Origin of the sequence: Clostridium estertheticum, from assembly GCF_011065935.2 — a bacterium.
GTDB classification, from domain to species: Bacteria; Bacillota; Clostridia; order Clostridiales; family Clostridiaceae; genus Clostridium_AD; species Clostridium_AD estertheticum_A.
On record NZ_JAAMNH020000001.1, the window covers coordinates 57,672 to 115,342 of the forward strand.

Annotated in this window: 44 protein-coding genes, 9 tRNA genes and 9 rRNA genes (2 of these 62 cut by a window edge); 49 read left to right on the forward strand and 13 right to left on the reverse strand. The window is 35.6% G+C overall.

The window, feature by feature from the left end:
- From G9F72_RS00305 to G9F72_RS00410, 22 genes are all read left to right on the forward strand, one after another.
- Nucleotides 1–119: the final stretch of a DUF2508 family protein gene (locus tag G9F72_RS00305; protein WP_164959949.1), read on the forward strand. 160 nt of this gene lie to the left of the window's left edge; 119 of the gene's 279 nt are visible here — the last part of the coding sequence; the start codon falls outside the window, past its left edge; it ends in the stop codon at nucleotides 117–119.
- A 105-nt stretch (nucleotides 120–224) separates the two neighbouring features.
- Nucleotides 225–479, forward strand: coding sequence for a pro-sigmaK processing inhibitor BofA family protein (locus G9F72_RS00310; RefSeq protein WP_164959950.1), 255 nt, complete (start codon nucleotides 225–227; stop codon nucleotides 477–479).
- 698 nt (nucleotides 480–1,177) lie between these two features.
- Nucleotides 1,178–2,693: ribosomal RNA gene (locus G9F72_RS00315) — 16S ribosomal RNA — on the forward strand.
- Between the two features lie 287 nt (nucleotides 2,694–2,980).
- A 23S ribosomal RNA gene (locus tag G9F72_RS00320) occupies nucleotides 2,981–5,905 on the forward strand.
- Between the two features lie 159 nt (nucleotides 5,906–6,064).
- Nucleotides 6,065–6,181, forward strand: a 5S ribosomal RNA gene (gene rrf / locus G9F72_RS00325).
- Together the 16S, 23S and 5S rRNA genes with 7 tRNA genes alongside form the textbook arrangement of a ribosomal RNA operon.
- A gap of 5 nt (nucleotides 6,182–6,186) precedes the next feature.
- A tRNA-Glu gene (locus G9F72_RS00330) sits at nucleotides 6,187–6,261 on the forward strand.
- Nucleotides 6,262–6,271: 10 nt separating this feature from the next.
- Nucleotides 6,272–6,355 (forward strand) — tRNA-Leu (locus G9F72_RS00335).
- Nucleotides 6,356–6,365: 10 nt separating this feature from the next.
- Nucleotides 6,366–6,439 (forward strand) — tRNA-Gly (locus G9F72_RS00340).
- A 17-nt stretch (nucleotides 6,440–6,456) separates the two neighbouring features.
- Nucleotides 6,457–6,533, forward strand: a tRNA-Arg gene (locus tag G9F72_RS00345).
- A gap of 9 nt (nucleotides 6,534–6,542) precedes the next feature.
- A tRNA-Gln gene (locus G9F72_RS00350) sits at nucleotides 6,543–6,617 on the forward strand.
- Nucleotides 6,618–6,621: 4 nt separating this feature from the next.
- Nucleotides 6,622–6,697 (forward strand) — tRNA-Lys (locus tag G9F72_RS00355).
- A gap of 10 nt (nucleotides 6,698–6,707) precedes the next feature.
- Nucleotides 6,708–6,782: transfer RNA gene (locus G9F72_RS00360), tRNA-Glu, on the forward strand.
- A 157-nt stretch (nucleotides 6,783–6,939) separates the two neighbouring features.
- The gene (gene sfsA / locus G9F72_RS00365) at nucleotides 6,940–7,632 is read left to right on the forward strand and encodes a DNA/RNA nuclease SfsA (protein WP_164960131.1); all 693 of its coding nucleotides are present in this window, start codon (nucleotides 6,940–6,942) and stop codon (nucleotides 7,630–7,632) included.
- A gap of 78 nt (nucleotides 7,633–7,710) precedes the next feature.
- Nucleotides 7,711–8,226, forward strand: a complete 516-nt coding sequence (locus G9F72_RS00370; protein WP_164960130.1) for an NUDIX domain-containing protein — start codon at nucleotides 7,711–7,713, stop codon at nucleotides 8,224–8,226.
- Nucleotides 8,227–8,393: 167 nt separating this feature from the next.
- Complete coding sequence (locus G9F72_RS00375) at nucleotides 8,394–9,107, forward strand: hydrolase (RefSeq protein WP_164960129.1); 714 nt, start codon at nucleotides 8,394–8,396, stop codon at nucleotides 9,105–9,107.
- A 55-nt stretch (nucleotides 9,108–9,162) separates the two neighbouring features.
- Nucleotides 9,163–9,324, forward strand: coding sequence for a hypothetical protein (locus G9F72_RS00380; protein ID WP_164960128.1), 162 nt, complete (start codon nucleotides 9,163–9,165; stop codon nucleotides 9,322–9,324).
- Between the two features lie 140 nt (nucleotides 9,325–9,464).
- On the forward strand, nucleotides 9,465–9,653 hold the full coding sequence (locus tag G9F72_RS00385) for a hypothetical protein (RefSeq protein ID WP_164960127.1): 189 nt from the start codon (nucleotides 9,465–9,467) through the stop codon (nucleotides 9,651–9,653).
- Nucleotides 9,654–9,742: 89 nt separating this feature from the next.
- The gene (locus G9F72_RS00390) at nucleotides 9,743–9,931 is read left to right on the forward strand and encodes a hypothetical protein (RefSeq protein ID WP_164960126.1); all 189 of its coding nucleotides are present in this window, start codon (nucleotides 9,743–9,745) and stop codon (nucleotides 9,929–9,931) included.
- A gap of 342 nt (nucleotides 9,932–10,273) precedes the next feature.
- Complete coding sequence (locus tag G9F72_RS00395) at nucleotides 10,274–11,347, forward strand: pyridoxal-phosphate-dependent aminotransferase family protein (protein ID WP_164960125.1); 1,074 nt, start codon at nucleotides 10,274–10,276, stop codon at nucleotides 11,345–11,347.
- A gap of 143 nt (nucleotides 11,348–11,490) precedes the next feature.
- The gene (locus G9F72_RS00400; RefSeq protein WP_164960124.1) at nucleotides 11,491–12,402 is read left to right on the forward strand and encodes a D-2-hydroxyacid dehydrogenase; all 912 of its coding nucleotides are present in this window, start codon (nucleotides 11,491–11,493) and stop codon (nucleotides 12,400–12,402) included.
- 26 nt (nucleotides 12,403–12,428) lie between these two features.
- A complete protein-coding gene (locus G9F72_RS00405; protein WP_164960123.1) occupies nucleotides 12,429–13,673 on the forward strand; it encodes a DUF1015 domain-containing protein in 1,245 nt (414 codons plus the stop codon).
- A gap of 157 nt (nucleotides 13,674–13,830) precedes the next feature.
- Nucleotides 13,831–14,592, forward strand: a complete 762-nt coding sequence (locus G9F72_RS00410) for a ThiF family adenylyltransferase (protein ID WP_164960122.1) — start codon at nucleotides 13,831–13,833, stop codon at nucleotides 14,590–14,592.
- A gap of 63 nt (nucleotides 14,593–14,655) precedes the next feature.
- Here the strand turns inward: G9F72_RS00410 and G9F72_RS00415 are convergent, their stop codons facing one another.
- A complete protein-coding gene (locus G9F72_RS00415; protein ID WP_164960121.1) occupies nucleotides 14,656–15,558 on the reverse strand; it encodes a cation diffusion facilitator family transporter in 903 nt (300 codons plus the stop codon).
- A 268-nt stretch (nucleotides 15,559–15,826) separates the two neighbouring features.
- Nucleotides 15,827–17,029: a class I SAM-dependent methyltransferase gene (locus tag G9F72_RS00420; RefSeq protein ID WP_164960132.1), complete on the reverse strand. Its 1,203-nt coding sequence runs from the start codon at nucleotides 17,027–17,029 to the stop codon at nucleotides 15,827–15,829.
- A gap of 314 nt (nucleotides 17,030–17,343) precedes the next feature.
- Between G9F72_RS00420 and G9F72_RS00425 the strand changes: the two genes are divergently transcribed.
- The 6 genes from G9F72_RS00425 to G9F72_RS00450 all read left to right on the forward strand — a co-directional run bounded on the left by G9F72_RS00425 (nucleotide 17,344) and on the right by G9F72_RS00450 (nucleotide 24,999).
- A complete protein-coding gene (locus G9F72_RS00425; RefSeq protein ID WP_164960120.1) occupies nucleotides 17,344–18,534 on the forward strand; it encodes an MFS transporter in 1,191 nt (396 codons plus the stop codon).
- The gene (locus G9F72_RS00430; RefSeq protein WP_164960119.1) at nucleotides 18,521–19,462 is read left to right on the forward strand and encodes a GNAT family N-acetyltransferase; all 942 of its coding nucleotides are present in this window, start codon (nucleotides 18,521–18,523) and stop codon (nucleotides 19,460–19,462) included. Before G9F72_RS00425 ends, G9F72_RS00430 begins: the two co-directional genes overlap by 14 nt.
- 551 nt (nucleotides 19,463–20,013) lie before the next feature.
- Nucleotides 20,014–21,529 (forward strand): 16S ribosomal RNA (locus G9F72_RS00435).
- A gap of 290 nt (nucleotides 21,530–21,819) precedes the next feature.
- Nucleotides 21,820–24,744: ribosomal RNA gene (locus G9F72_RS00440) — 23S ribosomal RNA — on the forward strand.
- 57 nt (nucleotides 24,745–24,801) lie between these two features.
- A 5S ribosomal RNA gene (rrf, locus tag G9F72_RS00445) occupies nucleotides 24,802–24,918 on the forward strand.
- A gap of 5 nt (nucleotides 24,919–24,923) precedes the next feature.
- Nucleotides 24,924–24,999: transfer RNA gene (locus tag G9F72_RS00450), tRNA-Phe, on the forward strand.
- A 51-nt stretch (nucleotides 25,000–25,050) separates the two neighbouring features.
- On the opposite strand, the gene G9F72_RS00455 is transcribed toward G9F72_RS00450, so the two are convergent.
- Nucleotides 25,051–25,725 carry a uracil-DNA glycosylase gene (locus G9F72_RS00455; protein WP_164960217.1) on the reverse strand — a complete coding sequence of 225 codons (675 nt, stop codon included), beginning with the start codon at nucleotides 25,723–25,725 and terminating at the stop codon, nucleotides 25,051–25,053.
- A gap of 254 nt (nucleotides 25,726–25,979) precedes the next feature.
- Here G9F72_RS00455 and G9F72_RS00460 point away from each other — a divergent pair, with 254 nt between their 5' ends.
- The 6 genes from G9F72_RS00460 (at nucleotide 25,980) to G9F72_RS00485 (ending at nucleotide 32,933) form a co-directional block, all read left to right on the forward strand.
- Entirely contained in the window at nucleotides 25,980–26,855 is an 876-nt protein-coding gene (locus G9F72_RS00460; RefSeq protein ID WP_164960216.1) for a YitT family protein, read from the forward strand.
- Nucleotides 26,856–27,148: 293 nt separating this feature from the next.
- Nucleotides 27,149–27,367: a DUF3892 domain-containing protein gene (locus G9F72_RS00465; protein ID WP_164960215.1), complete on the forward strand. Its 219-nt coding sequence runs from the start codon at nucleotides 27,149–27,151 to the stop codon at nucleotides 27,365–27,367.
- 581 nt (nucleotides 27,368–27,948) lie between these two features.
- Nucleotides 27,949–29,466: ribosomal RNA gene (locus tag G9F72_RS00470) — 16S ribosomal RNA — on the forward strand.
- Between the two features lie 287 nt (nucleotides 29,467–29,753).
- Nucleotides 29,754–32,678 (forward strand): 23S ribosomal RNA (locus G9F72_RS00475).
- 57 nt (nucleotides 32,679–32,735) lie between these two features.
- Nucleotides 32,736–32,852: ribosomal RNA gene (rrf, locus tag G9F72_RS00480) — 5S ribosomal RNA — on the forward strand.
- Nucleotides 32,853–32,857: 5 nt separating this feature from the next.
- Nucleotides 32,858–32,933: transfer RNA gene (locus G9F72_RS00485), tRNA-Lys, on the forward strand.
- A gap of 30 nt (nucleotides 32,934–32,963) precedes the next feature.
- On the opposite strand, the gene G9F72_RS00490 is transcribed toward G9F72_RS00485, so the two are convergent.
- On the reverse strand, nucleotides 32,964–33,542 hold the full coding sequence (locus G9F72_RS00490) for a tetratricopeptide repeat protein (RefSeq protein ID WP_164959992.1): 579 nt from the start codon (nucleotides 33,540–33,542) through the stop codon (nucleotides 32,964–32,966).
- A 411-nt stretch (nucleotides 33,543–33,953) separates the two neighbouring features.
- Between G9F72_RS00490 and G9F72_RS00495 the strand changes: the two genes are divergently transcribed.
- The 7 genes from G9F72_RS00495 (at nucleotide 33,954) to G9F72_RS00525 (ending at nucleotide 40,365) form a co-directional block, all read left to right on the forward strand.
- Nucleotides 33,954–34,607 carry a potassium channel family protein gene (locus G9F72_RS00495; RefSeq protein WP_164959993.1) on the forward strand — a complete coding sequence of 218 codons (654 nt, stop codon included), beginning with the start codon at nucleotides 33,954–33,956 and terminating at the stop codon, nucleotides 34,605–34,607.
- A complete protein-coding gene (locus tag G9F72_RS00500) occupies nucleotides 34,604–35,263 on the forward strand; it encodes a potassium channel family protein (protein WP_164959994.1) in 660 nt (219 codons plus the stop codon). Before G9F72_RS00495 ends, G9F72_RS00500 begins: the two co-directional genes overlap by 4 nt.
- A 113-nt stretch (nucleotides 35,264–35,376) precedes the next feature.
- A complete protein-coding gene (locus G9F72_RS00505; protein ID WP_164959995.1) occupies nucleotides 35,377–36,912 on the forward strand; it encodes a TrkH family potassium uptake protein in 1,536 nt (511 codons plus the stop codon).
- Entirely contained in the window at nucleotides 36,888–37,388 is a 501-nt protein-coding gene (locus G9F72_RS00510) for a DNA-binding protein (protein WP_164959996.1), read from the forward strand. Before G9F72_RS00505 ends, G9F72_RS00510 begins: the two co-directional genes overlap by 25 nt.
- A gap of 104 nt (nucleotides 37,389–37,492) precedes the next feature.
- Nucleotides 37,493–39,094 (forward strand): DUF4118 domain-containing protein, encoded by a 1,602-nt coding sequence (locus tag G9F72_RS00515; protein WP_224675909.1) that lies wholly within the window; start codon nucleotides 37,493–37,495, stop codon nucleotides 39,092–39,094.
- Entirely contained in the window at nucleotides 39,063–39,764 is a 702-nt protein-coding gene (locus tag G9F72_RS00520) for a response regulator (RefSeq protein WP_164959998.1), read from the forward strand. The genes G9F72_RS00515 and G9F72_RS00520 overlap by 32 nt, the downstream gene beginning before the upstream one ends.
- 187 nt (nucleotides 39,765–39,951) lie before the next feature.
- The gene (locus tag G9F72_RS00525; protein ID WP_164959999.1) at nucleotides 39,952–40,365 is read left to right on the forward strand and encodes a hypothetical protein; all 414 of its coding nucleotides are present in this window, start codon (nucleotides 39,952–39,954) and stop codon (nucleotides 40,363–40,365) included.
- A gap of 79 nt (nucleotides 40,366–40,444) precedes the next feature.
- Here G9F72_RS00525 and G9F72_RS00530 read toward each other — a convergent pair whose 3' ends face one another.
- From G9F72_RS00530 to G9F72_RS00545, 4 genes are all read right to left on the reverse strand, one after another.
- Complete coding sequence (locus G9F72_RS00530; protein ID WP_164960000.1) at nucleotides 40,445–40,648, reverse strand: hypothetical protein; 204 nt, start codon at nucleotides 40,646–40,648, stop codon at nucleotides 40,445–40,447.
- A gap of 83 nt (nucleotides 40,649–40,731) precedes the next feature.
- On the reverse strand, nucleotides 40,732–41,397 hold the full coding sequence (locus G9F72_RS00535; RefSeq protein WP_164960001.1) for an ABC-2 transporter permease: 666 nt from the start codon (nucleotides 41,395–41,397) through the stop codon (nucleotides 40,732–40,734).
- A complete protein-coding gene (locus G9F72_RS00540; RefSeq protein ID WP_164960002.1) occupies nucleotides 41,397–42,257 on the reverse strand; it encodes an ABC transporter ATP-binding protein in 861 nt (286 codons plus the stop codon). The genes G9F72_RS00535 and G9F72_RS00540 overlap by 1 nt, the downstream gene beginning before the upstream one ends.
- Before the next feature lie 74 nt (nucleotides 42,258–42,331).
- Nucleotides 42,332–42,709, reverse strand: coding sequence for a GntR family transcriptional regulator (locus tag G9F72_RS00545; RefSeq protein ID WP_164960003.1), 378 nt, complete (start codon nucleotides 42,707–42,709; stop codon nucleotides 42,332–42,334).
- A gap of 203 nt (nucleotides 42,710–42,912) precedes the next feature.
- Here G9F72_RS00545 and G9F72_RS00550 point away from each other — a divergent pair, with 203 nt between their 5' ends.
- From G9F72_RS00550 to G9F72_RS00565, 4 genes are all read left to right on the forward strand, one after another.
- Nucleotides 42,913–44,073, forward strand: coding sequence for a mechanosensitive ion channel family protein (locus G9F72_RS00550; RefSeq protein ID WP_164960004.1), 1,161 nt, complete (start codon nucleotides 42,913–42,915; stop codon nucleotides 44,071–44,073).
- A gap of 206 nt (nucleotides 44,074–44,279) precedes the next feature.
- Nucleotides 44,280–45,329: a M42 family metallopeptidase gene (locus tag G9F72_RS00555; protein WP_164960005.1), complete on the forward strand. Its 1,050-nt coding sequence runs from the start codon at nucleotides 44,280–44,282 to the stop codon at nucleotides 45,327–45,329.
- Entirely contained in the window at nucleotides 45,320–46,318 is a 999-nt protein-coding gene (locus tag G9F72_RS00560) for a M42 family metallopeptidase (protein ID WP_164960006.1), read from the forward strand. The genes G9F72_RS00555 and G9F72_RS00560 overlap by 10 nt, the downstream gene beginning before the upstream one ends.
- A 34-nt stretch (nucleotides 46,319–46,352) precedes the next feature.
- Complete coding sequence (locus G9F72_RS00565) at nucleotides 46,353–47,324, forward strand: M42 family metallopeptidase (protein ID WP_164960007.1); 972 nt, start codon at nucleotides 46,353–46,355, stop codon at nucleotides 47,322–47,324.
- 51 nt (nucleotides 47,325–47,375) lie between these two features.
- On the opposite strand, the gene glgD is transcribed toward G9F72_RS00565, so the two are convergent.
- The 3 genes from glgD to G9F72_RS00580 form a co-directional block, all read right to left on the reverse strand.
- Nucleotides 47,376–48,485, reverse strand: coding sequence for a glucose-1-phosphate adenylyltransferase subunit GlgD (gene glgD / locus G9F72_RS00570; protein WP_164960008.1), 1,110 nt, complete (start codon nucleotides 48,483–48,485; stop codon nucleotides 47,376–47,378).
- A gap of 9 nt (nucleotides 48,486–48,494) precedes the next feature.
- Nucleotides 48,495–49,640, reverse strand: a complete 1,146-nt coding sequence (locus G9F72_RS00575) for a glucose-1-phosphate adenylyltransferase (RefSeq protein WP_164960009.1) — start codon at nucleotides 49,638–49,640, stop codon at nucleotides 48,495–48,497.
- 221 nt (nucleotides 49,641–49,861) lie between these two features.
- Nucleotides 49,862–51,073 (reverse strand): Nramp family divalent metal transporter, encoded by a 1,212-nt coding sequence (locus tag G9F72_RS00580; RefSeq protein ID WP_164960027.1) that lies wholly within the window; start codon nucleotides 51,071–51,073, stop codon nucleotides 49,862–49,864.
- Nucleotides 51,074–51,613: 540 nt separating this feature from the next.
- On the opposite strand from G9F72_RS00580, the gene G9F72_RS00585 reads away from it, so the two are divergent.
- From G9F72_RS00585 to G9F72_RS00600, 4 genes are all read left to right on the forward strand, one after another.
- On the forward strand, nucleotides 51,614–52,198 hold the full coding sequence (locus G9F72_RS00585) for a TerD family protein (RefSeq protein ID WP_411955945.1): 585 nt from the start codon (nucleotides 51,614–51,616) through the stop codon (nucleotides 52,196–52,198).
- A gap of 19 nt (nucleotides 52,199–52,217) precedes the next feature.
- Complete coding sequence (locus G9F72_RS00590; protein ID WP_164960011.1) at nucleotides 52,218–52,796, forward strand: TerD family protein; 579 nt, start codon at nucleotides 52,218–52,220, stop codon at nucleotides 52,794–52,796.
- Nucleotides 52,797–52,861: 65 nt separating this feature from the next.
- Nucleotides 52,862–53,467, forward strand: a complete 606-nt coding sequence (locus G9F72_RS00595; RefSeq protein ID WP_164960012.1) for a TerD family protein — start codon at nucleotides 52,862–52,864, stop codon at nucleotides 53,465–53,467.
- Nucleotides 53,468–53,592: 125 nt separating this feature from the next.
- A complete protein-coding gene (locus tag G9F72_RS00600; protein WP_164960013.1) occupies nucleotides 53,593–56,370 on the forward strand; it encodes a calcium-translocating P-type ATPase, PMCA-type in 2,778 nt (925 codons plus the stop codon).
- An 88-nt stretch (nucleotides 56,371–56,458) separates the two neighbouring features.
- Here G9F72_RS00600 and G9F72_RS00605 read toward each other — a convergent pair whose 3' ends face one another.
- Both G9F72_RS00605 and G9F72_RS00610 read right to left on the reverse strand, forming a co-directional pair.
- A complete protein-coding gene (locus G9F72_RS00605) occupies nucleotides 56,459–57,328 on the reverse strand; it encodes an HAD hydrolase family protein (protein WP_164960014.1) in 870 nt (289 codons plus the stop codon).
- A gap of 24 nt (nucleotides 57,329–57,352) precedes the next feature.
- Nucleotides 57,353–57,671, reverse strand: the 3' end of a protein-coding gene (locus G9F72_RS00610; RefSeq protein WP_164960015.1) for a cysteine protease StiP family protein. Its footprint extends 821 nt past the window's final position; the window shows 319 of its 1,140 coding nt (coding positions 822–1,140); its start codon lies off the right edge, out of view; the stop codon is at nucleotides 57,353–57,355.

The window sequence follows — 57,671 nt, forward strand, 5'->3', positions numbered from 1 at the left end:
TTTATAGAGAAGATCAATGTAAAGCTAAATACATATATTTTTTACTAGAAGCTAAAAGAAAAAATGTTACAATTGATGCCAGTTACATGATAGAAGAGCTAGATACTATTAATATATAAAAAAATGCGAAAATTAATAATATTTTGGAAAGCTGTGAAATATATTATTAATAAAACATAATAAATAGAAGTTAAGATTTTAAATTAACAAAGGGGGAGTTAGATATGGAAGTTGTATTATATTTTTTAATTGCTATAGTTGCCATGGTAATTTTGGTTAAGCTATTTTCTTGGCCATTAAAAATATTAGGTAAGTTAATATTAAACGGAGCTTTGGGTGTCTTTCTTTTACTGCTTGTTAATTTTATAGGAGGATCTGTAGATATAATTATCCCTATAAATGCGGTATCTGCACTTATTGCAGGATTTTTAGGAGTGCCAGGAGTAATATTTTTAATAATTTTTAATAAATTGATGTAATATTACTTATAATGAAGCTGGTTTATATCAATAATCAATTTATAATAGATCAAGGCAGTAACATATAAATAACTAGTCAGTATACTAGCAATTTATATGTTACTGCCTTATATTTTTGTTTTTTATAAAAAAGGTTTAAAAATAGTATATTTCTAAGCTATTAAGGTGAATACTTACTATATATGATAATTAGTGAAATTATTATTTTTAATAGATAGTCATCTGAGGGTAGTAAGGAGAAAAAATAACTATCCTGGTGTATCAATATAAGCTATAGGGAGATAAAGTTTAAAAATTCAAGAATACGCCACCTGTTTTATTTTAATTACTTTAAACTGAACTATATGAGAAATGTTTTATGATAAGATATTAAATGTTGCTGATGACAAGTAACGACATATTAAAAATGAAATTAATAATTTTTGTGAAAGTCATTAAAAAACATTTAAAAACAAGTTGACAATATAGAAGTAAACTGATAAAATAGTAGAAGTCGTCGCATGATGACAATATAAATTGGTCTTTGAAAATTAAACAGAGAAATAGGTAAAATAGCGAAATAATATTTCGCTTGACCAGTTAATTACTTTAGATAAAAAAGTAATTTTAGTCGTAAGACTAAAAAGTATGTAATGAGCTTGCTAACCAGCTTAACAGTTGGCGCAGATTATTCATTTCAAATAAAAAGTGTAAACTTTTAAATTGAGAGTTTGATCCTGGCTCAGGACGAACGCTGGCGGCGTGCCTAACACATGCAAGTCGAGCGATGAAACCCTTCGGGGTGGATTAGCGGCGGACGGGTGAGTAACACGTGGGTAACCTGCCTCAAAGAGGGGAATAGCCTCCCGAAAGGGAGATTAATACCGCATAATATGTTTTGGTCGCATGATTGAGACATCAAAGGATTCTCTTTAGAGTTTCCACTTTGAGATGGACCCGCGGCGCATTAGCTAGTTGGTGAGGTAACGGCCCACCAAGGCAACGATGCGTAGCCGACCTGAGAGGGTGATCGGCCACATTGGAACTGAGACACGGTCCAGACTCCTACGGGAGGCAGCAGTGGGGAATATTGCGCAATGGGGGAAACCCTGACGCAGCAACGCCGCGTGAATGATGAAGGCCTTCGGGTTGTAAAGTTCTGTCTTCTGGGACGATAATGACGGTACCAGAGGAGGAAGCCACGGCTAACTACGTGCCAGCAGCCGCGGTAATACGTAGGTGGCAAGCGTTGTCCGGATTTACTGGGCGTAAAGGATGCGTAGGCGGACATTTAAGTCAGATGTGAAATACCCGAGCTTAACTTGGGTGCTGCATTTGAAACTGGGTGTCTAGAGTGCAGGAGAGGTAAGTGGAATTCCTAGTGTAGCGGTGAAATGCGTAGAGATTAGGAAGAACACCAGTGGCGAAGGCGACTTACTGGACTGTAACTGACGCTGAGGCATGAAAGCGTGGGGAGCAAACAGGATTAGATACCCTGGTAGTCCACGCCGTAAACGATGAATACTAGGTGTCGGGGGTCGAACCTCGGTGCCGCAGTTAACACAATAAGTATTCCGCCTGGGGAGTACGATCGCAAGATTAAAACTCAAAGGAATTGACGGGGGCCCGCACAAGCAGCGGAGCATGTGGTTTAATTCGAAGCAACGCGAAGAACCTTACCTAGACTTGACATCCCCTGCATAACCCAGAGATGGGCGAAGTCCTTCGGGACAGGGTGACAGGTGGTGCATGGTTGTCGTCAGCTCGTGTCGTGAGATGTTGGGTTAAGTCCCGCAACGAGCGCAACCCTTATCATTAGTTGCTACCATTAAGTTGAGCACTCTAGTGAGACTGCCCGGGTTAACCGGGAGGAAGGTGGGGATGACGTCAAATCATCATGCCCCTTATGTCTAGGGCTACACACGTGCTACAATGGTGAGTACAAAGAGATGCAAGACCGCAAGGTGGAGCCAAACTCAAAAACTCATCCCAGTTCGGATTGTAGGCTGCAACTCGCCTACATGAAGCCGGAGTTGCTAGTAATCGCGAATCAGCATGTCGCGGTGAATACGTTCCCGGGCCTTGTACACACCGCCCGTCACACCATGAGAGTTGGTAACACCCGAAGTCCGTGAGGTAACCGTAAGGAGCCAGCGGCCGAAGGTGGGATTGATGATTGGGGTGAAGTCGTAACAAGGTAGCCGTAGGAGAACCTGCGGCTGGATCACCTCCTTTCTAGGGAGTAGATGCAAAGACTTCGGTCAATGCAAAACATCTACTGTAATTACTCGTAACCTATTCTCTGTTTAATTTTGAGAGACTAATTTTAGTTAACTCTTCTGAGTTAACTAAAAATTTAATCTTTCTAAAAATGTTCTTTGAAAATTGCACAGTGAAATTAAAGTTGTTTTAATAAGTTAAAACTACGTAAGTAGTTAGATGGATTTAATACAATTTCGCAAAATGAATTAAAACGTTTATGTAAATAGACGAAATTATCTATGCAAATAGATAAAGATAAAGGTTAAGCTACAAAGGGCGCATGGCGAATGCCTTGGCACTAGGAGCCGAAGAAGGACGCGTTAAGCTGCGATAAGCTTTGGGTAGGCGCAAATAGCCTGTGATCCAAAGATTTCCGAATGGGGGAACCCACATAGTAACAACTATGTACTGCATACTGAATAAATAGGTATGCAGAGGTAGACCCGGGGAACTGAAACATCTAAGTACCCGGAGGAAGAGAAAGAAACATCGATTTCCTAAGTAGCGGCGAGCGAAAGGGAAAGAGCCCAAACCTAGGTCTTTGACCTAGGGGTTGAGGATAGATCATAAATACTGCAATTCCTTAATTGAAGATAGCTGGAAAGCTGCTCCGCAGAAGGTAATAGGCCTGTAAATGAAAAGGAAAAACAGTCAGATCTAATCCAGAGTACCACGAGACACGTGAAACCTTGTGGGAAGCAGGGAGGACCACCTCCCAAGGCTAAATACTACCTAGTGACCGATAGTGAAGAAGTACCGTGAGGGAAAGGTGAAAAGAACCCCGGAAGGGGAGTGAAATAGAACCTGAAACCGTGTGCCTACAACCGGTCGGAGCACTTTATATGTGTGACGGCGTGCTTTTTGTAGAACGAGCCAACGAGTTACGATATGTAGCGAGGTTAAGTACTTAAGGTACGGAGCCGAAGGGAAACCAAGTCTGAATAGGGCGTATAGTTGCATGTCGTAGACCCGAAACCGGGTGACCTATCCATGGCCAGGATGAAGCGGAAGTAAAATTCCGTGGAGGTCCGAACCACGTTGGTGTTGAAAAACCATGGGATGAGCTGTGGATAGCGGAGAAATTCCAATCGAACTCGGAGATAGCTGGTTCTCCTCGAAATAGCTTTAGGGCTAGCGTCGATTAATTGAGTAATGGAGGTAGAGCACTGAATGAGCTAGGGGCTGACAACAGTTACTGAACTCTATCAAACTCCGAATGCCATATACTTTTATTTCGGCAGTCAGACTGCGAATGATAAGATCCGTAGTCAAAAGGGAAACAGCCCAGACCATCAGCTAAGGTCCCAAAGTGTAAGTTAAGTGGAAAAGGATGTGGGATTTCTAAGACAACTAGGATGTTGGCTCAGAAGCAGCCACTCATTCAAAGAGTGCGTAATAGCTCACTAGTCAAGAGATCCTGCGCCGAAGATGTCCGGGGCTAAAACTTACCACCGAAGCTATGGGTGTACACTATGTGTACGCGGTAGAGGAGCTTTCTGTACTGGCTGAAGTCATACCGTAAGGAGTGGTGGACGGTACAGAAGTGAGAATGTTGGCATAAGTAGCGAGAGTTAAGTGAGAATCTTAACGGTCGAAAACCTAAGGTTTCCTGAGGAAGGCTCGTCCTCTCAGGGTTAGTCGGGACCTAAGCCGAGGCCGAAAGGCGTAGGTGATGGACAATCGGTTGATATTCCGATACCACCAATGGACGTTATTAGAAATGGGATGACGCAGGAGGATAAGATGTGCACACTATTGGATGTGTGTCTAAGCATTTAGGCGGAGCAAGCAGGCAAATCCGTTTGCTCTTAACGCTGAGATGTGATGGGGAAGGGAATTTATTCCTGAAGTATCTGATTCCACGCTGCCAAGAAAAGTCTCTATCGAGGATATTGGTGCCCGTACCGCAAACCGACACAGGTAGGTGAGGAGAGAATCCTAAGACCATCGGAAGAATTGCTGTTAAGGAACTCGGCAAATTGACCCCGTAACTTCGGGAGAAGGGGTGCCTACGAAAGTAGGTCGCAGAGAATAGGCCCAAGCAACTGTTTAGCAAAAACACAGGTCTCTGCTAAAGCGAAAGCTGATGTATAGGGGCTGACGCCTGCCCGGTGCTGGAAGGTTAAGGGGATTACTTAGCGCAAGCGAAGGTATGAACTTAAGCCCCAGTAAACGGCGGCCGTAACTATAACGGTCCTAAGGTAGCGAAATTCCTTGTCGGGTAAGTTCCGACCCGCACGAATGGCGTAATGATTTGGGCACTGTCTCAACAGCACATCCGGCGAAATTGTAGTGCCAGTGAAGATGCTGGCTACCCGCGATTGGACGGAAAGACCCCGTAGAGCTTTACTGTAGCTTAGCATTGAATTTCGGTATTGTCTGTACAGGATAGGTGGGAGACTGAGAAACATGGGCGTCAGCCTGTGTGGAGTCATCCTTGGGATACCACCCTGACAGTACTGAGGTTCTAACTGGAGGCCATGAATCTGGTCACAGGACATTGTTAGGTGGGCAGTTTGACTGGGGCGGTCGCCTCCAAAAAAGTAACGGAGGCGCTCAAAGGTTCCCTCAGCGCGGTTGGAAATCGCGCGAAGAGTGCAAAGGCAGAAGGGAGCCTGACTGCGACACCTACAAGTGGAGCAGGGACGAAAGTCGGACTTAGTGATCCGGTGGTACCTCGTGGGAGGGCCATCGCTCAACGGATAAAAGCTACCTCGGGGATAACAGGCTGATCTCCCCCAAGAGTCCACATCGACGGGGAGGTTTGGCACCTCGATGTCGGCTCGTCGCATCCTGGGGCTGAAGTAGGTCCCAAGGGTTGGGCTGTTCGCCCATTAAAGCGGCACGCGAGCTGGGTTCAGAACGTCGTGAGACAGTTCGGTCCCTATCCGTCGCGGGCGTAGGAAATTTGAAGGGAGCTGTCCTTAGTACGAGAGGACCGGGATGGACAAACCTCTGGTGCACCAGTTGTCACGCCAGTGGCATCGCTGGGTAGCTATGTTTGGAAGGGATAAACGCTGAAAGCATCTAAGCGTGAAGCCCACCCTGAGATGAGATTTCCCATAACTCGTGCGTAAGCACGGTGTTAGTAAGACTCCTGGAAGAACACCAGGTTGATAGGTTAGAGGTGTAAGCATGGTAACATGTTCAGCTGACTAATACTAATAAGTCGAGGGCTTGACCTTAATATATATAAGCGAAAATTTCACTGTGCAATTTTGAGAGAATATTTTTCTGTAAAGAAAAAAATATCTCTATATGGAGATAATAGTGAGAAGATATTTTATATCTAATATCCGTAGTCAACGACGGTAGATTCTCAATTATTATTGCTAGAAAACAAATCTGGTGATTATGGCATGAAGGTAACACCCGTTCCCATACCGAACACGATGGTTAAGCTTCAATGCGCCAATGGTACTGCAGGGGTGACCTTGTGGGAGAGTAGGTTGTCGCCAGGTCATAAGGCTCCTTGGTCAAGCGGTTAAGACACCACCCTTTCACGGTGGTAACAGGGGTTCAATTCCCCTAGGAGTCACCATATATGTATTGCAGGTGTGGCGGAATGGCAGACGCACTAGACTTAGGATCTAGCGCTTTACGGCGTGGGGGTTCAAGTCCCTTCACCTGCACCATATTTATTAAGCGGGTATAACTCAATGGTAGAGTGTTAGCCTTCCAAGCTAATTACGAGGGTTCGATTCCCTCTACCCGCTCCATTTTATTTTGTTAATATGTGTCTTTAGCTCAGTTGGATAGAGCAACGCCCTTCTAAGGCGTGGGCCGGGGGTTCAAATCCCTTAAGACACACCATTATATTGTTGGGACGTCGCCAAGCGGTAAGGCACCACACTTTGACTGTGGCATTCGTAGGTTCAAATCCTGCCCTCCCAGCCAATATGGTTTACTAGCTCAGTTGGTAGAGCACATGACTTTTAATCATGGTGTCCGGGGTTCGATTCCCCGGTAAGCCACCAAACTTTATAAGGCTCCTTGGTCAAGAGGTTAAGACACCACCCTTTCACGGTAGTAACAGGGGTTCAATTCCCCTAGGAGTCACCATAAAAAAAAGTCCTTGCTAATGCAAGGACTTTTTTGTTGATAATTTTTTGATTTATGAAATAATGAGCAATGTATCCACATAAAATACTATTATCACTGTGGATATGTTGATAACTTTTATAAATTGGTGTATATTTATAAAAATGGAGTTGAAAATATGTTTATAAATAAAAGAGTTTTTATTGCAGAATTTATAACAAGACCAAATAGATTTCAGGCTTATGTAAATTTAAATGGTGAAGAGTTAATGGTTCACGTTCCAAATACAGGAAGATGCAGGGAAATATTAATTCCTGGATCTAAGGTTTTATTAAGAGAAGAGCTTAATCCTACTAGAAAAACACTATATGATTTAATTGCAGGATATAAAGGTAATAAAATCATCAATATAGATTCACAAATTCCTAATAGTGTTGTTGATGAAGCTTTGAAGAATAAAAAGATACAAAATCTTGTTAAATATAATATTATACACAGGGAAAAAACTTTTGGAAATAGTAGATTTGATTTTAAGATATCTAATGATATGGGCGACACGTATTATCTTGAAGTAAAGGGCGTAACATTAGAAGTAGATGGTAAAAGTATGTTTCCAGATGCACCTACAGAGAGGGGAACAAAACACTTATTAGAGCTTATTGAGGCTAAAAAAATGGGGTTTGGAGCTGGAGTACTATTTCTTATTCAAATGAATAATATAAAAAATTTTTCTCCGAATGACGATATGGATGCAGCCTTTGGGAATGCCCTAAGATTAGCTTGCAAAAGTGGCGTTGATATTTATGCTTATGAATGTGAAGTTGGTGAAAATTTTATAACTTTAAGTCAGTCAGTTCAGGTTATTTTATAATTAATTTTATGGGACTTATTAATAATGACTTTGAAATAAATGGTTGTGTAGTTAAATAGATGTTAAGGAGGAAAAGTTTTGAAATTTATATATTGCCCGATTTGTGGAAGAGAATTAATTGAAAAATACAGCTGGGATGAAGGTGGGGTTCCATATTGCCCTGTGGATGATATTATGTATTTTGACACACCCAAACCATGTGTAGTAGTTGCAGTTATGAAGGGTAAAGAAATTTTGCTTCTTAAACAAAGTTATATTTTTAAAAATTCAAAGGTATTAGTGTCGGGATATGTAACCAACGGAGAATCTGTTGAAGAAACTGTATACAGGGAAGTCAAAGAGGAAACAGGAATAACTGTTGGAGATATAAAATATTTGGGAAGTGATTATTTAGTATCTAAAGAAATTGTAATGCTAACTTTTAGTGCTGCGTATATTGAGGGTGAAATAAATAAGTCTTCTGAAGTTGAATGGGTTGATTGGGGTAATATAGATGATGCTCTATGTGAAATGAGTGAAGATGAAATAGGAAAAAGAATTGTTAGGAAATTGCTAAAGGAAATTGAGTGTGAGGGAGAAAAAGCATTAAAATAATTACCAGTATAAATAAAACAATATAGTATTATAGGTAGAATTAAACAACCATTGTAAGTATAATTGCACTTATGATATTAAAAAAAATATTGTTAAAATCGTAAAGGTCAGGATAAATAATATATAGCACTAATATTAAATAACTAGAAAAAGGGAGAGGGACAAAAATGGAAAAAAACAATGAGAATAAAAATTTGAACAAAAAAGTACCTCAAATAACAGGAACTTTGAGAAGTCATATGATAGAGCTACCGGTTGCAATAAGGGATGCAAGTGGTATTGTAATATTTGGAAAAAGATTAAAGTCTTTCGTGTTTACTACGGATGTAGCAGTTATAAGAAATACAAACGCTGATGCAATTATTGCCGTATATCCATTTACACCTCAGCCCATTATAACGGAAGCATTAGTACTCGCTGCAGATGTACCAGTATTTTGTGGTGTTGGGGGAGGAATTACTACAGGTAAAAGAGTAACAAATTTAGCGCTAGATGCTGAATTTAAAGGTGCTATGGGAGTAGTAGTTAATAGTCCAATTCACAATGATGTTATAAAACAAATAAGAGAAACTATAGATATTCCAATAATAGTTACTATTATATCCGAATTTGAAGATATAGAAGCAAGAATAAATGCAGGAGCAACTATACTTAACGTTTCAGGAGCGAGAAAGACGGCTTATATAGTTAGCAAAATAAGAGAAAAACATCCTGATTTTCCTATAATCGCTACTGGTGGCCCAAATGATGAGAGTATAAGGGAAACTATAAGAGCAGGAGCTAATGGGATTACATATACACCACCAATAGTAGCTGATATTTTAAATGAAATAATGATTAAGTACAGAAAGAATTATGAGATAAAGAACGAAGACGAATAATACATTAAAATAAACTAATTATAAATAAAATTGAAATAAAGTGGTAGGTGATAAAATGGCTGTAGGTGGAGATAATTGTGATAAATGCCCTGAAGCACTAGCAAAAGAATGTGATGGAGAAGCTTCCGACTGCATTTGTAAAAGGTGTCCAAGAAATTTAGGTCAGTGTTTAACTACAAAATACTGTAGAGAAACTGAATCTATAATTAATATATAATTTAAAATAACATGTAGAAGCTACTAGAACATTTTATGTTTTAGTAGCTTCTTTAAATTTTAACCTAATAAGAATTAAAAACCTAAAAAATAGGAAGACTAAAATATAACATATAAAACTATTAATGTTTGGAGGATTTTATGGTTTCAAGTGATTTAAAAATGAGAGTAGCTGAGAATTGTCATGGATATAGGCCTATATATTACATGGGACTCATGAATAGCATCACTTATGGGTCTAGAAGTTGCAGTAGTTGTGTTAATTATGTTAGAGAAAAATGTATAGAGGAATTATTTGATGAAATTAGGGAAACAATAATGTCAAATTGACTGATTTTAAATTAGGTACATGAAAAGAAATAGATTAGTATAATAAATTATTATTTATTTCAGTGTGCCTTAAAAGGAGGAATAATATTATGCCAAATATAGAACAGATGTCCCATGTAGCAAATAGTTGTCATGGATATGACTCAGTAGGTACAGGATTTCAATCTTCAATAGGTACACCATTTAGTAAAAGCTGTGAAAATTGCCATCATTTTAAAAATGATAAATGTGAGATTAATTTATTTGACAGGGTTTTAGCAGGTCTCGATCAAGGTTAATGTAGATAATAAGTCACTAATACTCTAGCAGTAATTTTTGGAAGGTAGTTTTCTCACGCTTAGTATATATAAGAAACATGAGTTATTATATCATATGGTAATAATTACCTTACAAAAATACTGTTAAAACAGTAAATTGAAGCAATATTTTAGAATATATGTTAGAATAGTATATGCTTTTATATGATAAATGTAGAATAATAGCTAAAGTTCTCATAATATTTATTTCTATTATATTGAGAAATTTATATTTAAGTGTTAAAATGAAAGTGGTTATTAGACTTCAAGACAGATTACAAAATGAATAATAAATGGCAAAAGCCAAAACTTGGAGGGTGAATTATGCATAAAAGATTATTTATACCAGGACCAGTAGAGGTAGCAGAAGATGTACTTCAAAAAATGGCTACTCCTCAAATATCACATAGAGGTAAGGAAGCATCTGCATTACAAAGAAACATAAGTGATAAAATGAGAAAAGTATTTAATACTAAAGAAGAAATATTACTTTCAACTAGTTCAGGAAGTGGACTAATGGAAGGTGCTGTTCGTACATGTACAGCAAAAAGAGCAGCAGTATTTTCAGTAGGAGCATTTGGAAACAGATGGTTTGAAATGTGTACAGCTAATGGAGTACCAGCAGATAAAATAGAATCTGAATGGGGACAACCAACAACTCCAGAAATGCTTGAAGAAGCATTATCAACTGGAAAATATGATTTAATAACTATTACTATGAACGAGACTTCAACAGGACTTATGAATGACATGAAAGCTCTTTCAGATGTATACAAAAAATACCCTGAAGTTGTAGTATGTGTTGATACAGTAAGCAACGCTGCTGGTACAGAAGTAAAAGTAGACGAATGGGCTATAGATATCTGTATTACATCAACTCAAAAATGTTTAGGATTACCTGCAGGAATGGCTATTTGTTCATTCTCAAAAAAAGCAGTAGAAAGAGCTAAACAAGTTACAAACAGAGGAATATATTTCGATTTATTAGGAATGTATGATTACATACAAAAGAAAGATTATCAATATCCATCTACTCCATCACTTGCACATATGTTTGCACTAGATTATCAACTAGATAAGATACTCGCAGAAGGTTTAGAGAAAAGGTTTGCAAGACATATTGCTGGTGCAGAGCTTGTTCGTGCATGGGCTAGAAAATACTTTGAAGTATTCCCTGATGAAAACTTTTTGTCAAACACATTAACTAACATTAAAAACACAAGAGAAATTAATGTATCTGACTTAAACAAGAAATTAGGCGAAAAAGGCTTTATGATTTCTAATGGTTATGGAAAATTGAAAGATAAGACATTTAGAATAGCTCATATGGCTGAAACTACACCAAAAGAAATAGAAGATTTACTAGTGTTAATTAGCGAGATTTTAGGACTTAAATAATTAAAAATTAAAATTAAGAATGAAAAATTATAATTTGATTTTTCATTCTTAATTTAACTTTAAGTAATCATTGAAAATAATATGCTTTAATGGGGTAAGCCATTAAAGTATAACGTTTTCTGTATATAAAGAGGAGGCTTATCATGATTAGAGTATTAGTTACTGATGGTATGGAGAAAAATGCTATTGAAGAGTTAAAAGCTAAGGGATTCGAAGTTGTTGAACATTTTTATGAACCTGAAGTTTTAGGCGAAGCATTAAAAGATTTTGACGTAATTGTGGTTAGATCTGCAACAAAGGTTAGACAATCAATAATAGATATTGCAGCAGAGGCAGGAAGACTAAAGCTTATAATACGTGGCGGAGTAGGCGTTGACAATATAGACGTAGCGTATGCTATGGAAAAAGGTATAAAAGTTTCTAACACTCCAAATGCAAGTAGTGCATCTGTAGCAGAACTTGCTCTTTCTCATATGTTTGCTATATCGAGATTTATCAATATTTCTAATGTATCTATGAGACAAGGTAAATGGGATAAGAAGAAATATGAAGGCGTAGAAATTGGCGGAAAAACTTTAGGTCTTATTGGATTTGGAAGAATATCAAGAGAACTAGCTAAAAAAGCATCTGCACTTGGTATGAAAGTTATATATACAGATATAATAGGAAAGGCTAAAGATTGTGATGAATATGAATTCTGTGAATTAAATGATGTTTTAAAAAGAGCAGATTATCTATCATTACATATACCGTTCTTTAAAGAGCAAGGAGCTCTTATAGGAAAGGACCAATTAGCTATGATGAAGGATGGATCATTCTTAATCAACTGTGCTAGAGGTGGAGTAGTTGACGAAGCTGCACTAGTTGAAGCATTAGATAACGGTAAACTCGCAGGAGCTGGAATAGATGTTTTTGTTGAAGAACCAACTAAAAATGAAGCACTAGTTAATCATCCAAAGGTTTCTGTAACACCACATATTGGTGCTGCAACTAAAGAAGCTCAAACAAGAATAGGTAGTGAAATAAACAGTATTATTTGTGATTTTTTCAAATAAATTAATTAACCGCGGGAGGAATAATCATGGCAGTAGTAAGACCTTTTAAAGCATACAGACCACAATTAGATTTAGTAGAGAAAGTAGCAGCTCTTCCTTATGATGTTATGAATAGTGAAGAAGCTAGAGAAATGGTAATAGGAAAACCTTATTCATTTCTACATGTTGATAAACCAGAGGTAGATCTAGAGCCGGGAATAGATATTCACAGTGAGCAAGTTTACCTTAAAGCTAGTGAAAATCTTAAAAAAATGATTAATTATAAAGTTTATATGCAAGAAGAAAAACCTTGTTTGTATATTTATAGACAAATAATGGATGGGAGACCTCAAACTGGTATAGTTGCTTGTGCTTCAATTGATGATTATATAAATGATATAATTAAAAAGCATGAGTTAACAAGAGCAGATAAAGAGCTTGATAGATTTAATCATGTTGATTATACAAATGCTAATACTGGACCAATATTCTTAACATATAGACATAAAGATGAAATAGATGCTTTAGTAAAAAACTGGACAGAAACAAAAACACCAGTATATGATTTTAAATCAGAAGATGGTGTATCTCAAATTATTTGGGTCATAGATGAGGAAGAGGTTATTAATAAACTATCAGCATTATTTGCTGGAACAGATTATTTATATATAGCTGACGGTCATCATAGATCAGCTTCAGCTGTTAAAGTTGGACTAAAGAGAAGACAAGAAAACCCATCATACACAGGTGATGAGGAATTCAATTTCTTCTTATCAGTTATATTCCCAGATAATGATTTATATGTAATGGATTATAATAGAGTTGTAGCAGATTTAAACGGAAATACTTCAGAAGAATTTATGAATAAAGCTTCTGAAAAATTTGATATTACTCCTTATGAAGGTGAAGGACAGTTTAAACCAGAAGTTCAAAGAACATATGGAATGTTCATAGATGGAAAATGGTATAAACTAGCTGCTAAAGAAGGAACTTTTAATATAAAAGATCCAGTAGATAGATTAGACGTATCAATACTTCAAAATAATCTATTAGAACCAATTCTAGGAATTGATGATCCAAGAACAAACTCAAGAATTGATTTCGTGGGTGGAATAAGAGGACTTGGAGAACTTGAAAGAAGAGTTAATGAAGGAATGAAAGTTGCATTCTCTATGTGTGCTACAACTATGGACGATTTAATGGATATAGCAAATGCAGGGAAAACAATGCCTCCTAAATCAACTTGGTTTGAACCAAAATTACAAAGTGGAATATTTGTTCACGAATTATAATCTAAAGTAATAATATTAATAGAACTGTTCAAATAATGAGAAAAGGCTACGCATATGCGTGGCCTTTTTAAATATATAGGGTATAATGAGATTATAAGATTAATTTGTTATAATTGAAATAGTTACAAGATTATACATTCAAAGGAGAGAGAAACATATGCCACAGCATTCATTGTCAAGAACAGAGTTACTAATAGGTATGGATAGTTTAAACAAATTACAAAAAAGTAAGGTAGTAGTATTTGGAATAGGTGGAGTTGGTAGTTATACAGTTGAGGCACTAGTAAGAGCTGGTGTTGGTAAATTGGTATTAATAGATGACGATACAATATGTTTAACAAATTTAAACAGGCAAATACATGCTACATTTAATACTATAGGTAAAAGTAAGGTTTTAGTAATGAAGGAGAGAATCCTTGAAATAAATCCTAAATGTGAAGTTATCACTCATGAAACTTTTGTAACAGCGGACAATATGGGAGATATTATAACCACCGATACAGATTATGTAGTGGATGCTATTGATACAGTTACTTCAAAAATAGCACTAGCTCTTTACTGCAAAGAGCATAGCATCGATATCATATGTTGTTTGGGCACAGGCAATAAATTAGATCCAACTCTATTTAGAGTTGCAGATATTTATGCTACGAAAGTATGTCCACTTGCAAAGGTTATGAGACATGAGCTAAGAAAGCGTAATGTTGAAAGTCTTAAGGTAGTCTATTCTGAGGAAATGCCTATAAGGCCTAAGCTGGACGAAGTTATAACATGCAAAGAGGGCTGTGTATGTACAGGAGGTTCAAAGAAATGTGCTATGAAAAGACAGATTCCCGGCAGTATATCCTTTGTTCCTCCAGTAGCAGGAATGATAATTGGTGGAGAAGTTATTAAGGATTTAATTAAAAAGAGCTGCTAATATTTAATGTTATAAGTAATGAATAAAAGATAAGAGTGCTAATTAATGCACTCTTATCTTATTTTACTTACAATCATTTTTATGATTACATTTATAATAATCACATGTTTTTCCGCAAGATTCAAGATGTATCATAATATTAGTATACTTTAATAATTTTTCTATACCATTTTCAATTTCATCACATATACCATGAGCATCTTTTACTGACATGTTGTCGGGCACTACTAAATGTAAATCCACATATTTATTACGCCCAGATATTCTTGTTTTAAGATCATGGTAATTACAATAGATAGAAGCATGTTTGCTTATTTCACCGGTTATTATTTGAATTTCTTCATCAGATAATTTAATATCTAAAAGCGGATTAAAAGCAGTTTTTAATAGTTGAAAGGATTCTTTCAGTATAAAAATAGCAACCAAAATTGCTACTATTGGATCTAAATAGTTTAGACCTGTAATCCAAATAAGCATTAAACCTCCGCCTACACCCAGTGACGTGTATACATCTGATTTTAAGTGAAGAGCATCTGCTTCTAAAGCGATGGAGGATTCTTCCTTTGCTACTTTATACAATTTCTTAGATACTATAAAGTTTATAGCAGCGGATATAAACATAACTATAAAGCCTATCCCAATGGAATCTATGCCCTGAGGATTAATAATCTTTTTAACTGATTCTACTATTATCCAAATAGAAGCTACAAATATTAAAAGGGCTTCTATTACTCCGGATATGTTTTCTATCTTTCCATGTCCATAAGGGTGAGTTTCATCTGCAGGCTTATCAGATATTTTCACAGAAAAGAAGGCAATTATTGAAGCAAGTAAATCCATAGTTGAGTGGATTGCTTCAGACAGTATGCTTACCGAACCTGTAAAAAGACCTACTATTAGTTTCATAATTATTAAACTTGTGTTAGAGATTATTGATAATCTTGCAGTTTTTACTTTTACATTCATATATAATACCCCATTTTAAATAAATTTGTGTAATTAATTATCATTTGATAAAAATAATTAGTATTATAATATCTAATTTTCTATAAAAAGTCAAGGTTTGACGGTATAGTAAACAATATCAATTGATAATGATTTACTTTATTAATTATCAATAGTATTATATTATAGTTATTTTTATATTCATACTAAGAAAACGAACATTTTCTTAGTATGATACCAAGAAAATGTTCGTCCATTTTATATGAAATATTTTAAAAATAAAATTGATTTATTCCCATTCATTTAAGAATGAATATAAGGCAGGATAAACATTTAAACTGCTCATTAAAGATATATATTCATCCATAGCCTTATCATTTTCAGTGGAAGTCTTTATAGCCCTTATCATTGTGTTTTTAGGTGTTTCAAGTGGAGAAATATATTCCACCACAGAAACCTCATATCCTTTAGCTTCTAACATCAAAGAGCGCATCCCATCTGTTAAAATATCCGCCATTCTTGTTTTAAATACACCCTGCTTTAGTATATTTTTAAAGGGTTCATAAGAATATTGACTTAAAAGTTCTTTATGGCAACAGGGAACTGCAATTATCACATCGGAGTTTACTCTTATTCCCAGAGCTAATGCCATATCTGTAGCGGTATCACAAGCGTGCAGGGACAATACTACATGTATATTTTTAGCGGGCTTATAATCTTTAATATCTATAGCGTGAAATTCCATATTTCTATAGTTTAAATTTTTGGCCATAATCCTGCAAGAGTCTATTACAGCTTCAGAGTAATCTAGTCCAATAAAATGGCATTTTTTCCTTTTGACTTCTGTTAAATAATAGTTAAGTACAAAGGATAAATAAGATTTTCCACAGCCACAATCTAATATGTTTACAATTTCATTTTTAGGAAGTTTATCTAAGATCCCTTCTAATAGTTCTACATAACGATCAATTTGATTATATTTTCTTATTTTATCATTTTTAACTTTACCATCCTTACTCATTATTCCTAGTTCTTTTAGTAAAGCATCTGCACTACCAATCTTAATATAGTAATCTCTATTTAAAAGAGTGGAAGTAGTTCCACTAATACTCGAAGAGGCTGATTTGGAAGAAATATTATTTGAATTTTCCTCCTCTATAGAAGATATATCTAAGTTCTTCATAGTTACATTTTTATTATCAGCAGAGATTAAAATCTTAGAACCTCTTTCACTATAAATTAGTGATAAACTTTCATAGCTTTCAGCTTCTTTAATTATGTTTGAAAATAATTGATTGATACTTAAGGTATCTGTTTTTCCATTAAAATTATACTTGATATCTCCATTGTCATAGAGGCCTATTCCTTTAAATTCCTTTAGACCTGATATGTAGTTGGTATTAATTTGTTTAAATATTGAAGAGTTTTCAGAGAACCTATTTTCAAGACCCATTAAAAAAAGTTTTAATTTATTAATATTTTGCTTATTTATTGTGCTCAACCCTTTCTTTTATAATTATTCACAGTCTATATTATAAGTATAACAAAGTTTCAAAAGCTATTGAATAAAAATATAATATTATAGTTTTAACCATAAAATAGAGTTGCAAGCAGAAAAGTAAGAAAATCAGCATATTGGCTGTTTACTATATTTAACCATAATAATTTATGCTATAATAAACTTGATTAAATCAAACAAAATGAAGCTTCAATGGATCATTATATTGCAATGAAAATTAAGAGAGATAGCTCCTCAGAGTAGTATAACTAGGAGGACACCCTAGAGGACTATAAGGAGGAAATTAATTGAAAAATAAGAATAATATTATAGTTATAATTTTCCTATTTATTATGATGGCACTAAATGCAATGGCTGAAAATACTAAAGGAATATTTATACCATCCTTTAAATCGGACTTCAATATAGATAATACTGGCATAGGAATAATGATTTTTATTGGTTCCTTAGCCTACATACTGTTTTCTTATATTGGAGGAATACTTTGCGAAAAAATAGGACAAAAGAGGGTTATTATATTAGGACTCTGCTGTATGTTCTCTTCCTTATCGTTAATGTCGGTAGTAGACAGTTATACCTCCTTTTTAATAAACATGTTCATTATGAATATAGGGCTTGCACTTACAAGTATAGCTATAAACACATTAGTCCCAGTATTACTTCTAAGTTATCAAGCTATTCTTATGAACATAATTCATTTTTGTTATGGTGTGGGTGGAGCTGCAGGGCAAGCACTAGGTGGAATATTAATGACAAAGGGGTTTACCTGGAGGAATATATATCTTGGAATATCAATTTTATTTGTGATACTACTTATTGCATTTGCTTTTATAAAAATGCCTCATACTCATAAATATAGTGGAGGCAAAAAAATAAATAAATTGAATGTCTTTAAAAATAAAGTAATTTACTTCTATGTATTTGCATTAGGATTTTATGTGTTTTCTGAGGTAGCCACAGTAAGTTGGCTGGTGAATTATATAAAAGATAATTATAAATACAATAGCAGTAAGAGTGCTTTTTACAGTGTTTTGTTTTTGATTATATTTAGTATTGGAAGGTTAGTTGGGGGATTTGTAGTTGAAAAGCTAGGATATTTAAAAACAACTATGGGTTCCTTAATAATTGCAGTGTGCTTATTCACCTTAGGACTTGTTATTGGAGAAAAGGGTCTTATAATAATATCTGCTTCAGGTTTATTTTTTGCAGTGACCTTTCCAACGCTTATACTTACTATAAGTAAGGTATTCAGGCAAAATACTGCCTACATAACAGGAGTTATAGTTACATTAACTTCTTCCGTTAATATGCTGCTCAACTTGGTAATAGGTAAATTAAATGATAAGGTTGGTACTTATTTTGCCTTTTATATGATACCAATAAGTCTAATAATATCTATTATTTTTATATATCTTATTTATATAAACACAAAAAGTAATTTTATTGTAGATAGTGGGGTTAACAATGAACAAGGGTAAATATGTGAATTTAGAAGCGCTAAAGGGAAATGAGAGAGAGTACGTAATAAAGGACAATACGTATATTATATTAGGAAGAATATTCATAGTTGAATTAGATAAACAAAATAAGTTTTGCCTTTTTAGATTGAAATTTCATAGAAATACTAATGAAAATTATGAATATTTAAAAGATACATTAAAGCTTATGCTGAATATCTTGTTTAAAAACATGGGAATAAACAAAGTAAATGTTATAGCTCATGAAACAATAAATACAAACGCTTTTACTGATTTAGGCTTTGATCTAGAAGGTATTATAACAGATAGTGTAGTAAATAAATCTGAATACCAATCAGAGCTTATTTTTGGTATAAGTAGTTTTGCTTTTAATAGAAGTTTATTAGAAAAGGATTTAGAAATTAAAGGTGCAAATATTATAATTAGGGTATTAACTCCTGGAGATGCAGAAGAGGTGTTAGATTATCACTTAAGAAACAGAGAATTTCTAAGGCGATTTGAACCCTCTAGAGATGAAGGGTTTTATACAATGGACAGCCAAAAGCGTACCTTAACAGAAAGTTACAAACAGTTTTTAAGGGGGACTGGTGTTAATTTTGGTATATATAACAGTAATAAACTTATTGGGAAAATAAGAATATCAAATGTAGTTATGGGTGTTTTTAAAAATGCTTTTATAGGTTATTCCTTGGATGAAAAACAGCAAGGCATGGGATATATGAAGGAGGCAGTTAAACTTGTAGTAGAATACGCTTTTGAGGAATTAGAGTTACATAGAATAGAAGCAACTACTCTAATTGACAATGAAAAGTCACAAAGAGTCTTAAAAAACTCTGGGTTTAAAGAACTTGGTATAAGTGAAAAGTACTTATACATAAATGGTGAATGGAGAGACCACGTGGTTTTTTATAAGGTTAAAAGTAGTTAACTAATTTATAAAATCTGAATTTCATATTGAATTAAAATCAGCATGAGTATAGATGTTTTTATAAGTGATGTTATTTGGGCTAAGTTTATAAGGAGGCTTATGTATACGAGTCCTAGTGTATCAATATAAGAAAAACGTAGAATAAGGTAGAAATTGAGATTATTGTGTACCTATATTGAGATGTTTACCATATATAACAAAATAGATATAGTGGATTATGATAAAATACTATTTGTTGCTGCGGTTTAGTAGTGACAAAGCAACCATCATAGCATAAAAGAAAAATTAACTTAAAAGATTAAAAAACTATTGACAGATGATTGAATAACTGATAAAGTAGTAGAAGTCGTCACATGATGACAAAGCGAATTGGTCTTTGAAAATTAAACAGAGAAATAGGTAAAATAGCGAAATAATATTTCGTTAGACCAGTTAATTACTTTAGATAAAAAAGTAATTTTAGTCGTAAGACTAAAAAGTATGTAATGAGCTTGCTAACCAGCTTAACAGTTGGCGCAGATTATTCATTTCAAATAAAAAGTGTAAACTTTTAAATTGAGAGTTTGATCCTGGCTCAGGACGAACGCTGGCGGCGTGCCTAACACATGCAAGTCGAGCGATGAAACCCTTCGGGGTGGATTAGCGGCGGACGGGTGAGTAACACGTGGGTAACCTGCCTCAAAGAGGGGAATAGCCTCCCGAAAGGGAGATTAATACCGCATAATATGTTTTGATCGCATGATTGAGACATCAAAGGATTCTCTTTAGAGTTTCCACTTTGAGATGGACCCGCGGCGCATTAGCTAGTTGGTGAGGTAACGGCCCACCAAGGCAACGATGCGTAGCCGACCTGAGAGGGTGATCGGCCACATTGGAACTGAGACACGGTCCAGACTCCTACGGGAGGCAGCAGTGGGGAATATTGCGCAATGGGGGAAACCCTGACGCAGCAACGCCGCGTGAATGATGAAGGCCTTCGGGTTGTAAAGTTCTGTCTTCTGGGACGATAATGACGGTACCAGAGGAGGAAGCCACGGCTAACTACGTGCCAGCAGCCGCGGTAATACGTAGGTGGCAAGCGTTGTCCGGATTTACTGGGCGTAAAGGATGCGTAGGCGGACATTTAAGTCAGATGTGAAATACCCGAGCTTAACTTGGGTGCTGCATTTGAAACTGGGTGTCTAGAGTGCAGGAGAGGTAAGTGGAATTCCTAGTGTAGCGGTGAAATGCGTAGAGATTAGGAAGAACACCAGTGGCGAAGGCGACTTACTGGACTGTAACTGACGCTGAGGCATGAAAGCGTGGGGAGCAAACAGGATTAGATACCCTGGTAGTCCACGCCGTAAACGATGAATACTAGGTGTCGGGGGTCGAACCTCGGTGCCGCAGTTAACACAATAAGTATTCCGCCTGGGGAGTACGATCGCAAGATTAAAACTCAAAGGAATTGACGGGGGCCCGCACAAGCAGCGGAGCATGTGGTTTAATTCGAAGCAACGCGAAGAACCTTACCTAGACTTGACATCCCCTGCATAACCCAGAGATGGGCGAAGTCCTTCGGGACAGGGTGACAGGTGGTGCATGGTTGTCGTCAGCTCGTGTCGTGAGATGTTGGGTTAAGTCCCGCAACGAGCGCAACCCTTATCATTAGTTGCTACCATTAAGTTGAGCACTCTAGTGAGACTGCCCGGGTTAACCGGGAGGAAGGTGGGGATGACGTCAAATCATCATGCCCCTTATGTCTAGGGCTACACACGTGCTACAATGGTGAGTACAAAGAGATGCAAGACCGCAAGGTGGAGCCAAACTCAAAAACTCATCCCAGTTCGGATTGTAGGCTGCAACTCGCCTACATGAAGCCGGAGTTGCTAGTAATCGCGAATCAGCATGTCGCGGTGAATACGTTCCCGGGCCTTGTACACACCGCCCGTCACACCATGAGAGTTGGTAACACCCGAAGTCCGTGAGGTAACCGTAAGGAGCCAGCGGCCGAAGGTGGGATTGATGATTGGGGTGAAGTCGTAACAAGGTAGCCGTAGGAGAACCTGCGGCTGGATCACCTCCTTTCTAGGGAGTAGATGCAAAGACTTCGGTCAATGCAAAACATCTACTGTAATTACTCGTAACCTATTCTCTGTTTAATTTTGAGAGACTAATTTTAGTTAACTCTTCTGAGTTAACTAAAAATTTAATCTTTCTAAAAATGTTCTTTGAAAATTGCACAGTGAAATTAAAGTTGTTTTAATAAGTTTAAAACTACGTAAGTAGTTATGGATGGATTTAATACAATTTCGCAAAATTAATTAAACGTCTATGTAAATAGATAAGATTGTTTATGCAAATAGACAATAGATAAAGGTTAAGCTACAAAGGGCGCATGGCGAATGCCTTGGCACTAGGAGCCGAAGAAGGACGCGTTAAGCTGCGATAAGCTTTGGGTAGGCGCAAATAGCCTGTGATCCAAAGATTTCCGAATGGGGGAACCCACATAGTAACAACTATGTACTGCATACTGAATAAATAGGTATGCAGAGGTAGACCCGGGGAACTGAAACATCTAAGTACCCGGAGGAAGAGAAAGAAACATCGATTTCCTAAGTAGCGGCGAGCGAAAGGGAAAGAGCCCAAACCTAGGTCTTTGACCTAGGGGTTGAGGATAGATCATAAATACTGCAATTCCTTAATTGAAGATAGCTGGAAAGCTGCTCCGCAGAAGGTAATAGGCCTGTAAATGAAAAGGAAAAACAGTCAGATCTAATCCAGAGTACCACGAGACACGTGAAACCTTGTGGGAAGCAGGGAGGACCACCTCCCAAGGCTAAATACTACCTAGTGACCGATAGTGAAGAAGTACCGTGAGGGAAAGGTGAAAAGAACCCCGGAAGGGGAGTGAAATAGAACCTGAAACCGTGTGCCTACAACCGGTCGGAGCACTTTATATGTGTGACGGCGTGCTTTTTGTAGAACGAGCCAACGAGTTACGATATGTAGCGAGGTTAAGTACTTAAGGTACGGAGCCGAAGGGAAACCAAGTCTGAATAGGGCGTATAGTTGCATGTCGTAGACCCGAAACCGGGTGACCTATCCATGGCCAGGATGAAGCGGAAGTAAAATTCCGTGGAGGTCCGAACCACGTTGGTGTTGAAAAACCATGGGATGAGCTGTGGATAGCGGAGAAATTCCAATCGAACTCGGAGATAGCTGGTTCTCCTCGAAATAGCTTTAGGGCTAGCGTCGATTAATTGAGTAATGGAGGTAGAGCACTGAATGAGCTAGGGGCTGACAACAGTTACTGAACTCTATCAAACTCCGAATGCCATATACTTTTATTTCGGCAGTCAGACTGCGAATGATAAGATCCGTAGTCAAAAGGGAAACAGCCCAGACCATCAGCTAAGGTCCCAAAGTGTAAGTTAAGTGGAAAAGGATGTGGGATTTCTAAGACAACTAGGATGTTGGCTCAGAAGCAGCCACTCATTCAAAGAGTGCGTAATAGCTCACTAGTCAAGAGATCCTGCGCCGAAGATGTCCGGGGCTAAAACTTACCACCGAAGCTATGGGTGTACACTATGTGTACGCGGTAGAGGAGCTTTCTGTACTGGCTGAAGTCATACCGTAAGGAGTGGTGGACGGTACAGAAGTGAGAATGTTGGCATAAGTAGCGAGAGTTAAGTGAGAATCTTAACGGTCGAAAACCTAAGGTTTCCTGAGGAAGGCTCGTCCTCTCAGGGTTAGTCGGGACCTAAGCCGAGGCCGAAAGGCGTAGGTGATGGACAATCGGTTGATATTCCGATACCACCAATGGACGTTATTAGAAATGGGATGACGCAGGAGGATAAGATGTGCACACTATTGGATGTGTGTCTAAGCATTTAGGCGGAGCAAGCAGGCAAATCCGTTTGCTCTTAACGCTGAGATGTGATGGGGAAGGGAATTTATTCCTGAAGTATCTGATTCCACGCTGCCAAGAAAAGTCTCTATCGAGGATATTGGTGCCCGTACCGCAAACCGACACAGGTAGGTGAGGAGAGAATCCTAAGACCATCGGAAGAATTGCTGTTAAGGAACTCGGCAAATTGACCCCGTAACTTCGGGAGAAGGGGTGCCTACGAAAGTAGGTCGCAGAGAATAGGCCCAAGCAACTGTTTAGCAAAAACACAGGTCTCTGCTAAAGCGAAAGCTGATGTATAGGGGCTGACGCCTGCCCGGTGCTGGAAGGTTAAGGGGATTACTTAGCGCAAGCGAAGGTATGAACTTAAGCCCCAGTAAACGGCGGCCGTAACTATAACGGTCCTAAGGTAGCGAAATTCCTTGTCGGGTAAGTTCCGACCCGCACGAATGGCGTAATGATTTGGGCACTGTCTCAACAGCACATCCGGCGAAATTGTAGTGCCAGTGAAGATGCTGGCTACCCGCGATTGGACGGAAAGACCCCGTAGAGCTTTACTGTAGCTTAGCATTGAATTTCGGTATTGTCTGTACAGGATAGGTGGGAGACTGAGAAACATGGGCGTCAGCCTGTGTGGAGTCATCCTTGGGATACCACCCTGACAGTACTGAGGTTCTAACTGGAGGCCATGAATCTGGTCACAGGACATTGTTAGGTGGGCAGTTTGACTGGGGCGGTCGCCTCCAAAAAAGTAACGGAGGCGCTCAAAGGTTCCCTCAGCGCGGTTGGAAATCGCGCGAAGAGTGCAAAGGCAGAAGGGAGCCTGACTGCGACACCTACAAGTGGAGCAGGGACGAAAGTCGGACTTAGTGATCCGGTGGTACCTCGTGGGAGGGCCATCGCTCAACGGATAAAAGCTACCTCGGGGATAACAGGCTGATCTCCCCCAAGAGTCCACATCGACGGGGAGGTTTGGCACCTCGATGTCGGCTCGTCGCATCCTGGGGCTGAAGTAGGTCCCAAGGGTTGGGCTGTTCGCCCATTAAAGCGGCACGCGAGCTGGGTTCAGAACGTCGTGAGACAGTTCGGTCCCTATCCGTCGCGGGCGTAGGAAATTTGAAGGGAGCTGTCCTTAGTACGAGAGGACCGGGATGGACAAACCTCTGGTGCACCAGTTGTCACGCCAGTGGCATCGCTGGGTAGCTATGTTTGGAAGGGATAAACGCTGAAAGCATCTAAGCGTGAAGCCCACCCTGAGATGAGATTTCCCATAACTCGTGCGTAAGCACGGTGTTAGTAAGACTCCTGGAAGAACACCAGGTTGATAGGTTAGAGGTGTAAGCATGGTAACATGTTCAGCTGACTAATACTAATAAGTCGAGGGCTTGACCTTAATATATATAAGCGAAAATTTCACTGTGCAATTTTGAGAGAATATAAATTTTCTCAATCTGGTGATTATGGCATGAAGGTAACACCCGTTCCCATACCGAACACGAAGGTTAAGCTTCAATGCGCTAATGGTACTGCAGGGGCAACCTTGTGGGAGAGTAGGTCGTCGCCAGGTAATGTGGCTGGATAGCTCAGTCGGTAGAGCAGAGGACTGAAAATCCTCGTGTCCCTGGTTCGATTCCTGGTCTAGCCACCAAAAAACGTCTTAGATAAATCTAAGACGTTTTTTTATGTTCAAAATAATATATTATACATTATCAATTTGCCAATTAACAGGTAATTTACCATGTAAAATTAAAAAATCATTAGTATTAGAAAAAGGTTTACTGTTAAAAAAACCTCTATATGAGGATAAGGGGCTTGGGTGAACAGACTTTATTATGTAGTGTATTGGATTTGTTATTAGAAATTGCTTAGACTGGGCATTATTTCCCCATAAAATAAAAACTATAGGTTCTGTTTTATCATTTAATAGTGTGATTATTTTATTAGTAAAATGTTCCCATCCTTTATTTTTATGAGAATTAGCTTCGCCAGCCCTAACGGTAAGAACGGTATTTAAAAGTAAAACACCTTCATCGCACCACTTTTTTAAATACCCATTGTTAGGTATATAACAGCCTATATCACTATTCAACTCTTTATATATATTTGATAGTGAAGGGGGAATAGATACACCTGATCTTACAGAAAAGCTTAAACCATGTGCTTGACCATCACCATGGTAAGGATCTTGACCAAGTATAACAACTTTTACATCCTTATATGCTGTGTATTTAAGAGCGTTAAAAATATTTTGAACTTCAGGATATATCTGGTGAGTCTCGTATTCTTTTTTTAAAAAGTTTTTCAAATTTAAAAAATATTCACTATTAAATTCTTCTAATAGTAGTTCATTCCAATCATTTAATAAATCATTCATAAAATCACCTCACTTTAGTGTATCACAAATACTTTTATTTTCATAAAACAAGTATTTACAATTTTGTGAGCAAACCTGGATCCTTCAGCTTTGGCATTGAGATCACTTGTCTATAGGGAGCATAAGTATTAATATATATATAATAGTAGTTCTGGTTGTTAACACGTTAAATAGTATATAATAAATATAAAAATATATGGTACAAGACAGTTAATAATTGTTCTGTACTTTAGAGAAAGAAATGGAGGCAGTTTATGAAAAAGACATCTAGTACTGATTTTAAAGATTTATCTCAGAAAGTAGCTCTTATTATTTTAGGTAGTTTTATTTTATCTGTTGCAGTAAATTTATTTATAATTCCCAATAAGCTTCTTAGTGGAGGTCTTTCCGGAATAGGGTTAATGTTGCAGTATATTTTTAACATACCAATGGGAATTACAATATTAATACTTAATATCCCACTTCTTATCTTGAGTATATTGAAAATAAACAAAAGATTCACCGCATTTACCATACTCGGAACAATTTCCTTATCCATTTTTTTAATTCTTACTTCATCTTTAAATAATGTTCTTGCACCTGTTGAAGAATCATATAGACTTCTTTATTGTATATATGGGGGTGTTCTTTCAGGTATTGGTATTGGAATTGTTTTTTCTAATGAAGGATCTACCGGTGGCATGGATATTATAGCTATATATGCTAAAAAGAAATATGGTATAGAAATAGGTATAATGAGCTTTGTAATAAATTTCTTAATTGTAGCTATTGGATCTGTACTATTTGATTTTAAAGTAGGATTATATACTCTGATTGCTATGTATATTACTTCTGCGGTTATGGAAAAAGTAATTAATGGATTAAATAGACGTAAAATGCTTTTAATTGTATCTAAAAAAGAAAAAGAAGTAAGTGATGCCATATTGAATAATTTTAATAGAGGAGTAACTATTTTATATGGAGAAGGCGCCTACACTAACCATAGAAAAAATGTAATGTATTGCGTTGTTTCATTGGGTCAACTACCACAAATTAAGAGAGTAATAAAAGATATAGACCAAGAAGTTTTTATATCTATAATTGATATAGCGGAGGTTCAAGGTAATGGATTTAAAAGTCCTTTAGCTTAGTTGAATAGGATATATATAATTAATTTAACCTACAATTATTTATAGTATTAAGAAATGACAGCTCCGCTGCGAGTTATAATAGATTCAATACAACAAAAGCATGTAATTTGTTACATGCTTTTGTTGTATTGTAAATTTGTTTATATAGTTTGTAGAAAATTAGTAATAAAACAAATATAAACAGGGAAATACTAAATATGGAGTTTAAAAGCTAATGTGAGTAGTAATATGTAATCAAAGAAATTTTAGATACTAAATTCCCATTATATTAACTAACAAGGAGATGTATATTTATGAAGATAGTTAAGGTAAGAAGAAATGCAGATGGAGACATTACAAACGTATTAACTAGTACTGGTGAGGAATTAGATGTGAGTAAGGCTGTGGCTTTAGCAAAAAGAGGAACCGTGGAATCGGTGATTGTTTCAAAAAATAGAAATGGAAATGATGTTATAAAATCCTCACCTAATAGTACCACAGAAGATAATTTAGATAATCTTCCTATTTTTTAATATAAAAGTCGTAAGTCCTCTTAATTGAGGGGTTATAAATGTAGAGGACTTAGGGCTTATGTATAAATATTTACATATATTGTACGTAAATTAGGTATATTATTGAATTAAAGAAGGTATACTATTCCTAGTGTGTCAACATGAAGGATATTCACTATATAGTAGTATTATAGAGAATATTGTATATAATTGTCGTAGAGAAGAAAAAAAATAATAATGATCATGGTTAAAGATGATAATATATTACTTGTCGCTGCTAATGAGTAACGATAAAGGTAAAGATTGATAAGTTAACAATTAATAATTTTTAAATAAATTTAAAATATATTAATAAAAATGTTGACAAAACAAGAAATACCTAGTAAAATAGTAGAAGTCGTCACATGATGACAAATGAAATTGGTCTTTGAAAATTAAACAGAGAAATAGGTAAAATAGCGAAATAATATTTCGTTAGACCAGTTAATTACTTTAGATAAAAAAGTAATATTAGTCGTAAGACTAAAAAGTATGTAATGAGCTTGCTAACCAGCTTAACAGTTGGCGCAGATTATTCATTTCAAATAAAAAGTGTAAACTTTTAAATTGAGAGTTTGATCCTGGCTCAGGACGAACGCTGGCGGCGTGCCTAACACATGCAAGTCGAGCGATGAAACCCTTCGGGGTGGATTAGCGGCGGACGGGTGAGTAACACGTGGGTAACCTGCCTCAAAGAGGGGAATAGCCTCCCGAAAGGGAGATTAATACCGCATAATATGTTTTGATCGCATGATCGAGACATCAAAGGATTTTTCTTCGGAAAATTCCACTTTGAGATGGACCCGCGGCGCATTAGCTAGTTGGTGAGGTAACGGCCCACCAAGGCAACGATGCGTAGCCGACCTGAGAGGGTGATCGGCCACATTGGAACTGAGACACGGTCCAGACTCCTACGGGAGGCAGCAGTGGGGAATATTGCGCAATGGGGGAAACCCTGACGCAGCAACGCCGCGTGAATGATGAAGGCCTTCGGGTTGTAAAGTTCTGTCTTCTGGGACGATAATGACGGTACCAGAGGAGGAAGCCACGGCTAACTACGTGCCAGCAGCCGCGGTAATACGTAGGTGGCAAGCGTTGTCCGGATTTACTGGGCGTAAAGGATGCGTAGGCGGACATTTAAGTCAGATGTGAAATACCCGAGCTTAACTTGGGTGCTGCATTTGAAACTGGGTGTCTAGAGTGCAGGAGAGGTAAGTGGAATTCCTAGTGTAGCGGTGAAATGCGTAGAGATTAGGAAGAACACCAGTGGCGAAGGCGACTTACTGGACTGTAACTGACGCTGAGGCATGAAAGCGTGGGGAGCAAACAGGATTAGATACCCTGGTAGTCCACGCCGTAAACGATGAATACTAGGTGTCGGGGGTCGAACCTCGGTGCCGCAGTTAACACAATAAGTATTCCGCCTGGGGAGTACGATCGCAAGATTAAAACTCAAAGGAATTGACGGGGGCCCGCACAAGCAGCGGAGCATGTGGTTTAATTCGAAGCAACGCGAAGAACCTTACCTAGACTTGACATCCCCTGCATAACCCAGAGATGGGCGAAGTCCTTCGGGACAGGGTGACAGGTGGTGCATGGTTGTCGTCAGCTCGTGTCGTGAGATGTTGGGTTAAGTCCCGCAACGAGCGCAACCCTTATCATTAGTTGCTACCATTAAGTTGAGCACTCTAGTGAGACTGCCCGGGTTAACCGGGAGGAAGGTGGGGATGACGTCAAATCATCATGCCCCTTATGTCTAGGGCTACACACGTGCTACAATGGTGAGTACAAAGAGATGCAAGACCGCAAGGTGGAGCCAAACTCAAAAACTCATCCCAGTTCGGATTGTAGGCTGCAACTCGCCTACATGAAGCCGGAGTTGCTAGTAATCGCGAATCAGCATGTCGCGGTGAATACGTTCCCGGGCCTTGTACACACCGCCCGTCACACCATGAGAGTTGGTAACACCCGAAGTCCGTGAGGTAACCGTAAGGAGCCAGCGGCCGAAGGTGGGATTGATGATTGGGGTGAAGTCGTAACAAGGTAGCCGTAGGAGAACCTGCGGCTGGATCACCTCCTTTCTAGGGAGTAGATGCAAAGACTTCGGTCAATGCAAAACATCTACTGTAATTACTCGTAACCTATTCTCTGTTTAATTTTGAGAGACTAATTTTAGTTAACTCTTCTGAGTTAACTAAAAATTTAATCTTTCTAAAAATGTTCTTTGAAAATTGCACAGTGAAATTAAAGTTGTTTTAATAAGTTAAAACTACGTAAGTAGTTAGATGGATTTAATACAATTTCGCAAAATGAATTAAAACGTTTATGTAAATAGACGAAATTATCTATGCAAATAGATAAAGATAAAGGTTAAGCTACAAAGGGCGCATGGCGAATGCCTTGGCACTAGGAGCCGAAGAAGGACGCGTTAAGCTGCGATAAGCTTTGGGTAGGCGCAAATAGCCTGTGATCCAAAGATTTCCGAATGGGGGAACCCACATAGTAACAACTATGTACTGCATACTGAATAAATAGGTATGCAGAGGTAGACCCGGGGAACTGAAACATCTAAGTACCCGGAGGAAGAGAAAGAAACATCGATTTCCTAAGTAGCGGCGAGCGAAAGGGAAAGAGCCCAAACCTAGGTCTTTGACCTAGGGGTTGAGGATAGATCATAAATACTGCAATTCCTTAATTGAAGATAGCTGGAAAGCTGCTCCGCAGAAGGTAATAGGCCTGTAAATGAAAAGGAAAAACAGTCAGATCTAATCCAGAGTACCACGAGACACGTGAAACCTTGTGGGAAGCAGGGAGGACCACCTCCCAAGGCTAAATACTACCTAGTGACCGATAGTGAAGAAGTACCGTGAGGGAAAGGTGAAAAGAACCCCGGAAGGGGAGTGAAATAGAACCTGAAACCGTGTGCCTACAACCGGTCGGAGCACTTTATATGTGTGACGGCGTGCTTTTTGTAGAACGAGCCAACGAGTTACGATATGTAGCGAGGTTAAGTACTTAAGGTACGGAGCCGAAGGGAAACCAAGTCTGAATAGGGCGTATAGTTGCATGTCGTAGACCCGAAACCGGGTGACCTATCCATGGCCAGGATGAAGCGGAAGTAAAATTCCGTGGAGGTCCGAACCACGTTGGTGTTGAAAAACCATGGGATGAGCTGTGGATAGCGGAGAAATTCCAATCGAACTCGGAGATAGCTGGTTCTCCTCGAAATAGCTTTAGGGCTAGCGTCGATTAATTGAGTAATGGAGGTAGAGCACTGAATGAGCTAGGGGCTGACAACAGTTACTGAACTCTATCAAACTCCGAATGCCATATACTTTTATTTCGGCAGTCAGACTGCGAATGATAAGATCCGTAGTCAAAAGGGAAACAGCCCAGACCATCAGCTAAGGTCCCAAAGTGTAAGTTAAGTGGAAAAGGATGTGGGATTTCTAAGACAACTAGGATGTTGGCTCAGAAGCAGCCACTCATTCAAAGAGTGCGTAATAGCTCACTAGTCAAGAGATCCTGCGCCGAAGATGTCCGGGGCTAAAACTTACCACCGAAGCTATGGGTGTACACTATGTGTACGCGGTAGAGGAGCTTTCTGTACTGGCTGAAGTCATACCGTAAGGAGTGGTGGACGGTACAGAAGTGAGAATGTTGGCATAAGTAGCGAGAGTTAAGTGAGAATCTTAACGGTCGAAAACCTAAGGTTTCCTGAGGAAGGCTCGTCCTCTCAGGGTTAGTCGGGACCTAAGCCGAGGCCGAAAGGCGTAGGTGATGGACAATCGGTTGATATTCCGATACCACCAATGGACGTTATTAGAAATGGGATGACGCAGGAGGATAAGATGTGCACACTATTGGATGTGTGTCTAAGCATTTAGGCGGAGCAAGCAGGCAAATCCGTTTGCTCTTAACGCTGAGATGTGATGGGGAAGGGAATTTATTCCTGAAGTATCTGATTCCACGCTGCCAAGAAAAGTCTCTATCGAGGATATTGGTGCCCGTACCGCAAACCGACACAGGTAGGTGAGGAGAGAATCCTAAGACCATCGGAAGAATTGCTGTTAAGGAACTCGGCAAATTGACCCCGTAACTTCGGGAGAAGGGGTGCCTACGAAAGTAGGTCGCAGAGAATAGGCCCAAGCAACTGTTTAGCAAAAACACAGGTCTCTGCTAAAGCGAAAGCTGATGTATAGGGGCTGACGCCTGCCCGGTGCTGGAAGGTTAAGGGGATTACTTAGCGCAAGCGAAGGTATGAACTTAAGCCCCAGTAAACGGCGGCCGTAACTATAACGGTCCTAAGGTAGCGAAATTCCTTGTCGGGTAAGTTCCGACCCGCACGAATGGCGTAATGATTTGGGCACTGTCTCAACAGCACATCCGGCGAAATTGTAGTGCCAGTGAAGATGCTGGCTACCCGCGATTGGACGGAAAGACCCCGTAGAGCTTTACTGTAGCTTAGCATTGAATTTCGGTATTGTCTGTACAGGATAGGTGGGAGACTGAGAAACATGGGCGTCAGCCTGTGTGGAGTCATCCTTGGGATACCACCCTGACAGTACTGAGGTTCTAACTGGAGGCCATGAATCTGGTCACAGGACATTGTTAGGTGGGCAGTTTGACTGGGGCGGTCGCCTCCAAAAAAGTAACGGAGGCGCTCAAAGGTTCCCTCAGCGCGGTTGGAAATCGCGCGAAGAGTGCAAAGGCAGAAGGGAGCCTGACTGCGACACCTACAAGTGGAGCAGGGACGAAAGTCGGACTTAGTGATCCGGTGGTACCTCGTGGGAGGGCCATCGCTCAACGGATAAAAGCTACCTCGGGGATAACAGGCTGATCTCCCCCAAGAGTCCACATCGACGGGGAGGTTTGGCACCTCGATGTCGGCTCGTCGCATCCTGGGGCTGAAGTAGGTCCCAAGGGTTGGGCTGTTCGCCCATTAAAGCGGCACGCGAGCTGGGTTCAGAACGTCGTGAGACAGTTCGGTCCCTATCCGTCGCGGGCGTAGGAAATTTGAAGGGAGCTGTCCTTAGTACGAGAGGACCGGGATGGACAAACCTCTGGTGCACCAGTTGTCACGCCAGTGGCATCGCTGGGTAGCTATGTTTGGAAGGGATAAACGCTGAAAGCATCTAAGCGTGAAGCCCACCCTGAGATGAGATTTCCCATAACTCGTGCGTAAGCACGGTGTTAGTAAGACTCCTGGAAGAACACCAGGTTGATAGGTTAGAGGTGTAAGCATGGTAACATGTTCAGCTGACTAATACTAATAAGTCGAGGGCTTGACCTTAATATATATAAGCGAAAATTTCACTGTGCAATTTTGAGAGAATATAAATTTTCTCAATCTGGTGATTATGGCATGAAGGTAACACCCGTTCCCATACCGAACACGAAGGTTAAGCTTCAATGCGCTAATGGTACTGCAGGGGCAACCTTGTGGGAGAGTAGGTCGTCGCCAGGTAACATGGTTTACTAGCTCAGTTGGTAGAGCACATGACTTTTAATCATGGTGTCCGGGGTTCGATTCCCCGGTAAGCCACCAAAAAAAGCACTTCTTTATGAAGTGCTTTTTTTATTTCCATTGCTGGGCCATATTATGAAATATTTCAGCCTTTTTCAAGTCACCTTGCCTACTATATACTATAGATATTAATTCATAAATTTCAGGAGTATTAGGATCAGTAGATAAAACTACTTTTAATGTATCCAATGCTTTTTTTAGGTTATTCTCAGCTATTAATTTTTTTATAATCATTAATTGATATTCGATATTTCTTGCATTTGGAACCTCTTTTTCTGTCATCGTTTCATCAATAATAGTCTTAATCTTATCTGTAGTAAAAGGTTTCTGTAAATAAGTAAGGGCACCAAGCTTTGTACAATCCACTGCATTTTTAACTGTGGCAAAAGCTGTCATAATTACTACGGGCGCAGTTATACCTTTAGCTCTAATTCTTTTTAGAACCTCTGTGCCGCTTATTTCGGGCATTTTAATATCTAAAAATATTAGATCTACAGGCTGGGTATCAATTATGGATAATGCTTCATTGCCATTAGTAGCCATCAGAACTTCAAATCCGTTTAGTTTAAGATAAATGCCCAACAGTGTACGAATATTTTTTGTATCATCTACAACTAAAACTTTTTTCATAGTTGCCCTCTTTTCCAAATGAAATTATATTATTAAAAGTATATTTTTAAGTTTACATATTAGTATAAGACTTTTATTAATTATAAGCAACTGTAAATTAATAATTGAAATATAATAAATAATATTAAATTCTAGGATTATGAGGGTATAAATACAATATATACCTTTAATAAAACTCATATACTCAATTATTTGTTTAATACTATGAGGGAAATGAAGTATAGCGAATGTAAACAAAGGATGGCAATGTTAGATTCCCTAGACCGCATATAACAAATAGGAGAATCATTTTAAGAACAGATATGGAAAGTTGCATTATTCCCTATAATTGCTTAAAATATGCATGTAGTACTTAATTCTAGTAGTACGTTATTTTTTTTGATAAAGAAATTGAGGTAAGGAGAATATATTATGTATATTGTAATAATAGGTTGTGGTAGATTAGGCAGTGGACTTGCCATGGAACTTTCTAATGACGGTCATGATGTGGTAATAGTGGACAAGTACGCAGAAAATTTGGAGCGACTTAGAAGTGGCTTTAATGGAATTAAGATTAAAGGAGTGGAAATAGATAATGATATATTAATGGAAGCAGGAATAGATAAAGCAGATCTATTTTTGGCCATGACTCCAGCAGATAATATAAATATTATGGCTAGTCAAATCGCAAAGGATATATTTAAGGTACCTAGAGTAATAGCTAGAATTTTCGACCCATCAAGGGAATTTATTTATAGAAAGCTAGGACTACAAACTATAAGTCCAACGGAAGTAAGTATAAATATGATTAAAAACAAAATCATCGATAAAAAGTCTGATACATTATTGATATTGAGCAATGACATATCTATAGAAGAGATTACAATAAATAAACTTAAATTTGATAATATTTTAGAAATAGAAGATAAGTTTAATTGTAGGATATGCGCTATTGCAAGGAATGGAGAATACTCTATACCCAATAGTGATCAACTATTTGAAATAGGAGATAAAATATTCTGTAGTATAAATAAGGATAACAAAGAAAAGCTAGTAAAGGCAATAATGAAGGAGAAGCTTATATGAGGGCAGTAGTAGTTGGTGGTGGAAAAGTAGGATACTATCTTGTTAAAGCATTAATAGAGAAAAAACACAGAGTAACATTAATAGAAAAAAACCAGCAAATTTGCCAAAAAATAGCTGAAGAACTTGATGTGGATATAATATGTGGGGATGGTTCAGATGTTGAAGTACTAAAAGATGCAGATATAGAGGAAGCTGAAGTAGTAGCTGCAGTAACTGGAAAGGACGAAGAAAATTTGGTTATTTGTCAGATGGCTAAAGTTAACTTTAATATCAATGAAACAATAGCTAGAATTAACAATCCTAAAAATATACCAATTTTTGAGGCTCTAGGAGTAGATAAGACTGTATGTAGCACCCAAGTAATTTGTAATTTAATAGAAGGCGAATTTAATAGTGAACCAATAAAAGTAATAGAAAACATAAATAAAGGTGAAATGATATTAGTAGAAGCAAAAATAGATAAAAATAGTGCATGGAAAGATAAATCTGTGGAAAAGTTAAGGCTGCCTAAGGAATGTCTAATACTATCTATAATAAGAAGTGAGAAAGTAATTTTCCCAAGAGGCACTGTGGATATAAAAGAAGGCGATAAAGTACTTATCATAACAAATGCAGATAGAAAGAAAGATGTAGAGAAATCTATAATTGGAGGGTAAATAAATTATGACAAGCAAAAAGATTATAGGTGGAGTAATTACAGAGATAGGATATACACTAATGTTTTTATTTGTTTTATATGGCATTAATATGATGCTTACGAGGTGATTATATGAAAAAAATAACAAAAGATTTTGGAGATTTTAGGATAATAAATTTTTATGTAGGATATGTAATCATTGCAACTGCAAGTTTAATGTTGATACCCATATTGACTTCACTTATGTTTAAGGAATGGAGTACACTTTTAGACTTTATTATTAGTATAAGTATAGCTCTTTGTTTGGGAATATTGCTTATGTTTACAGGTAGAAGCAAGATTGATAAAGTGAAAGTGCAATGGAAGCATGGGTTAATCATTGCATCTAGTTCATGGGTTATATTAACACTGTTATGTGCGGTTCCCTACCAGCTTAGTGGAAAAACCGTGTCTTTCTTAGATGCATGTTTTGATGTTATGAGTGGGTTTACAACCACAGGACTTGTACTTACTCAAGATCTTGACCATCTTTCACTGGGACTAAATATGTGGAGACATATTATTACCTTTGTTGGAGGGCAAGGTATGGTTGTACTAGCATTAAGTTTTATGGTAAACCATACATTAGGTGCTTATAAAATGTATGTTGGAGAAGGTAAGGATGCTGAACTCGTACCTAATGTAAAAAATACAGCCAGAATCATCTGGAAAATAAGTATTGTGTATTTAGTCATAGGTACTACTATGCTTTGGATTAATGGAATGTTTATAGGATTACAGCCTGTAAGTGCTTTTTTTCATGGATTATTTATTTTTATGTCTGCCTGGAGCACAGGTGGGTTTGCACCAATGTCTCAAAATATCTTGTATTATCATAGTCTATCCTATGAGCTATTAACAATGATTTTATTTGTTATTGGTTCTTTAAATTTTGCACTGCATTATGCTGTATGGCAAGGCAATAAAAAAGAAATATTCAAGAATATTGAAACACAGAGTTTCTTTATTACGGCTTTACTTATCTCATTTTTTGTAGCATTAAAACTAACAAATTCAGGTGTGTATAGTAATGGTATATCAGTTTTTAGAAAAGGGGTATATAATGTATTATCAGCTCATACAACTACTGGGTTTGGTAATCTTTATGCTCGTCAGTTTGCTACTGAATGGGGAGATTTTCCTGTGGTTATGCTTATAATAGCCATGCTTATAGGTGGATCAGCTTGTTCTACGGCAGGTGGATTTAAAGGACTTCGGGTAGGATTGGTTTTTAAAAGTATAGTTGCAGAGATAGACAAATTATTAAATTCTGACAGAAAAATAAAAGTGTTTAAGTTTCATCATATAAAAGAAATTATTTTAGATGATGGAATGGTGAAATCTGCTTACCTAATAATAATATGTTATATACTATTATTTTTTATAGGAACTGCACTCGGAACCTATTATGGATACCCAGTGCTAAGCTCAGCGTTTGAGGCTGCCTCGGCTACAGGAAATGTTGGCTTATCCATTGGGATCACTACTCCATCAATGCCATCTGCAATGAAGATCTATTATATAATTGCAATGTATTTAGGAAGACTAGAATTTATATCTGTATTTGTACTAATAGGAGCTGCATTTGGAGGTATTAAGAAATTATGGCTAAGACTTTTAAGACAATAATATTAATAGGTATTTTAGTTTTTTCTTTTGCTATTACGTGCAAGGCAAAGGATTATAATAATTATAATGATTTAATCGAAAATAGCAAAAAAATTGATAATAGTAAAATCATACTAAAGGGTGAAGCTATTGGGGAAGCTATGAATAGAGGAGAATATTCCTGGGTAAATATAAGTGATGGAAGCACAGCTATGGGAATATGGATTGACAGTAAACAAGCTCAAAGTATAAAAAACTTTGGTAAGTATGGTTATAAGGGAGACATCGTAGAGATAAATGGGACTTTTAATAGGGCTTGCACGCAGCATGGAGGAGATATGGATGTCCATGCAAACTCAGTTAAGATTATAGATGCTGGGGGAATGGTAACAATCCCTATAAGTAATAATAAAAAAGTTATAGCATTAATATTAACAGTTATAACGCTTACTCTGCTTTTTTCATATTTTAAATTTACTAAAAGCATTTCAAAGTGAATTGCTTTTTTTTAGAATTTTAAAATAAACATTTTTGTTTTAACTTTTGATATTTGTACTGGTTATTAAGAGAATTTAGATATATTAGGAAGGCGATGGGGAGTTTGAAAAAAGGCAAATCTCTTGAACATAATGAATATGAACAAATTAAACCTAAAATAATTATAATTACTAATTTGTTTAAAACCATATTAATTATGATTTTATCCATTATAATATCTCTGATATTTAGAAAAATTGAGCTTCATGAGTCAAATATAATAATAGTATTTATTTTAGGGGTATTATTTGTATCAAGAAGTACTGATGGATATCTTTATGGTATTTTGGGGGCAATAATTGGAGTGTTATCATTTAATTTTTTCTTTACGGTGCCATACTATAGCTTTTTAGCTTATAGAGCTGATTATCCTGTAACTTTTATTATTATGTTAATAGCTGCAATTATTACAAGTACTTTAACTTCAAGAGTTAAAACACAAGCTAAAATATCTTTAATACGTGAAAATAGAATGCAAATTTTATATAAGATTAATAGATCATTGCTTACAGCAAGAAATAAAAAACAAGTAGTGGAATTTTGTGAGGATAATTTAGTTGATATGTTTGATAGAACTATTATGATAGCTATACTAGATGATAAAAATAATTTGCAAAAGCCAAGTGATTATAGCGTTAATGGAAAATATAATAGGGACATATTCAAGTCAGATGTAGAGGCTAAGGCAATTGAAGAATGCTTTAAAGCAGGTAAATCAGTAGGTGCAGAAGCTGAAATCTCTATAAATAGTGTTGGGTATTATCATCCTATTAAAGGACAAAACGAGATTCTTGGAATTATTGGAATAGCATGTTTAGAAGAAAATACCTTATCGAAAAATGAGAAGATTCTTTTAGAGTCCGTTTCTACACAAATAGCTTTAGCTATTGAAAGAGAAGATTTATATGAAAAGAAAAGACAGATAAACTTAGAGACTGAGACAGAAAGGCTTAGGGGCAATCTTCTAAGGTCAATTTCACATGATTTAAGAACTCCACTAACCGGAATATTGGGGTCTGTTTCTACCATTACTGACAATTATGATAAACTTGATAACGACACCAAGAAAGAGCTTCTTGCTATCATTTATGAAGACACAAGCTGGCTTATACATTCAGTTGAAAATATATTGAGTATGACAAGAATAGATGAGGGCAAGCTGGAAATTAAGAAGGATGTAGAGGTTGTTGAGGAAATTATTGCCGAGTCTATATCCAGGGTTAAAAGATTTTCAGGGAATCATAATATTGTGACTGATTTACCAGAAAATATGATTATATTATTTGTAGATGGGTTATTAATAGAGCAAGTTCTTATTAATTTAATTGATAATGCTATAAAGTATACACCGGATAATTCCATCATAAAAGTTAAAGTTATAGAAGAGCAAGATAATGTGATTTTTGAGGTATCTGACAATGGAAAAGGCTTACCAAAAGAAGATATAACGGCTATATTTGATAGGTTTTATACTAAAACTAGGGGCGATTGCCTAGAAAGACGAGGTATAGGACTAGGGCTTGCTATATGTAAGTCTATTATAGAAGGCCATGGTGGAAGTATAGAAGCTTTAAATAACTCTTCTGGGGGAGCGACGTTTAGATTTAGTTTGCCTGAAATAAGGAGTGATGATAATGGATATAAAGCCTTTGATTTTAATAGTTGAAGACGATAAACCAATTAAAAAGTTTATGAAAGTTTCACTTGAGGCACAAGGATATAAGTGCATTGAAACTGAATTTGGAAATGCGGCTATAACCCTTATTTTTTCCCATAACCCAGATATAATAATTTTAGACTTAGGATTACCGGATATGGACGGACTTAACGTTATTGATAAGGTACGGGAGTCTACAAAAGCTAGGATTATAGTTGTTTCAGCTCGTGGACGTGAAAGTGAAAAGGTTGAAGCCTTAGATAAGGGTGCAGATGATTATTTGACCAAACCTTTTAGTGTAGCAGAGCTTTTAGCCAGAACTCGGGTGGCACTTAGACATTTTAATCAAGATAATAATTCGCAAAATGATGTGCAATCAGTATTTGTGGTTAAGGATTTAAAAATAGATTTTGAAAAACATAGAGTTACAATTTTAAATGAAGAAATACATTTAACACCAATGGAGTACAAATTGGTTGAGCTAATGTCAAGATATGCAGGTCGTGTGTTAACTCATAAATACATAGTTGATGAGATTTGGGGAAGTTATTTTGATAACGATTCACAATCTCTTAGGGTATTTATGGCTAATATAAGAAGAAAAATAGAGAAAAACCCTGCAGAGCCACAGTATATATTAACGGAGGTCGGCGTAGGTTATCGTTTAGTAGATGAATAATATTTAAAAGATGAAGCTTTTTATTTAGCCTCATCTTTTTTATTTGAAAATTGATGAATTATAAAACCTTAACACAATCTTTATACTGAAGAGTATATCTTTATATCTTCTTAATAGCTAATTGATAGTGGTTTTGATAAAATATAATTATCAAATAAAAAGTGAAAGGATAACTTGAGGTGATAGTATGTTAAGAAGTATAAATGAAGAAAGTTCTTTTGAAAATAATATAAAACAAGCTATTAATGCAATAAAGTCAAATAGATGTGATTTAGCATATAATTATTTAATTGCAGATATGATTGAAAATGACCATTCCGCAGAAGTATTCAATTTACTAGGGATCATTTCAGAGTATAAAGGGGATGAATCTATGGCTTGTAAATATTATAGAGCTGCATACGTATTTGATCCAACATATAAACCAGCAGATAAAAATTTAGAAAAATTAACTTCATTTTTTTATAGATTTAATGAAGAAAATATAGACTACGGAGATGCTATGGAGAAGAAAGATAAAAAATCAAATTTTCTTAAACATAATGGATTGCATGTTGGACATTTAAAAAATAATGAGGCAGGTAGAAAATCAGCTTGTTAATTAGTTTTTATAATTAAATATATACACGGGTACAGCCGAAATGTTTATGAGGCTGTACCTAATTTAATTCTCGTATTTGTTATAAATAAGTATTTTTCCTTTCATTAGTAAAAAGTACACTAAATGCAAAAATTGGTAAAATCCCAAGAACTAAATATAACGTACCAAATTTATTTGCTAATATACTAAGTACTGCTGATAACGCCCAAAGAAACATAGTACAACTATTTTTGTAGATATGAAAATTTCGAGTTACAATGTTCAAGAATTTGTCTTTTTTCAATTAAAACACCTCCAATCTAATTTATTAATTAAATTTGATAATAGCAATGTGTACTATGGTGCTATTCTAAAAATGAAAGGAGTTTAAAACTCCTTATTTTTATATATCCGTATAGAGATCATTAGAGAAATTAAAAAGAAAATTAAGCCTATTATTAGAGCTAGTGAATTTTGCGTAAAACTAGAAGTGTTATTTATAAAGTAAGTGAATTTTTGTACGAAAATATTATTTGGATTTTTAGTAGCATAATCAATAGCCCATGTTGGTACGAAAAAAAACAACATCATAAGCAGAACGTTAAAGAAATTCATTTTTATATACCCAAATTTAAAGTACATAGGAAAAAATATAGAAGTAAATATACATACAGACGTTAAAACTATAACAATATCCAATAATGAAATTGACCTAGTAAACATTGGAAGTCCAGTAGCTTTTCCCATAAATCCAATTAATATAGAATAAATAATACCTATGGTTGCAAATACAAATACTGATATATATTTTGATATAACAATATCATCTCTTTTAATTGGTAAACTATTTAGTACAATTTCGCTTTTGTTTTTTTCATCATAACTTACCGCAATGCTTATGAATATATAGGTAATTCCCATAGGGGGCAGAACATATAAGGCGACACTTGGGCCCATGGAAAAAAAAGCAATTGGTGCAAAAATAGCATAAAGAAGAGCATATAATAAGGTCTTTTTCTGAATAGCTATATCCTTTATTATTAAATTAAACATTAAACATTCCCCCTAACTGAATATACCATAATATCTTCAAGAGATGCCTTTTCAATAATAGCTTTATCTTTAAATATTTTTCTTGCACTGTTAATATCCTTTGTTAGAGCCTCGAATCCAAAACCGCTTTCTTTTATACTTACAAATTCACGTCTAGTATCATTGTCTAAAAGTTCTTTACCACCTTTAACTAAACCATAATTTTCAATAATTTCGTCTTTACTTTGTGAGAAAACTAATTTGCCTTTATTGATAAAAGTAATATAATCTGCTATCTTCTCAAGGTCAGTAGTTACGTGAGTTGAAAAGAATATACTTACATTTTCATCCTGAATTATATTGTATAAAATATCTAAAAGTTCACTTCTGAATACTGGATCCAGTCCAGAGGTAGGTTCATCCATTATAATTAGCTCTGCATTATGAGAAAGAGCGAGTGCTAGAGAAAATTTCATTTTCATTCCTTTTGATAGGGTTTTAATTTTATTTTTCTTAGGTAGTTCAAATTCTTTTACAAATTTTTCGAATAAGCTATTATCCCAGCTTTTATAGAAAGGACTAAGTATATTTTTCATTTCTATGATGTTTAATTGTTCATAGAAGTAGTTTTCATCATATACAAAACCAATTTTTTCTTTGATTTCTTTCTCATGTTTTAAGTTGTCTAGTCCAAAAACATTTATGTTTCCACAATCTTTTTTAATAAGATTCATTATAAGTTTTATGGTGGTACTTTTTCCAGCTCCGTTTGGTCCTATAAATCCCATTACGGAGCCTCTTTCAACATTAAAAGACAGATTATCTAAAGTAAAGTTTTTATAGGATTTTCCCAGATTTTTAATTTCTAAAATATTATCCATATTTATCTCCCCTTAATTAGTTTGGTAAAACGCAATAATTATAAATAGTTAAACCATTTTAATTCCATTAGATATTAATTTTCTTCTGTATATAGCAGCAGTAGCATACTTTGTAATTCTTCTAAGCTTAAATTTAAGTGTTTACTCTCAGTTACGACCTCCGTAAGCTTTTCGTCTATAGCTGATAATCGTTTCTCTCTTATTAAGTCTTTATTTTGACCAGAAACATAGGAACCTTTTCCAGGTACAGTTTCTATAAAACCATCTCTTTCAAGCTCTTCATAAGCTCTCTTAGTTGTTATAACGCTTATCTGAAGATCTTTTGCTAAACTTCTTATAGAAGGTAGCGCATCCCCTGGTGAAAGGTCTTCCTTCATAATGGCAGTTTTAATTTGAGTTACTATTTGCTCATAAATTGGATGCTGTGATGAATTAGAAATTATTATATTCATAATTGACTCCTTTGTTCATAGTGTACATATACTATATAAACAGTATATACGCGATAACATTTATTGTCAATAAATATTTAAAATTTAGTTTATGAATATATTAATAAGAACTCGCTTTTTCCTGTATAATCCATTGAGAAAATAACATTATTAGCTTAAAATGATTATATACATAAACATAAGATAAAAAGGAGAGTGATGTTTTGTTCCAATCTATAGTTGAGTTTTTTGTAGAAAACAAAATACAATATATTTTTACTGATATGCAATCCTACAAATACAAATATATAGGTATAGCTATTGCAGTTTTTGCATTATTTGTATTATTAAAAAAGGTATTTGCAAAATATGTATTTAAAATAATAATGAGACTTGTTAATAAAACAAAGTTTAATGCAGATACAAAAATAGTAGAGGCTTTTCAAAAACCTCTAACCAATTTTTTTGAGGTATTAGGATTTTATTTTGCTTTTAAAATTCTAACTTTGGCAGGAATTCCAATTAGGATTATAACCATAGATAAGCTTTTTAGTTCTGCCGTAATAATTCTAATTACTTGGGGGATAAATAATCTCACTGGCGAATCTTCAGTGCTCTTTGAGAGAATGCATAAAGCCTATGATATAAAGGTTGATAAAGTATTGTTCCCGTTTCTGTCAAAGACATTAAGACTTGTATTTTTAGCATTAGCGTTTACTATAATAGCTGAAAAATGGGGATATAATATTCAAGGGTTCGTTGCGGGACTTGGACTAGGAGGACTTGCTTTTGCACTAGCAGCTAAAGATGCAGCAGCTAATATTATTGCAGGTATTTTTATAATATTAGATAAACCTTTCACTATTGGAGATTGGGTTAGTAATGACTCATTAGAAGGTAGCATAGAGGATATTTCTTTTAGAACTACTAAAATAAGAGCCATTGATCAATCATTAATAGTAGTTCCTAATTCAAAATTAATTGATGAAGCTGTAATCAATTTTAGTAGAAGAGGCAAACGAAGAGTTAGTTTTAATTTAGAGTTAACTTATAGAACCTCAAAGGAGAAACTAGAGATTTGTGTGGATAGCATAAGACATATGTTAGAGAATCATTCACAAGTTAGCAAAGAAGGCGTTCTTGTCAGATTTGATAAGTTCAGTGGAACTAGTTTAAGTGTTTTAATAACTTTCTTTACTGATACAGCAGATTTTGATGAATACTTTAAAATAAAAGAAAATGTCAATTTTAGTTTAATTGAGATTTTACAAAAGCAAGGAATTTCAATGGCATTTCCAAGCACAAGTATTTATGTGGAAAGCTTACCTAATAGAATAGAAGAGGATTTTAAACTAGTAGATAAACTTGTGAAAAAGGAAATCTAAACAGAAAATTTCAATAAAAACTGGAGAAAAATGATAAGAACTTAAGACTTTGGGGTATTACCCTGAAGTTTTCTTATTTTTAATAGCATGAAAATTGTTTCAAAAATTACACTGATATATTGGAGGAAAAAATCATTATACATAGAATAAAGATAAGTAGGGATTGTAATATTAGTTTGTACTAAAAGCTCAAGTAGGAGGATATTATGGACGAAAAGCAAATGTTAAAAAACTTATGCACTGCACATGCTCCAAGTGGGAGAGAACATTGGATACATCCACTAATAAAAGAGGCCTTTGAGCCCTATTGCGAAGTTGTGGAAGGAAAATTAAATAATCTTTATGCTATTAAAAAAGGTAACAAAAATGAAATGAAAAAAAGTATAATGCTTATGGCACATTCTGATGAGGTTTTTCTTATGATAACTGAGATAATGCCAAAGGGATTTTTAAAGTTTATTGGGAATGGCATTGATCCTAAGACCTTGGTTTCACAGGAGGTACTTATTCATGGTAAAAAGAAGATAGATGGCATTATAGGGATTAAGCCACCGCATCTTATGAGTGAGGAAGAAAGTGAAAAATCGGTTACTATAAAGGGATTAACAATTGATACGGGATATAGCACAGAAAAATTACAAGAGCTTGTAAGTATTGGTGATTTTGTAACTTTAAAAAGAGATTTCTATGAACTCTTAAACAATAACGTAACCTGTAAGGCTGCAGATGACAGGGCTGGTATTGTAGCTATGTATACTTGTTGTAAAGAACTAGAAAAAGTAAATCATGATTTAGATGTTTATTTTGTAGCTTCTTGCCAAGAGGAAGTAGGTCATAGAGGAGCTAAAATGGCAAGTTATGATTTATTGCCAACCATGGCTATTGCTATAGATGTAACCTTTGATAATGGGCCTATGGGAGATACGGATCGCGAAAACAAGCTAGGTGGTGGTCCTGTTATATGTTTTGGTCCTAATATACATACTAAATTTAGAACAAGGCTTATGGAAATAGCTGATGAGTACGCAATTCCTTATAACGTAGAAGTTGAACCCGGTAATACTGGAACAGATGCTTGGGATATTCAGGTAACTAGAGGAGGTATCCCTACACTATTAATATCCATACCAATTAAGTACATGCATACTTCAGTAGAAGTTGTTAATATGGAGGATATTATTAATACAGGAAGAATAATAGCCAAATTTATTGAAAAGGTAAGTGGAAAGGACGTGGAGGAATTACTATGCTTTTAGAAAAATTATCTAATGCTGCAGGTCCTTCAGGGTTTGAAGGAGAAGTAAGAGAGATCATAAAAGGTGAAATTGTGAATTATGTAGATGAGATAAAAGTAGATGTGATGGGTAATGTTATTGCTCACAAAAAAGGTAGTGGCATAAAAGTACTTATAGATGCCCATATGGATGAAGTGGGTTTTATTATTACGGGATATAATGATGATGGGACTTTAAGATTTGAATCCTTAGGTGGAATTAACGGCAAGGTGATTCTATCTAAAGTTGTATTAATAGGCAAAAATAAAATAACTGGAGTTATAGGATTTAAACCAATTCATCTACAAAACGCCGAGGAAAGAAAAAAGAATGTAAAAGCTAGTCTTTGTTGCATTGATATAGGTTCGAGTTCTAAAGAAGAAACTAAAAAAATCATTAAGCTTGGAGAATTTGTAGTATTCAATATGGTGTATGGCGAGTTTGGAGATGGACTTGTTAAAGGAAAAGCCTTTGATGATAGAATGGGCTGTGCTGTTGCTATAGAAATATTAAAAGAAAATTATAATTGTGACCTTTATGTTAGCTTTAATGTGCAAGAGGAAGTAGGAGAGAGAGGAACCTATGTTTCTGCTTTCAATATACAACCAGATATAGGAGTTGCCCTAGAGGGAACAATATGCGCAGATATGCCGAGTGTGACAAGTCATTTAAGAGCTACAGAAATAGGTAAAGGGCCTGCAATATCTATTATGGATAAGACTAGTATTTTTAATGATGACATTTTAAAGTCAATAATAAAGGTAGCAGAAAATAAGGACATACCCTATCAGCTAAGGAGAGCCATTGCTGGTGGAAATGATGCAGGAGCTATACTTATGTCAGGAGATGGAGCAAAGGTAGCTACAGTGTCAGTGCCTTGTAGATATATACATTCTTCTGTTTCAGTAGCAAGTATAGAAGATTATAAAAACACTGTAAGACTTATGGTGGAGTGGCTAAAAACATTGTAAAAATAATAAAGTATTATGAAAGTGAGGATTAATTATGGATATAATGTTACAAAAACTAGTTAGTGCTTTTGGTGTTAGCGGCCGTGAAGAAGAGGTTAGAGGGGTTATAAGAGAAGAATTAAGTGGCATTAATTGTGATATAAAAGAAGATAAGATGGGGAACTTAATAGTTAAATTAGGGGGAGATGAAGGTAAAGGTAGTGGTACAAATAAAATAATGTTCTGTGCTCATATGGATGAGATAGGTCTTATAGCTACATATATAGAGGATAATGGTTTTGTACGAGTAGGTAATATAGGCGGGATTCATCCCTCTGAAATAGTACATAATTTCGTTGTCTTTCAAAATGGTACTATGGGTAAAGTTGGTGCTGCAAAATCAGAACCAAAAATTGAAGATTTATTTGTAGACCTTGGCGTAGCTTCAAGAGAAGAAGCGTTAAAGAAAATCAAAGAAGGCGATACAGCATGTCTTTTATGTGATGGCATGGAAGTTGAAGATAAAATAATGAGTCCATGTTTAGATGATAGGATTGGATGCTATATTCTGCTTAGAATGATAAAAGAAATTAATGAAACTAAAAATGAACTGTATTTTGTATTTTCTACTCAAGAGGAATTAGGGGGAAGGGGAGCAAGAGCAGCAGCTTATACAGTGCAGCCCGATTATTGCATAGTACTAGACACACAGGAAGCAGGAGATTATATTGGTGGAGAAGGAAAATTAGAACTGGCAAAAGGACCTATAATTAAGATAAAAGATAGAACTCTAATTATGCATCATGAAATTAAAGAAATGCTTGAGAATGCAGCTCAAAAGGCTGAAATAAAAATTCAATATGGAATTTCAAATGGAAGTACAGATGGTGGGAACATTCATAAAGAAAATGGTGGAATAAAAACAGGGGTACTTTCAATTCCATGTAGATACACTCACTCTATATCAGAAATGGTTTCTATGAAGGATGTAGAGGATACAATAAATTTACTTAAAGAGCTTATATAAAATTAACTAGCAGCAATAACTTATAAGGTTATTGCTGCTATATTTCTACAATTAAAATAGTGCTCTTTTTTCAATTACAAGTGGGAATTCCTCATCACCATTAAGTTGCCTACCTTTATCTATAATTACGTTTTTATCCATTATCACATTAAAGAGTTTAGAATTCTCTTTAATTTCACAGTTTTGAAGGATAATACAATTTTTAATTTCCGCTCCACTATGAATCACAACTCCCCGTGATATTATACTATTTTCAATAGTCCCTTCTATAATACATCCATCAGCAATTATGGAATTTTTGACTTTGCTTTCATGGGAGTATTTAGTAGGTGGTTCATCTTTAATTTTTGTATAAATAGGTCCATTACTAAAAAATAGTTCTTTAGTTGTCTTTGTGTTTAACATGTCCATATTAGCTTTATAGTAAGCACTTATGGAGTTTATGCATTGAAGATATCCTTTAAATTCAAAAGCTGTAACCGATAATTCACTAATGCTTTTATATATAGCATCCTTAATAGTACAATAAGAACCAGTTTGTACACATTTATTAATAAGCGATATTAAAAGGTCCTTTTTCATAATGAACATTTCCATGGAAATATCTAAACTATCATAAGCACCTATATTTTTTCCTATACTTAGTACGTTATTGTTTTCATTTATATTTAGTACATCACAGTTTAAGAAGTTTTTAGTACCGGTATTAATATTTTTGTATATTACAGTTACATCTTGCTCCATCTCTTCGTGATACTTCACGGCAGCAGTATAATCTATGTTTCCTATCATATAAGAAGGGGAGATAATAACATTTTTTTCTTTACTTCTATATAGATACTCCATGTTGTTCCACAACATTTCTGCATCATTTAAAGAGGTGCCCGCAATTCCAAAGTTGAAAACAAATAGTCCATTAAGTCTTCTGTCCAAATCCCAAGGTTTACCTGAACCTAAATGATCTACTAGTGAACGAGATTTACTTTGAGTAAAAAGCCCAATGTTTTTAAGACCTGAATTAACCATATTAGATAATGCAAAATCTATAATTCTATATCTAGCAGCTATGGGAATAGAAGCCAGTGGTCTATTTTTAGTAAGACTTATTATATTTGTTTCATTTTCGTTTAAATTCAATATACCCATATAATTAGTAAGCATTTAATCACCTCATCTTATAACTGAATTGGATTTAATTTCAGTGCCTTCTGCAATGAGAGTTATGTCATCAGAAATACCTATAAGCGAATGACCTCTTATAATAACATTATTACCTATTATAGCTTTATCAATAATAACGCTGTCCCCTATTTTGGTATTAGGCATTATAACAGAATTTGATATTTTAGAGTTTTTCCCAACTGTAACTCCTTGAAATAGTACTGAATTAGAAACTTCCCCAAGTACAATACAGCCCTCTACCACTAGTGAATTACTGACTTTCGCATTAGGTCCTATATATTGAGCTGGGTTTGTAGGATTAATGGAATATATTTTCCAAGTTTCATCATGAATATTTAGCTCATTATTGTCATCTATTAAATCCATATTTGCTTCCCATAGGCTTTTAATAGTACCTACATCTTTCCAGTAGCCTTTAAAAGGATATGCATATAGATTTTTTTCGTTTTTAAGCATAGCAGGTATTATGTTCTTTCCGAAATCATTACTAGAGTGTCTATTGTTTTCATCCTCTTTTAAAAAAGTCTTAAGGAATTTCCAATTAAAAATATATACACCCATTGAGGCCATATTGTTTTTTGGGTTTTCAGGTTTTTCTTCAAATTCATATATTTTATTATCTGTAGTTGTATTCATTATCCCAAATCTAGGTGCTTCCTCTATTGGAACTTCTATAACGGCTATAGTAGCATCAGCAGATTTTTCTTTGTGAAAATTGAGCATTTTGGAGTAGTCCATTTTATAGACATGGTCGCCGGATAGAATAAGTACATACTCTGGGTCGTAGGAGTCTATAAAATTAGTATTTTGATAGATTGCATTAGCAGTACCTTTATACCAATCCCCACCTGCTTCATCCATATAAGGAGGAAGAAGCGTAACTCCACCGTTATTTCTATCTAAATCCCAAGGGACGCCTACACCTATATGAGAATTTAGTGCAAGTGGTTGATATTGTGTTAGTACTCCAACTGTATCTATTCCTGAATTTGAACAATTACTTAGAGTAAAATCAATAATTCTATACTTCCCCCCAAAAGGTATTGCGGGCTTTGCAGTGTTTTTAGTTAGCATCTTAAGTCGACTACCTTGTCCACCTGCCAGGATCATAGCTATCATCTCTTTTTTTTGCATCTTTAATACCTCCCTTATCTAAGGCATCTTCAAAAAACAACCAATTAGTAAGCTTGTCTATTTCTTAAATATGCTTAAAGCTTTATTATAGTACCTTACCTATGTATATTAAGAAGAGGGTGATATAATGCCTTTTCAAAGAAACATTTATAATTTAAGTAAATAATAAAAAAGAATTGAGTGCAATATTGCGCCCAATTCTTTTTTATATATTGTGTAAATTATAATATAAAGCTTAAAAGTAGCATTATGTTAAGTCCTGTTACTATAAGTCCAATAATCCAAAGAGCGATTTTATCAAATCTAGTATTTGAATATTTGCCCATAACCTTTTTAGAGGATGTTAAATATATTTGGAGGAATATAGTTATAGGTAGTTGTATACTAAGGAGCATTTGTGAATAGATGAGACCTTTAAAAGGTTGTGCTATAAAAAATATAATTATTGCAGCACCAACCAAAGTAATTCCTACTCCAAGTTTAGTATGTATATCATGAATATCATAAGGTTCACCAAATATTCCGGCGAAAATACTACCACCAGCCATTCCTGCGGTAACTGAGGAGGAAATTCCTGCAAAGAGTAGAGCTAAAGCGAATACCACTGAGGCTACACTTCCAAGCAAGGGGGTAAGCATTTGTTGAGCTTGACTAAGCTCCGTAACGTTAATCTTTTGTGTAAAGAAAGTAGCGGCTGCAATAAGGATCATAGCACTATTTATAGCCCAGCCTACTATCATGGAAAAGAATGTATCCATAAATTCATATTTTAATTGTTTTTTTATAATAAGTTCATCTTTCAAATTCCACTGACGACTTTGAATTATTTCTGAGTGTAGAAATAAATTATGGGGCATTACAACCGCGCCCAGCACACTCATTATTATTGGGATAGACCCCTTAGGAAAAGAAGGTTTAACCCAGCTTATCATTGCTTTTCCCCATTCTATGTGCACAAGACTTAATTCAAAAATAAAAGATATTCCTATTATGGAAACAAAGCCTATAATCCATTTTTCTAGCTTCTTGTAGGAATTTGTGAATAGCATCCATAATATTAATAATAAAACTAATACTGTTCCTAGTTTTATAGGTATACCAAATAACATGTTTAAAGCAATAGCACCACCAAGAAGTTCTGCAAGGGCGGTAGATACTGCAGCTAGAACAGCGGAGCCAAGCACCACTTTGTTTAGCCTTGGTTTTAAGGTGGCGGTAGATGCTTCCGCTATGCAATTACCGGTAACAATTCCAAGATGGGCCGCATTATGCTGAAGAATAATTAGCATAATAGTTGAAAGGGTCACCATCCAAAGTAGAGTATAGCCATAACTGGCGCCAGCAGAAACGTTTGCTGCCCAATTACCAGGGTCTATAAATCCCACAGTCACAAGCAGCCCCGGTCCAATGTATTTAATGAAGTCTAATGCCATAAATTTAGGTTTATGATCATCCTTTAAAAGGTTTCTAATATTTGGGAATTTCACTTTAACACATCCGTCCTATATTATTGTTATACTATATATTATATAGTAACTATTATTTAAAGCAACATTAAAAGCCTAATAAGTATAAATAGACTATAATAGAGACATTTATTTTTCATATAGATTGTATATTTACGGTTTATTACTCTTTTTTGGTAGAATTAATAAGTAAAATATTTAATTGTTCACTAAAAATATACAAAAAAGTAAAGGATATTTAGCTACAAAATCTAGTGTTTAGTATGTAATGGTGCTATAATGGTAATAATGAGTGTTACTTTATTGGAGTTAAATTATATTTTCTAATTTAAACTAAAATAAAGTTTTTTTCATAGATGCTCAGAAAAAATGATTAAAGTCTAAATTTTCGGAAATGATTAATAATAAGGTTTTTATTTTCATGGAGTAAAATCAATTATTTAACTACTATATAACATACTATAAGAGTCTAATACAGCCACACCCGTGGCTTTCGAGGAGGAATTTATTATGGCAATTAGTTTGAAAAAAGGTCAAAAGGTAGATTTAACTAAATCCAATCCTGGTCTTGTTAGTGTTATGGTTGGACTTGGTTGGGATACTAATAAGTATGATGGGGGAGCGGCTTTTGATTTAGATGCAGCGGCTTTCCTTGTTGGACCAAATGGAAAAGTATCATCTGATAATGATTTTATTTTTTATAATAACCCAAAGGACTCAGCGGGATCTGTAACACATATGGGAGATAACAAGACTGGCGAGGGTGAGGGCGATGATGAACAAATCAGAATTGAACTAAGTAAAGTACCAGCTTCTGTAGAAAAAATTAACTTTACAGTAACTATTCATGAGGCCGCTCAAAGATCACAAAATTTCGGACAGGTTTCTAATGCATTTATAAGAATTTGTGATGAAACTAGTAATGAAGAATTAATAAGATATGATTTGAGTGAAGATTATAGCGTTGAAACTGCAGTAGTAGTAGCAGAATTATATCGTAATAATGGAGAATGGAAGTTTAGTGCAGTAGGAAGTGGATTTGAGGGCGGATTATCTGCGCTTTGTGCTAACTTTGGAATTAGTGTAGATTAATAAATAAGGGGGAATAATCATGACTATTAACTTAAGTAAAGGTCAAAAAATTGATTTAACCAAGACTAACCCAAGTTTAAAGAAAGCAATTATAGGACTAGGGTGGGATACAAATAAATATTCAGGTGGGGGCGATTTTGATTTAGATGCCTCAGCTTTTTTAGTAGGAGCAAATGGAAAAACCAATGATGACCTAGACTTTATATTTTATAATAATTTAAAACATTCATCAGGAGCAGTTATTCATACTGGTGATAATAGAACTGGAGAGGGCGACGGAGACGATGAACAAATAATAGTTGAATTTTCTAAAATACCTAAAGATATTGAGAAAATTGCAATTACAGTAACTATACATGATGCAATAGCTCGTGCGCAAAATTTTGGTCAAATTTCTAATGCCTTTGTTAGAGTAGTAAATGAAGAAACTAATGAAGAAGTCTTAAGATATGACTTATCAGAGGATTTTTCAGTAGAAACTGCATTGGTATTCTGTGAAATATATCGTAATAATGGAGAATGGAAATTTAGTGCAACAGGAAGTGGTTTTCAAGGCGGACTTTCAGCCCTTTGTAAAAATTATGGTCTTGATGCGTAGAGGGATACAGTATTTAAATTAATAAGTGAAAGTAAGTATAATAGATATTAGAGGAGTTGTGAAAAATGGGAATAAATTTACAAAAGGGTCAAAGAATAAGTCTAACAAAAGATAATCCTGGTTTAAAAAAGACAATGGTTGGCCTGGGTTGGGATCCAGTAAAACAACAATCTAAGGGATTGCTTGGAGGCTTATTTGGAGGCAGTCAAGCACAAATAGATTGTGATGCATCTGTGTTTATGTTAGATGAAAATGATAAACTAAAATCAAAAGAAAATATAGTTTATTTTGGAAATTTAAAAAGCAAATGTGGTAGTGTTCAGCATATGGGAGATAATCTTACTGGAAGTGGTGATGGGGACGATGAGCAAATTATGGTTGACCTATCGATGGTACCTCAAAATATAGCCAAGCTAGTTTTTGTTGTTAATATCTATGCTGCAGGTCAACGTAAACAACATTTTGGTATGATAGAAAATGCTTTTATACGTTTAGTAAATATTTCAGACAACAAAGAAATGCTTCGTTTTAACTTGACAGAAGAATATTCTGGTAAAACTGGTTTATATGTGGCTGAAATTTATCGCAATAACGGAGAATGGAAATTTATAGCCGTGGGTGAAGGCGATGCTTCTGCTGGCTTAAACGAGATGTCAAAGAAATACCAATAAATATGGATGATAGACTATTATAGATATATATTTATAGAAAAACACTTGTGTAGAAAATGACATGTCCATCATTTTCTACATTTTATTGTAAAAGAAAATATAAAAATTACTGAAAGGTGGATAATATGAAATATTTTAATGAGCAGAGCTCAAAAGTTTTAGAGGAGCTTAAAGTTGATAGCAGTGTTGGATTATCCAGTTCTGAGATTAAACAAAGACTAGAAAAATATGGTGCCAACGAATTTACGAAGCAAGAAAGAGGATCCATATGGGATAGCATTAAGGAAGCAATTATGGAACCTATGATGATAATACTTTTAGTTGCAGCTGTAATTAGTGCATTAGTTGGAGAAGGACAAGATGCGATTGGTATAGTATGTGCAGTAGCAATAGGAATTGGAATAGGAATTTTTACAGAAGGAAAATCACAAAAGGCTGCAGATGCACTTTCAAAAATGACAGAAAATATAGAGGTAAAAGTAACTCGTAATGGGAAAATTGTTCAAGTTAATAAAAATGATTTAGTACCTGGTGATATAGTTCTAATTGAGACTGGGGATATGGTACCAGCAGATGGAAGACTTGTTAGCAGTATAGATTTAATGGTTAGAGAGGATATGCTTACAGGAGAATCAGAGGATGTAAGCAAAGATTCTGAAGTTATAATTGGGATGGAAAATATAAAATCTAAGGATAAAAATATTGTACAAGACCCTATTCCAGCAAAACAACTGAATATGGTTTTCGGTGGAACGCTAGTTGCTTATGGTAGAGCTAGCTTTGTAGTTACTTCCACAGGAGATAGCTCTCAAATGGGAGAAATAGCTAAAAATCTTGAGGATAGTGATCTTCAAACACCGCTTCAAGCAAAACTCGGAGATCTAGGTGGTAAGATTTCAAAAGTTTCAAGTGCAATAGCTGCCATATTATTTATAGTTATGATTATAAAAATGGTCTTAGCAAAGACAATATCACCAGACACTTCCGGAATATTTGCATTTTTACAGTCTGTTGAACCTATAAAAACTGCTTTTGTTGTATGTGTTGCACTAATTGTTGCAGCTGTTCCAGAAGGACTTCCAACAATGATAAATATGACACTTGCAATTACTATGCAGAAAATGGCTAAGATAAATGCACTTGTTACTAAAAAAGAAGCTTGCGAAACAATAGGATCTGTAAGTGTGATATGCTCAGATAAAACAGGTACACTTACTCAAAATAGAATGACTGTAGAAAAAGTTTTTTTAAATGGTAAATTCAGAGAACGAGGAGAGCTAACTGAAAGTAATAACTACTTTATAGATAACTGTCTTGTAAATTCAACAGCAGACATTGAAAAGGATGATTCAGAAGTTAAATATTTAGGTAGTGCAACAGAATGCGCTCTTCTTTTATACAATGATGCTTGTGATTATGTACAAGAAAGACAAAATGCAACTATAGCTCATCAAATTCCATTTAGTTCAAAGAGTAAGAGAATGAGTACTGTTATAGAAGAAGAGGAAGGTTCCACGGTACTCACAAAGGGAGCCCCTGAAATTATCCTAGAGTTATGCAAATATGAACATATTAATTGTATGGAAGTAGAGCTAGATGCAGCTAGAAGAAGTGAGATATTAGATGAAATTGAAATACTTCAGAAAAAATCTATGCGTGTACTTGGTTTTGCATATGGAAATATAAGTGGCGAAGTGGCTATGGCATCCGAACAAGGCACTTTAGAAGATGATTTAGTGTTTACGGGTTTTGTAGGAATAAGAGATCCTCTAAGACTTGATGTTAAAGAAGCAATTGAAACTGCTAGAAAAGCAGGGGTTGCTACAAAAATGCTTACAGGAGACAATATTAATACCGCTATTGCTATAGGTGAAGAATTAGGTTTACTTGAAGGTAATAATAGGGCCGTGGAGGCTACTTATATAGATACCTTATCGGACGAAGAACTTAGACAAGAAATAACTACTATTTCAATAGTAGCACGTTCGAAACCTGATACGAAAATGAGAATAGTTATAGCGCTTCAAAGTAATGGAGAGGTAGTCGCTGTAACGGGAGATGGAATAAATGATGCTCCAGCTCTTACAAAAGCAGATGTAGGTATAGCTATGGGTATAGCTGGAACTGAAGTTAGTAAAAATGCAGCAGATATAATTTTAACAGACGATAGTTTCGGAACTATTGTAAAAGGGCTTAAATGGGGAAGAGGTATTTATGAAAACTTCCAAAGATTTATACAATTCCAGATAACAGTAAATATAATTGCATTCTTAACAGCAATTTTATCAGTAGTATTTGACTTTCAAATGCCATTTACTACAATACAACTCTTATGGGTAAATATTATAATGGATGGCCCACCAGCACTTTCCCTTGGACTGGAACCAGTAAGAGACGCTGTTTTAAACAGAAAGCCTACAAATAGAAATGCCAGTATTATAACTAAACAAATGATGAAAAGCATGATTTCAAATGCCATTTATATAACTTTAGTTCTAATGATTCAAATGAAATTTGATATATTGGGAGCTGGATTCCCAAAACAGGGAGTTACAGGACCAAACCAAATGCAGACAGTATTATTTGCATTATTTGCTTTTAGTGCATTGTTTAATGCATTTAACTGTAGAGAATTTGGAACAGATAGCATATTTCCGAGTCTTACAAAAAACACTATATTCTTAAAGATAATTGCGGGTACAGCTGTAGCACAAATAATTGTAACAGAAGTATTTTCAAAATTCTTTAATGCAGTATCTTTAAGCACCACTATGTGGCTTAAGATAATTATTTTATCCTCACTTGTAATTGTAGTAAATGAAATTGTAAAATTAATTATGAAGTCTTTTACAAAAAAAGAGCAACAAACTGAATCAGAATCAGAAGAAAAGATAGCAGCCTAGATATATAGACATAAAATCAAAAAAATCCACATTATTGATTTACTCAATAATGTGGATATTTTTGTATTAATAATTATAAAGGATAAGTCTAACCAATACAGGAACGTACTTTATCTTGTGGAATATCTTTAATTTCATGGAATTTTTCATGGACCATATCTAATATTTCTTCACCTGCAAATATACCAGATGCCTTTGTAATATATGCAGTATCTTTAAGTTTTTTCACGGGAAGATTTTTTAGTAATTCACCATGAGAGGGTACTATTCCATAGTTTGAACCCTCAATCATAGGATAGTCTAGTAGAGAATCACCAGCAGCTATAAATGCATTTATATTTTCTAGCTTCATTATATACTTTATAGGATCATATTTATTTATACAACTCGGAACTATATATACCTTTTTACCTTGCTTAGATAGGCTATAATTATGTTTTGAGCAAAAGATGCGTAATACTTCGAAATAATCTATTGCTATTTTTCCCTTTAAAAAGGTATTAGCTAATTTTTCTTCATCCATAATGGAGTATATAAACAAATCTTCACATGTTTTATAGGATTTTACGAAGTCACTTTCTAAAAAGAAACTACATAATTTAATCATTGTATCAATAGATACAACACCATTGATTTTTGCAGAACTTATATCTGACCAAGCTTTAAGTTCTTTACCATTCTTAAGTATTATACCTCCATTAGCTACCACTGCGTATTTAGGTCTTATTACATCATAAAAGTACTCCATTCTCATATATTGTGCTGCAGAGCGGGTGGTGACAGGTATAAAAAGCATAGACTCATTTATATGCTCTAGTTTATCCTGCATAGATTTAGTAATGAAACTACTGTTACAATTATTATAAAAATCCACAGGAACAAGTTTTTCTTTATTAATTAGGGTGCAGTGCCTTGAAGAATATATAAGTGTGCTATCAAGGTCCGAGGCAAATATCATATAGTCACATCCTTTGATTACTTTTTATATATCTACTTTTTCTTTAGATTTAATAATGCCACAGCAAGAATAGCACATATCATTATATATTTCTACAGGGATATGCTTTTCCTCTGCTAACTTATATATATGCAATAAATTAGGGTTATCAAAAGAATCTACTAGTATTTTCCAAGGGATTCTCCTTAAAAGTACCCTTGTGGCTTCTCCAATTCCCGGTTTTATAAGATTAATATTATCAATGTGAAACTTATGTTTAATACTTTCAATATCGCGAAGTCCCTTGCAGTTTAAAAAATTACCATCAAACTCAATATCCGTAGCAACTTCGGAAGTATTTGGC

Bases quoted from the DNA above. Each gene is read 5' to 3' on its own strand.
- G9F72_RS00560 (WP_164960006.1), top strand. From the start codon at position 45,320: ATGCTTTTAGAAAAATTATCTAATGCTGCAGGTCCTTCAGGGTTTGAA.
- G9F72_RS00600 (WP_164960013.1), top strand. From the start codon at position 53,593: ATGAAATATTTTAATGAGCAGAGCTCAAAAGTTTTAGAGGAGCTTAAA.
- G9F72_RS00590 (WP_164960011.1), top strand. From the start codon at position 52,218: ATGACTATTAACTTAAGTAAAGGTCAAAAAATTGATTTAACCAAGACT.
- G9F72_RS00525 (WP_164959999.1), top strand. From the start codon at position 39,952: ATGTTAAGAAGTATAAATGAAGAAAGTTCTTTTGAAAATAATATAAAA.
- G9F72_RS00505 (WP_164959995.1), top strand. From the start codon at position 35,377: ATGAAAAAAATAACAAAAGATTTTGGAGATTTTAGGATAATAAATTTT.
- G9F72_RS00520 (WP_164959998.1), top strand. From the start codon at position 39,063: ATGGATATAAAGCCTTTGATTTTAATAGTTGAAGACGATAAACCAATT.
- G9F72_RS00605 (WP_164960014.1), bottom strand. From the start codon at position 57,328: ATGATATTTGCCTCGGACCTTGATAGCACACTTATATATTCTTCAAGG.
- G9F72_RS00390 (WP_164960126.1), top strand. From the start codon at position 9,743: ATGCCAAATATAGAACAGATGTCCCATGTAGCAAATAGTTGTCATGGA.
- G9F72_RS00495 (WP_164959993.1), top strand. From the start codon at position 33,954: ATGTATATTGTAATAATAGGTTGTGGTAGATTAGGCAGTGGACTTGCC.
- G9F72_RS00540 (WP_164960002.1), bottom strand. From the start codon at position 42,257: ATGGATAATATTTTAGAAATTAAAAATCTGGGAAAATCCTATAAAAAC.
- G9F72_RS00430 (WP_164960119.1), top strand. From the start codon at position 18,521: ATGAACAAGGGTAAATATGTGAATTTAGAAGCGCTAAAGGGAAATGAG.
- G9F72_RS00565 (WP_164960007.1), top strand. From the start codon at position 46,353: ATGGATATAATGTTACAAAAACTAGTTAGTGCTTTTGGTGTTAGCGGC.
- G9F72_RS00460 (WP_164960216.1), top strand. From the start codon at position 25,980: ATGAAAAAGACATCTAGTACTGATTTTAAAGATTTATCTCAGAAAGTA.
- G9F72_RS00500 (WP_164959994.1), top strand. From the start codon at position 34,604: ATGAGGGCAGTAGTAGTTGGTGGTGGAAAAGTAGGATACTATCTTGTT.
- G9F72_RS00415 (WP_164960121.1), bottom strand. From the start codon at position 15,558: ATGAATGTAAAAGTAAAAACTGCAAGATTATCAATAATCTCTAACACA.
- G9F72_RS00310 (WP_164959950.1), top strand. From the start codon at position 225: ATGGAAGTTGTATTATATTTTTTAATTGCTATAGTTGCCATGGTAATT.
- G9F72_RS00580 (WP_164960027.1), bottom strand. From the start codon at position 51,073: ATGGCATTAGACTTCATTAAATACATTGGACCGGGGCTGCTTGTGACT.
- G9F72_RS00575 (WP_164960009.1), bottom strand. From the start codon at position 49,640: ATGCAAAAAAAAGAGATGATAGCTATGATCCTGGCAGGTGGACAAGGT.
- G9F72_RS00535 (WP_164960001.1), bottom strand. From the start codon at position 41,397: ATGTTTAATTTAATAATAAAGGATATAGCTATTCAGAAAAAGACCTTA.
- G9F72_RS00595 (WP_164960012.1), top strand. From the start codon at position 52,862: ATGGGAATAAATTTACAAAAGGGTCAAAGAATAAGTCTAACAAAAGAT.
- sfsA (WP_164960131.1), top strand. From the start codon at position 6,940: ATGTTTATAAATAAAAGAGTTTTTATTGCAGAATTTATAACAAGACCA.
- G9F72_RS00465 (WP_164960215.1), top strand. From the start codon at position 27,149: ATGAAGATAGTTAAGGTAAGAAGAAATGCAGATGGAGACATTACAAAC.
- G9F72_RS00455 (WP_164960217.1), bottom strand. From the start codon at position 25,725: ATGAATGATTTATTAAATGATTGGAATGAACTACTATTAGAAGAATTT.
- G9F72_RS00395 (WP_164960125.1), top strand. From the start codon at position 10,274: ATGCATAAAAGATTATTTATACCAGGACCAGTAGAGGTAGCAGAAGAT.
- G9F72_RS00555 (WP_164960005.1), top strand. From the start codon at position 44,280: ATGGACGAAAAGCAAATGTTAAAAAACTTATGCACTGCACATGCTCCA.
- G9F72_RS00545 (WP_164960003.1), bottom strand. From the start codon at position 42,709: ATGAATATAATAATTTCTAATTCATCACAGCATCCAATTTATGAGCAA.
- G9F72_RS00400 (WP_164960124.1), top strand. From the start codon at position 11,491: ATGATTAGAGTATTAGTTACTGATGGTATGGAGAAAAATGCTATTGAA.
- G9F72_RS00490 (WP_164959992.1), bottom strand. From the start codon at position 33,542: ATGAAAAAAGTTTTAGTTGTAGATGATACAAAAAATATTCGTACACTG.
- G9F72_RS00385 (WP_164960127.1), top strand. From the start codon at position 9,465: ATGGTTTCAAGTGATTTAAAAATGAGAGTAGCTGAGAATTGTCATGGA.
- G9F72_RS00405 (WP_164960123.1), top strand. From the start codon at position 12,429: ATGGCAGTAGTAAGACCTTTTAAAGCATACAGACCACAATTAGATTTA.
- G9F72_RS00510 (WP_164959996.1), top strand. From the start codon at position 36,888: ATGGCTAAGACTTTTAAGACAATAATATTAATAGGTATTTTAGTTTTT.
- G9F72_RS00380 (WP_164960128.1), top strand. From the start codon at position 9,163: ATGGCTGTAGGTGGAGATAATTGTGATAAATGCCCTGAAGCACTAGCA.
- G9F72_RS00375 (WP_164960129.1), top strand. From the start codon at position 8,394: ATGGAAAAAAACAATGAGAATAAAAATTTGAACAAAAAAGTACCTCAA.
- glgD (WP_164960008.1), bottom strand. From the start codon at position 48,485: ATGCTTACTAATTATATGGGTATATTGAATTTAAACGAAAATGAAACA.
- G9F72_RS00410 (WP_164960122.1), top strand. From the start codon at position 13,831: ATGCCACAGCATTCATTGTCAAGAACAGAGTTACTAATAGGTATGGAT.